At 72.5% G+C, this 56,254-nt stretch carries 52 protein-coding genes and 4 pseudogenes (1 of these 56 cut by a window edge); 28 read left to right on the top strand and 28 right to left on the bottom strand.

The window, feature by feature from the left end:
- On the bottom strand, positions 1–292 hold the start of the coding sequence (locus ABT245_RS17800; protein WP_351734519.1) for an MFS transporter. 1,133 nt of this gene lie to the left of the window's left edge; the window shows 292 of its 1,425 coding nt (coding positions 1–292); its start codon is at positions 290–292; its stop codon lies off the left edge, out of view.
- Between the two features lie 809 nt (positions 293–1,101).
- Between ABT245_RS17800 and ABT245_RS17795 the strand changes: the two genes are divergently transcribed.
- Complete coding sequence (locus ABT245_RS17795) at positions 1,102–2,133, top strand: lactonase family protein (RefSeq protein ID WP_351734517.1); 1,032 nt, start codon at positions 1,102–1,104, stop codon at positions 2,131–2,133.
- Between the two features lie 121 nt (positions 2,134–2,254).
- Here the strand turns inward: ABT245_RS17795 and ABT245_RS17790 are convergent, their stop codons facing one another.
- From ABT245_RS17790 to ABT245_RS17780, 3 genes and pseudogenes are all read right to left on the bottom strand, one after another.
- Positions 2,255–3,178 (bottom strand): sirohydrochlorin chelatase, encoded by a 924-nt coding sequence (locus ABT245_RS17790; protein ID WP_351734515.1) that lies wholly within the window; start codon positions 3,176–3,178, stop codon positions 2,255–2,257.
- Between the two features lie 127 nt (positions 3,179–3,305).
- Positions 3,306–4,292 (bottom strand): N-acetylglucosamine kinase, encoded by a 987-nt coding sequence (locus tag ABT245_RS17785; protein ID WP_351734513.1) that lies wholly within the window; start codon positions 4,290–4,292, stop codon positions 3,306–3,308.
- Positions 4,289–4,567: pseudogene (locus ABT245_RS17780) on the bottom strand (uracil-DNA glycosylase family protein); the annotation flags it as partial. The gene ABT245_RS17785 and the pseudogene ABT245_RS17780, both read right to left, overlap by 4 nt.
- A 218-nt stretch (positions 4,568–4,785) precedes the next feature.
- Here ABT245_RS17780 and ABT245_RS17775 point away from each other — a divergent pair.
- The 4 genes from ABT245_RS17775 to ABT245_RS17760 all read left to right on the top strand — a co-directional run bounded on the left by ABT245_RS17775 (position 4,786) and on the right by ABT245_RS17760 (position 10,638).
- Positions 4,786–5,463 (top strand): uracil-DNA glycosylase, encoded by a 678-nt coding sequence (locus ABT245_RS17775; RefSeq protein WP_351734511.1) that lies wholly within the window; start codon positions 4,786–4,788, stop codon positions 5,461–5,463.
- A 160-nt stretch (positions 5,464–5,623) separates the two neighbouring features.
- Positions 5,624–6,829, top strand: a complete 1,206-nt coding sequence (locus ABT245_RS17770) for an IS4 family transposase (RefSeq protein WP_351734509.1) — start codon at positions 5,624–5,626, stop codon at positions 6,827–6,829.
- A 100-nt stretch (positions 6,830–6,929) separates the two neighbouring features.
- A complete protein-coding gene (locus ABT245_RS17765) occupies positions 6,930–7,064 on the top strand; it encodes a hypothetical protein (protein ID WP_351734507.1) in 135 nt (44 codons plus the stop codon).
- A gap of 565 nt (positions 7,065–7,629) precedes the next feature.
- A complete protein-coding gene (locus ABT245_RS17760) occupies positions 7,630–10,638 on the top strand; it encodes a 3-keto-alpha-glucoside-1,2-lyase-like domain-containing protein (protein ID WP_351734505.1) in 3,009 nt (1,002 codons plus the stop codon).
- Positions 10,639–10,767: 129 nt separating this feature from the next.
- On the opposite strand, the gene ABT245_RS17755 is transcribed toward ABT245_RS17760, so the two are convergent.
- Both ABT245_RS17755 and ABT245_RS17750 read right to left on the bottom strand, forming a co-directional pair.
- Positions 10,768–11,853: a WD40/YVTN/BNR-like repeat-containing protein gene (locus tag ABT245_RS17755; protein ID WP_351734636.1), complete on the bottom strand. Its 1,086-nt coding sequence runs from the start codon at positions 11,851–11,853 to the stop codon at positions 10,768–10,770.
- Positions 11,854–12,255: 402 nt separating this feature from the next.
- A complete protein-coding gene (locus tag ABT245_RS17750; protein WP_351734503.1) occupies positions 12,256–13,917 on the bottom strand; it encodes an acyl-CoA dehydrogenase family protein in 1,662 nt (553 codons plus the stop codon).
- An 85-nt stretch (positions 13,918–14,002) separates the two neighbouring features.
- On the opposite strand from ABT245_RS17750, the gene ABT245_RS17745 reads away from it, so the two are divergent.
- Positions 14,003–14,776 carry a PaaX family transcriptional regulator C-terminal domain-containing protein gene (locus ABT245_RS17745; protein ID WP_351734634.1) on the top strand — a complete coding sequence of 258 codons (774 nt, stop codon included), beginning with the start codon at positions 14,003–14,005 and terminating at the stop codon, positions 14,774–14,776.
- A gap of 33 nt (positions 14,777–14,809) precedes the next feature.
- Here the strand turns inward: ABT245_RS17745 and ABT245_RS17740 are convergent, their stop codons facing one another.
- Together ABT245_RS17740 and ABT245_RS17735 are read right to left on the bottom strand one after the other, a co-directional pair.
- A complete protein-coding gene (locus tag ABT245_RS17740) occupies positions 14,810–14,974 on the bottom strand; it encodes a hypothetical protein (RefSeq protein WP_351734501.1) in 165 nt (54 codons plus the stop codon).
- Positions 14,975–15,088: 114 nt separating this feature from the next.
- Positions 15,089–15,229 (bottom strand): annotated as a pseudogene (locus ABT245_RS17735) (NADH:flavin oxidoreductase/NADH oxidase); the annotation flags it as partial.
- Here ABT245_RS17735 and ABT245_RS17730 point away from each other — a divergent pair.
- Positions 15,228–15,416, top strand: a pseudogene (locus ABT245_RS17730) (helix-turn-helix domain-containing protein); the annotation flags it as partial. The pseudogenes ABT245_RS17735 and ABT245_RS17730 overlap by 2 nt on opposite strands.
- A 31-nt stretch (positions 15,417–15,447) precedes the next feature.
- Here the strand turns inward: ABT245_RS17730 and ABT245_RS17725 are convergent.
- Positions 15,448–16,794: an FAD-dependent oxidoreductase gene (locus ABT245_RS17725; protein ID WP_351734499.1), complete on the bottom strand. Its 1,347-nt coding sequence runs from the start codon at positions 16,792–16,794 to the stop codon at positions 15,448–15,450.
- Between the two features lie 197 nt (positions 16,795–16,991).
- Here ABT245_RS17725 and ABT245_RS17720 point away from each other — a divergent pair, with 197 nt between their 5' ends.
- Positions 16,992–17,456 (top strand): DUF6214 family protein, encoded by a 465-nt coding sequence (locus ABT245_RS17720; protein ID WP_351734632.1) that lies wholly within the window; start codon positions 16,992–16,994, stop codon positions 17,454–17,456.
- A gap of 417 nt (positions 17,457–17,873) precedes the next feature.
- Here ABT245_RS17720 and ABT245_RS17715 read toward each other — a convergent pair whose 3' ends face one another.
- Complete coding sequence (locus ABT245_RS17715; protein ID WP_351734497.1) at positions 17,874–18,536, bottom strand: DUF305 domain-containing protein; 663 nt, start codon at positions 18,534–18,536, stop codon at positions 17,874–17,876.
- A 204-nt stretch (positions 18,537–18,740) separates the two neighbouring features.
- On the opposite strand from ABT245_RS17715, the gene ABT245_RS17710 reads away from it, so the two are divergent.
- Positions 18,741–20,246: an LVIVD repeat-containing protein gene (locus tag ABT245_RS17710; RefSeq protein ID WP_351734495.1), complete on the top strand. Its 1,506-nt coding sequence runs from the start codon at positions 18,741–18,743 to the stop codon at positions 20,244–20,246.
- On the opposite strand, the gene ABT245_RS17705 is transcribed toward ABT245_RS17710, so the two are convergent.
- Positions 20,231–20,953: a TetR/AcrR family transcriptional regulator gene (locus tag ABT245_RS17705; protein WP_351734493.1), complete on the bottom strand. Its 723-nt coding sequence runs from the start codon at positions 20,951–20,953 to the stop codon at positions 20,231–20,233. The genes ABT245_RS17710 and ABT245_RS17705 overlap by 16 nt on opposite strands.
- On the opposite strand from ABT245_RS17705, the gene ABT245_RS17700 reads away from it, so the two are divergent.
- A complete protein-coding gene (locus tag ABT245_RS17700) occupies positions 20,861–21,445 on the top strand; it encodes a DUF2630 family protein (RefSeq protein ID WP_351734491.1) in 585 nt (194 codons plus the stop codon). The two genes, ABT245_RS17705 and ABT245_RS17700, sit on opposite strands and share 93 nt — an antisense overlap.
- Here ABT245_RS17700 and ABT245_RS17695 read toward each other — a convergent pair.
- The 4 genes and pseudogenes from ABT245_RS17695 to ABT245_RS17680 form a co-directional block, all read right to left on the bottom strand.
- A pseudogene (locus tag ABT245_RS17695) lies at positions 21,433–22,150 on the bottom strand (HAD family hydrolase). The gene ABT245_RS17700 and the pseudogene ABT245_RS17695 sit on opposite strands and share 13 nt — an antisense overlap.
- 9 nt (positions 22,151–22,159) lie before the next feature.
- Positions 22,160–22,870, bottom strand: a complete 711-nt coding sequence (locus ABT245_RS17690) for a phosphatase PAP2 family protein (protein ID WP_351734489.1) — start codon at positions 22,868–22,870, stop codon at positions 22,160–22,162.
- 43 nt (positions 22,871–22,913) lie between these two features.
- Positions 22,914–23,849, bottom strand: coding sequence for a M56 family metallopeptidase (locus ABT245_RS17685; RefSeq protein ID WP_351734487.1), 936 nt, complete (start codon positions 23,847–23,849; stop codon positions 22,914–22,916).
- Positions 23,850–23,957: 108 nt separating this feature from the next.
- Positions 23,958–24,500 carry a DUF5134 domain-containing protein gene (locus ABT245_RS17680; protein WP_351734485.1) on the bottom strand — a complete coding sequence of 181 codons (543 nt, stop codon included), beginning with the start codon at positions 24,498–24,500 and terminating at the stop codon, positions 23,958–23,960.
- Positions 24,501–24,694: 194 nt separating this feature from the next.
- Here ABT245_RS17680 and ABT245_RS17675 point away from each other — a divergent pair, with 194 nt between their 5' ends.
- Positions 24,695–26,440 carry an FUSC family protein gene (locus ABT245_RS17675; RefSeq protein ID WP_351734483.1) on the top strand — a complete coding sequence of 582 codons (1,746 nt, stop codon included), beginning with the start codon at positions 24,695–24,697 and terminating at the stop codon, positions 26,438–26,440.
- Complete coding sequence (locus ABT245_RS17670; protein ID WP_351734481.1) at positions 26,437–27,003, top strand: MarR family winged helix-turn-helix transcriptional regulator; 567 nt, start codon at positions 26,437–26,439, stop codon at positions 27,001–27,003. Before ABT245_RS17675 ends, ABT245_RS17670 begins: the two co-directional genes overlap by 4 nt.
- A gap of 93 nt (positions 27,004–27,096) precedes the next feature.
- On the opposite strand, the gene ABT245_RS17665 is transcribed toward ABT245_RS17670, so the two are convergent.
- A complete protein-coding gene (locus tag ABT245_RS17665; RefSeq protein WP_351734479.1) occupies positions 27,097–27,483 on the bottom strand; it encodes a VOC family protein in 387 nt (128 codons plus the stop codon).
- Positions 27,484–27,690: 207 nt separating this feature from the next.
- Between ABT245_RS17665 and ABT245_RS17660 the strand changes: the two genes are divergently transcribed.
- Positions 27,691–28,230: a GNAT family N-acetyltransferase gene (locus tag ABT245_RS17660; RefSeq protein WP_351734477.1), complete on the top strand. Its 540-nt coding sequence runs from the start codon at positions 27,691–27,693 to the stop codon at positions 28,228–28,230.
- 3 nt (positions 28,231–28,233) lie between these two features.
- On the opposite strand, the gene ABT245_RS17655 is transcribed toward ABT245_RS17660, so the two are convergent.
- Positions 28,234–28,917: a glycerophosphodiester phosphodiesterase gene (locus ABT245_RS17655; RefSeq protein WP_351734475.1), complete on the bottom strand. Its 684-nt coding sequence runs from the start codon at positions 28,915–28,917 to the stop codon at positions 28,234–28,236.
- A 441-nt stretch (positions 28,918–29,358) separates the two neighbouring features.
- On the opposite strand from ABT245_RS17655, the gene ABT245_RS17650 reads away from it, so the two are divergent.
- From ABT245_RS17650 to ABT245_RS17630, 5 genes are all read left to right on the top strand, one after another.
- Positions 29,359–30,756 carry a DUF6421 family protein gene (locus tag ABT245_RS17650; protein ID WP_351734473.1) on the top strand — a complete coding sequence of 466 codons (1,398 nt, stop codon included), beginning with the start codon at positions 29,359–29,361 and terminating at the stop codon, positions 30,754–30,756.
- A 42-nt stretch (positions 30,757–30,798) separates the two neighbouring features.
- Positions 30,799–31,551, top strand: a complete 753-nt coding sequence (locus ABT245_RS17645; RefSeq protein WP_351734471.1) for an SDR family NAD(P)-dependent oxidoreductase — start codon at positions 30,799–30,801, stop codon at positions 31,549–31,551.
- The gene (locus ABT245_RS17640; RefSeq protein WP_351734469.1) at positions 31,548–32,621 is read left to right on the top strand and encodes a threonine aldolase family protein; all 1,074 of its coding nucleotides are present in this window, start codon (positions 31,548–31,550) and stop codon (positions 32,619–32,621) included. The genes ABT245_RS17645 and ABT245_RS17640 overlap by 4 nt, the downstream gene beginning before the upstream one ends.
- 83 nt (positions 32,622–32,704) lie before the next feature.
- Positions 32,705–33,277, top strand: a complete 573-nt coding sequence (locus ABT245_RS17635) for a transglutaminase domain-containing protein (RefSeq protein ID WP_351734467.1) — start codon at positions 32,705–32,707, stop codon at positions 33,275–33,277.
- A gap of 10 nt (positions 33,278–33,287) precedes the next feature.
- Positions 33,288–34,016, top strand: a complete 729-nt coding sequence (locus ABT245_RS17630; protein ID WP_351734465.1) for a B3/B4 domain-containing protein — start codon at positions 33,288–33,290, stop codon at positions 34,014–34,016.
- Between the two features lie 846 nt (positions 34,017–34,862).
- Here the strand turns inward: ABT245_RS17630 and ABT245_RS17625 are convergent.
- From ABT245_RS17625 to ABT245_RS17605, 5 genes are all read right to left on the bottom strand, one after another.
- Entirely contained in the window at positions 34,863–35,126 is a 264-nt protein-coding gene (locus tag ABT245_RS17625) for a hypothetical protein (protein WP_351734463.1), read from the bottom strand.
- On the bottom strand, positions 35,123–37,657 hold the full coding sequence (locus ABT245_RS17620; RefSeq protein ID WP_351734461.1) for a caspase family protein: 2,535 nt from the start codon (positions 37,655–37,657) through the stop codon (positions 35,123–35,125). The genes ABT245_RS17625 and ABT245_RS17620 overlap by 4 nt, the downstream gene beginning before the upstream one ends.
- A gap of 14 nt (positions 37,658–37,671) precedes the next feature.
- Complete coding sequence (locus ABT245_RS17615; RefSeq protein WP_351734459.1) at positions 37,672–38,052, bottom strand: effector-associated constant component EACC1; 381 nt, start codon at positions 38,050–38,052, stop codon at positions 37,672–37,674.
- A gap of 721 nt (positions 38,053–38,773) precedes the next feature.
- Positions 38,774–39,502: a lysophospholipid acyltransferase family protein gene (locus tag ABT245_RS17610; RefSeq protein WP_351734457.1), complete on the bottom strand. Its 729-nt coding sequence runs from the start codon at positions 39,500–39,502 to the stop codon at positions 38,774–38,776.
- Between the two features lie 175 nt (positions 39,503–39,677).
- Complete coding sequence (locus ABT245_RS17605; protein WP_351734455.1) at positions 39,678–40,106, bottom strand: DUF4395 domain-containing protein; 429 nt, start codon at positions 40,104–40,106, stop codon at positions 39,678–39,680.
- Between the two features lie 74 nt (positions 40,107–40,180).
- On the opposite strand from ABT245_RS17605, the gene ABT245_RS17600 reads away from it, so the two are divergent.
- The 4 genes from ABT245_RS17600 (at position 40,181) to ABT245_RS17585 (ending at position 43,333) form a co-directional block, all read left to right on the top strand.
- Positions 40,181–40,630: a TlpA family protein disulfide reductase gene (locus ABT245_RS17600; RefSeq protein ID WP_351734630.1), complete on the top strand. Its 450-nt coding sequence runs from the start codon at positions 40,181–40,183 to the stop codon at positions 40,628–40,630.
- A 171-nt stretch (positions 40,631–40,801) separates the two neighbouring features.
- Positions 40,802–41,311, top strand: coding sequence for a flavin reductase family protein (locus ABT245_RS17595; RefSeq protein WP_351734453.1), 510 nt, complete (start codon positions 40,802–40,804; stop codon positions 41,309–41,311).
- A 218-nt stretch (positions 41,312–41,529) separates the two neighbouring features.
- Entirely contained in the window at positions 41,530–42,318 is a 789-nt protein-coding gene (locus tag ABT245_RS17590) for an electron transfer flavoprotein subunit beta/FixA family protein (RefSeq protein WP_351734451.1), read from the top strand.
- Positions 42,319–42,370: 52 nt separating this feature from the next.
- Complete coding sequence (locus tag ABT245_RS17585; RefSeq protein WP_351734449.1) at positions 42,371–43,333, top strand: electron transfer flavoprotein subunit alpha/FixB family protein; 963 nt, start codon at positions 42,371–42,373, stop codon at positions 43,331–43,333.
- A 79-nt stretch (positions 43,334–43,412) separates the two neighbouring features.
- Here the strand turns inward: ABT245_RS17585 and ABT245_RS17580 are convergent, their stop codons facing one another.
- Positions 43,413–44,318 carry an endonuclease/exonuclease/phosphatase family protein gene (locus ABT245_RS17580; RefSeq protein WP_351734447.1) on the bottom strand — a complete coding sequence of 302 codons (906 nt, stop codon included), beginning with the start codon at positions 44,316–44,318 and terminating at the stop codon, positions 43,413–43,415.
- A gap of 194 nt (positions 44,319–44,512) precedes the next feature.
- Between ABT245_RS17580 and ABT245_RS17575 the strand changes: the two genes are divergently transcribed.
- Positions 44,513–45,859 carry a DUF6986 family protein gene (locus ABT245_RS17575; RefSeq protein WP_351734445.1) on the top strand — a complete coding sequence of 449 codons (1,347 nt, stop codon included), beginning with the start codon at positions 44,513–44,515 and terminating at the stop codon, positions 45,857–45,859.
- 948 nt (positions 45,860–46,807) lie between these two features.
- Here ABT245_RS17575 and ABT245_RS17570 read toward each other — a convergent pair.
- A complete protein-coding gene (locus ABT245_RS17570; RefSeq protein WP_351734443.1) occupies positions 46,808–47,857 on the bottom strand; it encodes a LacI family DNA-binding transcriptional regulator in 1,050 nt (349 codons plus the stop codon).
- 201 nt (positions 47,858–48,058) lie between these two features.
- On the opposite strand from ABT245_RS17570, the gene ABT245_RS17565 reads away from it, so the two are divergent.
- Positions 48,059–49,012 carry an ROK family protein gene (locus tag ABT245_RS17565; RefSeq protein WP_351734441.1) on the top strand — a complete coding sequence of 318 codons (954 nt, stop codon included), beginning with the start codon at positions 48,059–48,061 and terminating at the stop codon, positions 49,010–49,012.
- Between the two features lie 47 nt (positions 49,013–49,059).
- Here the strand turns inward: ABT245_RS17565 and ABT245_RS46110 are convergent, their stop codons facing one another.
- Positions 49,060–49,608 carry an NPCBM/NEW2 domain-containing protein gene (locus ABT245_RS46110; RefSeq protein ID WP_502982142.1) on the bottom strand — a complete coding sequence of 183 codons (549 nt, stop codon included), beginning with the start codon at positions 49,606–49,608 and terminating at the stop codon, positions 49,060–49,062.
- Here ABT245_RS46110 and ABT245_RS17555 point away from each other — a divergent pair.
- Positions 49,534–49,728, top strand: coding sequence for a hypothetical protein (locus tag ABT245_RS17555; protein WP_351734439.1), 195 nt, complete (start codon positions 49,534–49,536; stop codon positions 49,726–49,728). The two genes, ABT245_RS46110 and ABT245_RS17555, sit on opposite strands and share 75 nt — an antisense overlap.
- A 102-nt stretch (positions 49,729–49,830) precedes the next feature.
- On the top strand, positions 49,831–50,871 hold the full coding sequence (locus tag ABT245_RS17550; protein ID WP_351734437.1) for an NUDIX hydrolase: 1,041 nt from the start codon (positions 49,831–49,833) through the stop codon (positions 50,869–50,871).
- Between the two features lie 315 nt (positions 50,872–51,186).
- On the opposite strand, the gene ABT245_RS17545 is transcribed toward ABT245_RS17550, so the two are convergent.
- Entirely contained in the window at positions 51,187–51,903 is a 717-nt protein-coding gene (locus tag ABT245_RS17545) for an MBL fold metallo-hydrolase (protein ID WP_351734435.1), read from the bottom strand.
- 62 nt (positions 51,904–51,965) lie between these two features.
- Positions 51,966–53,321, bottom strand: a complete 1,356-nt coding sequence (locus ABT245_RS17540; protein ID WP_351734433.1) for a dipeptidase — start codon at positions 53,319–53,321, stop codon at positions 51,966–51,968.
- 176 nt (positions 53,322–53,497) lie between these two features.
- Here ABT245_RS17540 and ABT245_RS17535 point away from each other — a divergent pair, with 176 nt between their 5' ends.
- Positions 53,498–54,751 carry a geranylgeranyl reductase family protein gene (locus tag ABT245_RS17535; protein WP_351734431.1) on the top strand — a complete coding sequence of 418 codons (1,254 nt, stop codon included), beginning with the start codon at positions 53,498–53,500 and terminating at the stop codon, positions 54,749–54,751.
- Here the strand turns inward: ABT245_RS17535 and ABT245_RS17530 are convergent.
- Complete coding sequence (locus ABT245_RS17530) at positions 54,741–55,190, bottom strand: nitroreductase family deazaflavin-dependent oxidoreductase (protein WP_351734429.1); 450 nt, start codon at positions 55,188–55,190, stop codon at positions 54,741–54,743. The two genes, ABT245_RS17535 and ABT245_RS17530, sit on opposite strands and share 11 nt — an antisense overlap.
- Before the next feature lie 186 nt (positions 55,191–55,376).
- Between ABT245_RS17530 and ABT245_RS17525 the strand changes: the two genes are divergently transcribed.
- Complete coding sequence (locus ABT245_RS17525; protein WP_351734427.1) at positions 55,377–56,066, top strand: TetR/AcrR family transcriptional regulator; 690 nt, start codon at positions 55,377–55,379, stop codon at positions 56,064–56,066.
- The last annotated feature ends 188 nt before the right edge of the window (positions 56,067–56,254 follow it).

Genomic DNA, 56,254 nt, shown 5'->3' with positions numbered 1-56,254 from the left:
AGGCCAGCGTGAACAATCCGACGCCGATGAGGAAGGTCTGCCGGCGGCCCCGCAGATCACCGAGCCGTCCGGCGGGCACGAGGAACAGGCCGTATGTGAGGGCGTAGCCGGAGACGACCAGGGACAGGTCGGCCTGGGCGGCACGCAGCCCGTGTTCCATCGAGGGCAGGGCGACGTTCACGATCGATGTGTCGAGCAGGGTCATGAAGCCCGCCGTCAGACACACCGCGAGCGCCTTCCAGCGCCGTTCGTCCGCGACGGGCTCGGTCTCCCGTGCCTGGACGGTGGTCATGGGGAGCCACAGGCGCCGGCGCGCCGGACGGGGCGGGACGGCCCGGGCTGCCGGTGCGGGTGGATCGAGTGGGTGGGCATACGGGCGCCTTCCTGTGCTGTCCTGCGACCACGGTAGGAACGGACGCGACACGGCGCCCCCCGAACCGGCGCCGCACCGAGCCGCCCCCGCCCCCGCACCTCCGGGAACTGGGGCCCACGCCCCCTCCCACACCCGACCAACCGAACTCCGCCGTCCGAGTACCACCCCAGGCCATTACGGTGCAACCCCCGGGGACAGCTCGCACCCCCGACGCACCCACCCAGGGACGCGGGGAACGGCGCGCTCAACCACAACGCACCCGCACCAAGCCAACGCACCGGCACCAGGCCAACGCACCGGCACCCCGACGGCGCACGGGCCGTCACCGCCTCCGGGACTCCTGCGGTCGTGCGCCCGGTGCAGCCCACCCAGGGGCGCGGGGAACGGCGCGCTCAACCACAACGCACCGGCACAGGCCCCCACACCCGCACCCCGACGGCGCACGGGCCCTCACCGCCCCCGGGACTCCTGTGGTCGCGCGCCCGGTGCAGCCCACCCAGGGACGCGGGGAACGGCGCGCTCAACCACAACGCACCCGCACCAAGCCAACGCACCGGCACCAGGCCAACGCACCCGCACCAAGCCAACGCACCCGCACCAGCCCAACGCACCCGCACAGGCCAACGCACCGCACCCCGACGGCGCACGCCTCCCCCCGCTTGGTCTAGACCGCCAAGATCGACTGCTACCGTCAGCCGCGGACGCGACACGTACGAGAGGGGACAGCGGTGGCAGACGGCTACAGGCGGCACAGGGCGTTCATCGGGTCGTTCACGGCGGCGGGCGGACCCGGGCTGGTGACGGCCGCCGTCCACCCGGACAGCGGCGCACTCGCCGTACTCGGCAGCGTCGACGGCGTCCCCGATCCCTCGTACCTGGCCCTGTCACCCGACGGGGACACGCTGTACGCCGTCAGCGAGACGGCCGACGGCGCGGTGGCCGCGTACCGGATCAAGGACGACAAACCGGCCCTGGCCGGACCGCCGGTGCCGGTCGGCGGCAGCGGCCCCACCCATCTCAGCCTGCACGCCGGACATGTGCTCACCGCCAACTACGGCTCAGGAAGCGTCACCGCCGTACCCGTGCGCACCGACGGCACACTGGCCGGCGCCCGCTCCGGCGTGCTCCAGCACATCGGCGCGGGCCCGCACGAGCGGCGCCAGCGCGGCCCGCACGCCCATCAGGTGCAGCCGGACCCCAGTGGCCGCTGGGCCGTCAGCGTCGACCTCGGCACGGACTCGGTACGGGTGTGCACCCTGGATGGCGGGACGCCCGTGCTGCACCGCGAGATCGCCCTGCGCCCCGGCTGCGGCCCCCGCCATCTCGCCTTCCACCCGGACGGCACGTTCGCCTACGTCGTCAACGAGCTGACCCCGACCGTCACCGTGTGCCGCTGGGACGCCGAGGCGGGCTCCCTGCGGCCACTGACCGAGACCCCGGTCCTGCCGGGCGCGCCGGCCGGTGACGCCTATCCGTCGGGCATCGTCGCCTCGCCCGACGGCCGCTTCGTGTGGACCGCCACCCGCGGTGAGGACGTCCTGTCCGTGTTCGCCGTCGAGGGCGCGGGACTGCGGCTGACCGGCACGGTGCCCTGCGGCGGCCACTGGCCGCGCGCGCTGGCCGAGAACGCGGGCTTCCTGTACGCCGCCAACGAGCGCTCCGGCAACATCACCTGGTTCGCGGTCGACCCGGCCACCGGACTGCCCCGCTACGACGGCTCGGTGGACGTGCCCGCCGCCTCCTGCGTGGTCTTCGGCTGACACACACCGCGTCCTGCCCGGACCGCGTATGCCCGGTGCGGGCCTGTCTTCCGGCGCGGCGCGGGGCCCGCTTCCGTTGCGGAGCGGGCCCCGACGCGTGCGGGCGCCGTGCCGGTCCGGCTCAGTGGGCCGGGGTGCTCTGCGGCTGCTGCGGGGTGATGCCGAGCGCCGTCGTGTACCGGGCCAGGGCGAGCTTGCCGATCGTCGGGTACGCGCCCAGCGCCTCCGCGGCCGGGCAGTCCGCCTCGGTGGCCGCCGCCGCCAGCAGGCCCGGGTCGATCTCGGGGCCGATCAGGTACGGAGCCAGCGCCAGCTGCTGCGCACCGGAGGAACGCAACTGCTCGGCGACGGACGCGATCGAGCCGTCCTGGTCCAGGGCCGCCGCCATCACCGGCACGGCCAGCCGCGCGGCGAGCAGCATGCCGGTGATGCCGGCCGCCTGCACGGCCTCGTCACCGCCCACGGAGGCCAGGATGATGCCGTCCGCGGCGGTCGCCACGGTGAACAGGCGCGCCCGGTCGGCACGGGCCAGGCCCGCCTCGGACAGCCGCACGTGCAGCGCCTCGGCGAGCAGCGGGTGCGGGCCGAGCACATCCGTCAGCTCGGCGGCGACCCTGCTCTCCATCACGGCCTGGCGGACCTGGCGCAGCAGCGCGTTGTCCGGGCCGGCCAGCAGCGGCACGACGACGGCCACCGGACCGTCGGGCTCCTTGACCTCGGCACCGGCGGCGAGGGCCTGCTCGTAGCGGGCGATGCGCTCCTCGGCGGCCTGCGTCAGCACGGACTGCAGCGTGAGGAATTCCGCGTTGTCCCCGTCCACGTACCCGATCCGGGCGTCCAGGCCGGGCAGCTCGGAGCGGGCGATGCTCACGACGTCCTCGGCGAGGCTGCGCGTGGTGGCGCTGGGCGTGCCCGGCACCGCGAGGACGAGCGCGGGCGCGCCCTCGGGAGCCACCAGCGGTTCGGGGCGGCGGTGCCGTCCGGGCTGGCGGGGTCGCGGCATTCGTACTGGCAGGCCGGACGCGGGCCCAGTGGGGGAACTCATGGCGCCGCATTTTACTGGCTTCCTGGGCTCCCCTGTTCGGGGAGGGTGCAGGTGAGCGGTATCCGTCCGGTTTTGTCTGATGGGTTGCGTACGGATCAGAAGGGGCCCCTCCCTGCTTTCGCGAGCGTCAGCGGGTCACCGTGTACACCATCTTTTCATCGCTCGGCAGGGAGAGCAGCCCGGTCGCGAGGTCCGTGGCGATCCGCACCGCGCCGTGCAGCGGATCGCCCTGGGCGGGCACCCGCGACGCGTGCGGCAGCCGCTTCGCCAACTCCTGTTCCAGCGGGCGAAGGAGCGGGTCACCCATCCGGAACAGGCCGCCGGTGAGGGCCACTTGGGGCGAGCCGGACACCGGGCAGACCGCGGCGGCGGACCCGGCGATGTCCCGGGCCGCCATGCGCAGGATGCCCGCCGCGACGGTGTCCCGCTCCGCGCAGGCGGCCACCCGGGGCGCGAAGGAGGCGAGGACCGCGGCCCGGTCGGAACGCGGATACAGCAGTCCGGGCAGTCCGGGCAGTCCGGGCAGCGGGCCGAACTGCTCCTCGGCGCAGGCCCGCAGCGCGGCCGAGCCGCCGTCGCGCCCGTCGTGGGCGCGCAGCGCCGCCTCAAGACCGGCCCGGCCGATCCAGGCACCGCTGCCGCAGTCGCCGAGCAGATGGCCCCAGCCGTCCGCCCGCCGCCAGCCCGTCAGGTCGGTGCCGACGGCGATCAGCCCCGTACCCCCCGCCACCACGGCACCGGGGTGCGACCCGAGGGCGCCCACATAGGCGGTCAACGCGTCGGCGGCGAGCACGACGGACCGTACGCCCAGCTCCCGTGCGAGGGCGCCCGGCAGTTCGGCGCGCAGGGCGTCGCCCAGGGTGGCGAACCCGGCGGCGCCGACGACCGCCGCGGCCGGCTCGGTCACCCCGGTCTCGACGCTCAACGAGCGGACCATGGGCAGGAGTTGTTCCAGCAGATGGGCGGGATCGATGCCCCGCGGCCCGGTCCTGACCGGTTCTGACGACTCCCGCTCGGCCGACGGCCCCCGCCCGGCGATCCCGACCGTGACCCTGAGCCCCGACGCCCCCGAGTCGACGGCGAGGAATCCGGCCCCGGCTGCGGTACGGCTCACGGCAGGCGCCGGTCCACCGGCTGTCCCCCCTGCTGGACCAGCAGGTCGTCGGCCCGGCCGAACGGACGGGAGCCGAAGAGGCCACGGGCGGCCGACAGGGGCGACGGACGGGCGGACTCCACGCCCAGCGACCGGTCCTTTTCGCGATGCGCGCCGAGGGCGCGCGGGGCCGAGGTGAGCGCCCTGTTGAGCAGCACCGGCGGCAGCGGGCGCGCCTCGGGCGCGACCGAGAAGGACAGACCGACCGCGGGTCCGGAGGTCCCGGGAGCTGGGTATCGGGGCCGAAGGATGGACCGAGGACGGTGACCATGGCGGAGTGGCCTGAGTGCTGAGTGGAACAAGCTCCCCTCCTTCCAGGCGACCGGCTGCGTGATCTGCTCGACCGGCTCGGAGACCTCGACGAGGACGAAGAGTAGCGCCTGCGGGGCGGCCCGTGTGCGCAGGCTCCCCTGGGTATGCGGGGCGTCTGCGTGTGCCAGTAGAGTGACGCGCTGTGGCAGCACGACCTTTGCATGAACTTGTTGAAGCAGGCTGGGCGAAGGCTCTTGAGCCGGTCGCCGAACGGATCGCCGCGATGGGGGACTTCCTGCGGGCCGAGATCGCGGCGGGCCGGACGTATCTTCCGTCCGGGGCGAATGTCCTGCGGGCCTTCCAGCAGCCCTTCGACGACGTCCGCGTCCTGATCGTGGGTCAGGACCCTTATCCGACGCCCGGTATGGCGATCGGGTTGAGCTTCGCGGTGGCCCCGGAAGTGCGTTCCTTGCCGGGCAGCCTGGAGAACATCTTCCGGGAGATGCACTCCGACCTCGGGCTGCCCAGGCCGTCCAACGGCGACCTGACGCCGTGGACCCGGCAGGGCGTACTGCTGCTCAACAGGGCGCTGACGACCGCCCCGCGCAGTCCGGGGGCGCACCGGGGCAAGGGCTGGGAGGAGGTCACCGAGCAGGCCATCCGCGCGCTGGCCGGGCGCGGGAAGCCGCTGGTGTCGATCCTGTGGGGCCGTGACGCCCGCAATCTCCGTCCGCTGCTGGGGGAACTGCCGGCGGTCGAGTCCGCGCACCCGTCTCCGATGTCGGCGGACCGTGGCTTCTTCGGCTCCCGTCCGTTCAGCCGCGCCAACGACCTGCTGACCGGCCAGGGCGCCCAGCCGGTGGACTGGCAACTGCCGTAAACCACGAACCCGTCGCCGTCCGCGTCTCCTTGCACGTGACCTGCGGTGATGCTGCCTGAATCGACTCGGTCCACGCCTATACGCCAAGGCCGCTCACCCTCCCCTAGGGGCAATGCCGCTGACTTTGGGGTGAGTTGCTTGTAGCGTGTGGCCGGGAGGGATGCTGGTGCCACGGGCTGGGCAGGTGAAGCCGCCGGTTGTGGAGCGGTTGTCGGACCGGATCGCGTTGGGGGTACTGACGCGGGTGTTTCCGGCTGAGCTGGTCGATGAGGTCGTCGCTGAGACGGGGCGGGGCGAGAAGCGGAGTCGGCTGCTGCCGGCGCGGGTGGTGGTCTACTTCGTGCTGGCGATGTGTCTGTTTTCCGGGCAGGCGTATGAGGAGGTCGCTCGGCTGCTGAGCGAGGGCCTGGCCTGGGCCGGCCGGTGGCGGGGCAGGTGGGAGGTGCCCTCGACCGGGGCGATCTCCCGGGCGCGTGCCCGGCTGGGGTCGGAGCCGCTGCAGGCGTTGTTCGCTCGGGTGTGCCGTCCGGTTGCCACGCCTGACACGGTCGGCGCCTGGTATCGGGGGCGGCGGCTGGTGGCAGTGGACGGCACCACGCTGGACGTGGCGGACACGGAGGACAACGACGCGTTCTTCGGACGGCCGGGGTCCGGGCGCGGGGACAAGAGGAGCGCGTTCCCGCAGGTGCGGCTGGTGGTGCTGGCCGAGTGCGGCACGCATGCGGTCTTCGCCGCGGCCACCGGCCCGTGCACGGTGGCCGAGACGCAGCTCGCTGACACCCTGCTGCCCCAGCTTCAGCCGGGAATGCTGCTGCTGGCGGACCGCAACTTCCCCGGCTACGACCGGTGGCAGGCCGCCGCCGCGACGGGCGCCGACCTGCTGTGGCGGATCAAGTCGGATGTTGTGCTGGTGGTACGCGAGCAGTACGCGGACGGCTCGTACCTGTCGGAGATCTACGCAGCCCGGGACAAGCGGCGCGCGCACGGGCAGCTGGTGCGGGTGGTGGAGTACACCGTCGCAGGCCACGAGGAGGCCGGCCCGATCCGGCTGATCACCACAATCCTCGACCCCGGCCAGGCACCGGCGGCGGAACTGGCGGCCCTGTATCACGAGCGGTGGGAAGTGGAAGGGGTGCTGGACGAGATCAAGGTCCACCAGCGCGGCCCGGACGTGGTCCTGCGCTCCAGGTATCCCGACGGTGTCGAGCAGGAGGTCTACGGTTTCCTCCTGGTCCACCACGCCGTCCGCCAGGTCATGCACCAGGCCGCAGCCCAGGCCGGGACCGACCCCGACCGGCTGTCCTTCACCCGCTCCCTGCGCGTCGTGCGCCGCCAGGTCCCCGCCCAGGCGGCTTTTTCCCCCTGACCGCCTCGCCGCCGCCTGGGACCGCACCCTCGCCGAGATCCTCCGACGCCTCTTACCCGTCCGCAGACTCCGCGCGTTCCCCCGCGTCGTCAAGCGCAAGATGTCCAACTGGGGCCTCAAACGCGCCCACCACCGCACCTGGCCCCAGCCCACCGCCCCGCCGGTCGAGGCGGTCACCATCGTTCCCGCGTCCAAGACCGCCCCGACCAAGCGAAAACCCAAGACCACCACTTAAAACAGCGGCATTGCCCCTAGGGGCGGCTTTCCTTGGCGAGTCGAGGGACGGCGTTGCATCGCCGCCGACGTAGAGAGCCCTCTTCACGGTCCGCTGTCGAAGTGCCCGACAACGGCCTGCCACCCCGTGCCGAAACTCGGCCGTCGAGTTGAGCACGAGGGCTGCCGGGGCGTTCCTCCCGCTGGACCCCGGAGCGGCAAGGTACCGCTGCCGGGCCGTTGCGCCCGCGGTCGGCCGCCGCAGCGCCCGCCGTCGGCCCGCCGCAGTTCGGCGTTCCCGGCCCGCGGTCTTCATAGGGGCCCACTCGGTTGCGTGGTCGGTACGGATCTCCACGAGCATGCGCACCGCGCACTCAGTTGCGCACAGGCTCGCCGCCAACGACCAACTCGGCTCGGACGGGCGGACTTTGAACTCACTGATGACAAAGTATGGACGCGCTCGGCAGAAGTCCCCTAGCGTGACGGCGCAACCGTAGGCGTACCGACTCTTCGGCTTCAGCACCGCGTTTCCGTACCGCTCGACCGGAGTGCGATCCGGCGGCCTCCGGTCCCGTCCTGGAGGACCGATGCACCCACATGCGTTCCGTCGCGCCCGAAGACAGCTCACCGCTCTGCTCGTCGGCGGCTTCCTCGCCGGCGGGACAGCGACCGCGCCCCCGTCCGCCGCCGCACCCGCCGACATCCCGCCCCAGGAACCCGGTGTCACCCTGCGCGTCTTCGACACCCAGGTCCCGCTGTCCAAGCTGTGCACGCTCAAGCCGGGCCAGACGCCCAACCACGACAAGCTGATGCCGACCGTGGACTGGTCCTCGACCGACGACTTCGGCGGATTCGCCGACAACTTCTCGGCGCAGGCCTCCGGTTACCTCGTCGTTCCCGCGGGCGGGACGTACACCTTCCGTCTCACCAGCGACGACGGGTCACGGCTCACCATCGACGACCGTGCGGTCATCGACCACGACGGGCTGCACGCCGCCGAACCCAAGGACGGGACCGTCGAACTCACCGAAGGCTCCCACCCGTTCCGCATCGACTACTTCGAGCGCGACGGCGGGCAGCAGCTCACGCTCGCCTGGCGGCCGCCGGGCGCCACCGGCTTCACCGTCGTGCCGCGCGAGTCGCTGACCACCGACGCCGGGGTCGTACGGGTCACGTCGCCGGGCCGCAAGGAGTGCGAGGCCGGCGCGGACAGCCCCGGTGACGGACTGCCGCTCACCGATGTGCGCCCCGACCTCACCCTCACCGACCTACGCCCGGACGGGTTCGAGCCGCAGGTCACCGGTATGGACTGGCTGCCCGACGGCCGGCTCGCCCTCAGCACATGGGGCGGGTCTCAGAACGAGGCGGGCGAGGTGTACCTCCTCGACCATGTCACCGGGAACACCAGCCGCGACAAGGTGACCGTCAAGAAGGTCGCGAGCGGGCTACGCGAGCCGATGGGCATCAAGTACGTCGACGGCTCCCTCTATGTGTCGCAGAAGCACGAGCTGACCCGGCTCGTCGACACCGACCACGACTCCGTCACCGACGAGTACCGCACCGTGGCCACCTGGCCCTACAGCGGGAACTTCCACGAGTTCGCCTTCGGGCTGCTCTACCGCGACGGCTACTTCTATGTGAACCTGTCCGTCGCGATCAACTACGGCGGGGCGACCACCACGCCGCAACCGGCCCCGGGCCGCGGCACCACATACCGGATCAGCAAGAAGACGGGGAAGATCCATCCGATCGCGGGCGGTCTGCGCACACCCAACGGGATCGGCTGGGGCCCGGGCGGCGGCATCTTCACCACCGACAACCAGGGTGGCTGGCTCCCGGCCAGCAAGCTCGTCCAGATCAAGCAGGACCGCTTCTTCAACCACTTCACCGAGCCGTCAGGCCCCTTCGACGACCGTCCCGTCACCCAGCCGGTGCTGTGGCTGCCGCACAACGAGATCGCCAACTCCCCCAGCACTCCTCTGTACTTGACCAAGGGCCGGTTCGCCGGGCAGCTGCTCTTCGGTGACGTCACCTACGGCGGGATCCAGCGCGGCTATCTGGAGAAGGTGAAGGGCCAGTACCAGGGAGCCGTGTTCCGCTACACCCAGGGGCTCGAAGCCGGCGTCAACCGGATCTCCTTGGGCCCCGACGGCGCCATCTACGCGGGCGGCCTGGGCGCCGACGGCAACTGGGGTCAGGAAGGCAAGCTGAGGTTCGGCTTGCAGAAACTGACGCCGAACGGCGGTAACACCTTCGATATCAAGGAGATGCGGGCCGTGCCCGGCGGCTTCGACCTGGAGTACACCCAGCCGGTGTCCGAGGCCACCGCCGAGAAGTTGGCCTCCCGCTACCAGGCCGAGCAGTGGCGCTACACCCCGACATCGGACTACGGCGGGCCGAAGATCGCCGAGGAGCGGCTCACCGTCCGCTCGGTGACGCTCGCCGCCGACGGGCGCACGGTCCGGCTGCGTCTCGACGGGCTCAAGCCCGGCCGCGTCGTGCACGTGCGCTCGCCGCGCCCCTTCGCTTCCGCGTCCGGCGAGACGCTATGGAGCACGGAGGCCTGGTACACGCTCAACGCGCTGCCGGGAAAGCAGCCGCCGCCCGCCACGCTGTACGAGGCCGAGGAGGCGCGCCTGACCGGCACGGCCGGCGTCCACACCGACCACACCGGGTACTCGGGCAGCGGCTTCGCCGACCGCTACGGCACCGAGGGCAAGGTGGCCACGACGTTCGACGTGACGGTCCCCAAGGCCGGCGAGTACGACGTGAACCTGCGCTACTCGAACGGCCCCAACCCTTTCCAGGGCACCAAGTCCCTCTCCCTGTACGCCAATGGGGAGAAGCTACGCCAGACAAAGCTCCCCTCCACCGGCACATGGGACGCCTGGTCGACCCAGACCGAACGCGTCAGCCTGCGCGCGGGCCACAACACCCTCGCGTACCGCTTCGACGCCGGAGACACGGGTCATGTCAACCTCGATCTGATCACCGTGCGTCCGCACGGCGCCACGGTCACCCTCTTCGACGGCACCACCGCCTCCCAGGCGCAGTGGCAGCATCCGGACGGGCGGCGCGTGGCATGGCCGCTCGCCGCCGAGCAGTCGATGGAGCTGTGCTGCGGCGACATCCGCACCAAGGAGGCCTACCAGGACTTCAAGCTGCACGTGGAGTTCCGGGTTCCACTGCTACCGGACGATGTCACCGGCCAGAACCGCGGCAACAGCGGCGTCTACCTTCAGGACCGCTACGAGCTGCAGATCCTCGACTCGTACGGTGACACCACGCTCGACACCAACGAGGCCGGGGCGATCTATCTGAAGAAGGCACCCGACACGAACGCGGCGACGGCGCCGGATACCTGGCAGACGTACGACATCACGTTCCGCGCGGCACGGTTTGACGACAGCGGTCGTAAGACCGCCGACGCGCGGGTGACGGTCATGTGGAACGGCAAGAAGGTCCACGACGACATCGCGATCGACGGGCCGACCGGCGGCGGTGCGCCGGAGGGACCGTCGGCCGGGGCGATCCGTCTGCAGGACCATGGGAACACCGTGCGGTTCCGCAACCTCCGGGTGCAACCGCTGAGTTGACGCACCCGCACCGCAGCCGCGCAGCGGCGGGGCGCGCCCACGAGATCGGGGGCGCGCCCCTTTCCGACCGAGGTTGGCCGGACCGCTGGCCCGCACGGTCGACACCCCCCTCCTTCTCCGGCCGTGGCCTCAGTCGAGGACCGCGGCCCGTACACACAGCACATCCGGCAGATGGGACGCCAACTGGCGCCAGCTGTCGCCGTCGTCGGCCGACGCGAACACCTCGCCGTTGCGGTTGCCGAAGTACACGCCCGCCGGGTCGCCGCCGTCGGTGCACAGCGCGTCCCGCAGCACCGTCCCGTAGTGGTCCTCCGAGGGCAGGCCGGCCGTCAGCGGTTCCCAGTTTCTGCCCGCGTCCGCCGTGCGGAAGACCCGGCAGCGGCGGTCGGCGGGCACCCGGTCGGCGTCGGCGTTGATCGGGAAGACGTACGCGGTGCCGGCGCGGTGCGGGTGGGCCGCCACCGCGAAGCCGAAGGTGGACGGCAGCCCCTCGCCGATGTCCGTCCAGTGCGCGCCGGAGTCGTCGCTGCGGTACACGCCCCAGTGGTTCTGCAGATACAGCCGGTCCGGGCTGCCCGCGTCCTGTGCGATCTTGTGGACGCACTGGCCGAACTCCGGGTCCGGATCCGGCAGGAACACCGCGGACACGCCGGAGTTGGACGGGGCCCAGCTCGCACCGCCGTCCGTGGTGCGGAACACGCCGGCCGTGGAGACCGCCACGGTCACCGCCTTGGGATCGCGCCGGTCGGTGACGACGGTGTGCAGTCCCTCTCCGCCGCCGCCCGGCACCCACCGGTCCCGGGTGGGGTGCTCCCACAGGGGCCGGACCAGTTCGAAGCTCTCGCCGCGGTCCTCTGAGCGGTACAGCGCCGCCGGTTCCGTGCCCGCGTACACCACGTCCGGTTCCGCGGCCGCCGGGTGCAGTTGCCACACCCGCTCCAGCGACGCCCCGGTGTCCTTGGGGAACTTGACGGCGGCCCTGGCGGGTTCGGTCCAACTGCGGCCCAGGTCGTCGGAGTGGAAGACGGACGGGCCCCAGTGGGAGCTGTCGCCGCCGGCGAGCAGGCGTGGGCTGCCGCCGCGGGTGTCGATGGCGACCGAGTAGATCGCCTGCGCGTTGAAGTAGGGGCTCTCGTCGAACGCCCAGGCGTCCTCCCGTCGGCGCCCGATGAACAGGCCCTTGCGGGTGCCCGCGGCGAGCAGTACCTCGGTCATGCCGATCACCTCCGGGGTGTCGTCGCACAGCTGGTCCTCAGACACCGGCCAGTGTGCACCCCACCACTGACAATCACCCCCACCTCGGAATCACCGCAGGTCAGAGCGATGCCGCCAGTCACCCGTAGGAACACCCAAGGCGAATTTCGGCCAGCCACCCCCGGGCGATGAGCCCGGGAGCCGCACGCGGCGACCATGGTCTTTGAACGAGAGAGGAGGCCCGGCGGTGAGGGACGCGGCCCGGCCCCCGGACCCGGAGCACCGGACGTCCCGGCGGCCCGGTACCTGGCCTGGGGGTCCGGTGCCCGGGCCGGTGCCTGGTCCGGAGGTTCGGTGCTCCGGGTCCGGCGGCCCGGTGTTCGGCCCGGTGCCTCGTGTGGAGGTTCGGTGGTCGGCGTGTGGTCAGGCCGCGTCGGGTAGCGCGCGGTCCAGGATGGTGTTCAGGGCGGACCCGGCGGGCAGCGTGCCGAACGCGTGTCCCCAGTCCCCGCCCAGCCGGGACGCGCAGAACGCGTCGGCGATCGCGGCCGGGGCGTACCGGACCAGCAGGGATGCCTGGAGTGCCAGGGCCATCGCCTCGACCAGCCGGCGCGCGCCCACCTGGTCGGTCTCGGCCAACCGGTCCTTGAGCCGGGCGACGGCCGCGTCCAGCCGGGCGTCCGCCCCGCGCGCCAGGGCGAGTTCGGCGAACAGGGCGTCCGCCGCGCCCGGCTCCCGGCCGAGTGCCCGCAGCACGTCGAGCGCGTTGACGTTCCCGGAGCCCTCCCAGATCGACAGCAGCGGCGCCTCCCGGTAGTGCCGCGGCATGCCCGACTCCTCCACGTAGCCGTTGCCGCCCAGGCACTCCAGGGCCTCCGCCGTGAAGGCCGGACCCCGCTTGGTGACCCAGTACTTGCCGACGGCGGTCGCGATCCGCCGGAACGCCCGCTCTCCTTCGTCCCCGCGCACCGCGCGGTCCGCCGCACCGGCCAGCCGCAGCGTGAGCGTCGTGGCGGCCTCCGACTCCAGCGCGAGATCGGCGAGGACGTTGCGCATCAGCGGCTGGTCGAGCAGCCGCGCGCCGAACGCGCTGCGGTGGCGGGCATGGTGCCCCGCCTCCACAAGGGTCCTGCGCATCAGGGTGGCCGACGACATCACACAGTCCAGACGGGTGCAGTTGACCATCTCGATGATCGTCTTGACGCCCCGGCCCTCCGGGCCGACCAGCCAGGCCACGGTCTCATCGAACTCCGGCTCGGAGGAGGCGTTGGAACGGTTGCCCAGCTTGTCCTTGAGCCGCTGGATGCGGAACGTGTTGCGGCTGCCGTCCGGCAGCACGCGCGGCACCAGGAAGCAGGACAGCCCGCCCGGGGCCTGGGCCAGCACCAGGAAGACATCGGACATCGGCGCCGAGGTGAACCACTTGTGCCCGCGCAGCGTGTACACGCCGGGCTCGGCGGTGGGGGTGGCCGCGGTGGTGTTGGTCCGGACGTCGGAGCCGCCCTGCTTCTCGGTCATGCCCATCCCGGCCAGCAGGCCGGGCTTGTCGGTGGGTACGCGCAGCACCGGGTCGTACTCCCGGCCGGTCAGCAGCGGTTCGTAGACCTTGGCGAGGTCCGGCTGGGCGCGCAGCGCGGGGACGGCCGCGTACGTCATCGACGTCGGGCAGCCGTGTCCGGCCTCCGCGTGCCCCCACACCAGCCCGCCCGCCGTGCGGGCGACGTGGGCGCCGGGCCGGGCGTCGGCCCAGGGCGCGCCCGCGAGGCCCGCGCCGACCGCGACCCGCATCAGATGGTGCCAGGCGGGATGGAACTCGACCTCGTCGATCCGGTTGCCGTACCGGTCATGGGTGCGCAGCACGGGCTCGTGCCGGTTGGCCAGTTCGCCCCACTCCTGCGCCTCGGCGCTGCCGGCCCGCCGGCCGAGGCGCCGTATCTCCTCCTCGGCCCAGCCCGCACCCTCCCGGCGCAGACCCTCCAGCAGGGCCGGGTCCTCGGAGGCGTCGTACGGGGCCGACGGAGGGGCCTGGTTGGTGACGTCATGGGTGGCGTGCCGCGGCTGCGCGGAAGCGGGTGTCGAGACCATACGGCCATGTTGCACTCACTCAGCGGCTGTAGCAATATTGCAACAGGAAGTCGCCCGTACAGCAGGAAGTCGCCTGTACATGCCCATGCGGATGAACGTGCCGGTGCAGCCCGGCGAGCCGGCCCTGAGGCCGCTGTCCGCCCGGTCGGTGGTGCTGAGCCTGCTGCTCGGCGCCCATCCGCCGCGGCTGCCGGTCAAGGACCTCGTGCGGCTGGTCGAGCCCTTCGGGGTCAGCGGCTCCACCCTGCGGGCGGCGCTCAGCCGGATGGCGAGCGCCGGTGACCTGCGGCGCACGGACACCGTCTACGGCCTCAGCGACCGGCTGCTGGCCCGGCAGCGCCGTCAGGACGACGCGCTGCATCCCGGCACGCGCGCGTGGGACGGCGACTGGGAGATGGTGGTGATCACGGCGACCGGCCGCGGCCCCGCCGAACGCGCCGACCTGCGCGCCCGGTTGACCGCCCTGCGGCTGGCCGAACTCCGCGAGGGCGTATGGCTGCGGCCCGCGAACCTCGACCGCCCGCTGCCGGACGACCTGGAGCGGGCGGCCCAGCACTACACCGCGCGGCCGGAGCGCCCGCCGCGCGAGCTGGTCGCCCTCCTGTGGCCGCTCGACGCCTGGGCCGCCACCGGCCGCGCCCTGCTCGCCCACGTGGCCCGGGCGGACCGTCCCGCGGACCGCCTCACCGGCTCCGCCGCGGTCGTACGCCACCTCCTCACCGACCCCGTGCTGCCGCCCGCCCTGCTGCCCGCCGACTGGCCGGGCACCGCGCTGCGCACCGCGTACACGGACTACCAGCACGAACTCACCGGAGCGGTGAGCGGCCGGGGCAGCGCCGAGGGCCGCTACCCGCGGTGACGGCCCTCCGCGCTCTCTCGCCGTCCGGCGGGCTCACCCGTAGGTGATGCCGGACGACACGTACCGGGTCCGGCGGTTGTCGCAGGAGCGGACGAAGGCGCCGAGGTTCTGCGCCGCGAAGCCCGAGACGCCCAGCGTGCCGCCGCCGCCGACGACGACCTGATCGCCCGGTAGGAGCAGATCGTCGTCCGGGCCCATGCCCAGGGATCCGCGTCCACGACGACCCGGCGCGTCAGGAACAGGCCGCACCTCGGCCCGCGTGGATACGGCGGTCCGGCGGGGCCGTTCCGGCCGCGAGCGGCCCCGCCGTGTTCACACCGAGCGGTGGTACTGGTCCGGCACCCGCACCACGGCGCCCAACTGCCGTGCGGCGTGCCGCGCCCAGGACGGGTTGCGCAGCAGTTCACGGCCCAGCAGCACCGCGTCCGCCTCGTCGTTGGCCACGATCTTCTCCAAGTCGACCTCCACGCACCACTTCCGGGTGCTGCGCGAGTCGGGGGTGATCCGGCAGGTCTACCGGGGCACGGCCAAGATGAACGGCCTGCGCAAGGGCGACCTGGACGATCTCTTCCCCGGGCTGCTCGACAGCCTTCTCGCCGCTGCCGCCCGGCAGGCCGCCCGGCTCGTCCCGGGCGGCTGAACCGGCCTTCGCGGGAACGCGGTTCGTCCGACTACGGGGCCGTCGCGCGGGCCGCCGCCAGAAGCGAGTCCCAGTCGGCCAGCTTGACCACGCGTCGGCCGAGCCGCGCCCCCAGTTCCGCCTCGGCCCGCTCGATCGCCCGCCAGCCCGCCCACTCGACCGGCTCGATCCCCTCGGCCCGCAGCGCCCGCGCGGGATCACGCGGCAGCTCCCGGCGCAGCAGCGCGGGCGCGTCCGCGAGCAGGGCGGCGACCGTCTCCTTGGCACACGGACGGTTGGTGCCGATGACCCCCGTCGGGCCGCGTTTGATCCATCCGGCCACATACTCACCCGGACTCGGCACCCCGTCGCGCAGCACGCGGCCCCGCTCGTTCGGCACCGTGCCGTCGGCCGCGTCGAACGGCAGCCCCGCGAGCGGCAGCCCGCGATAGCCGACCGACCGCAGCACCAATTGGGCCTCGACGGTCTCGAACCGGCCGGTCCCCGTCACCCCGCCACGGCCGTCCGGCTCCGTACGCTCGAAGCGGACCGCGGCCACCCGCCCGCCGTCGCCGAGCAGTTCCACGGGGCGCAGGAAGAAGCGCAGCCCGATCCGGCGCGCCGCGCCGCCGGGCTCCCGCGCCGCCCAGTCGCGCAGCACGTCCAGATTGCGGCGCCGCGGCGCGGGCAGCCCGGACGGATCGGCGTACGCCGGATCCATGGCCAGCTCGGCGGGGTCCACGCCGACATCGGTGCCGGGCAGCGCGCCCAGCTCGCGCAGCTCCTTCGTGGTGAAACGCGCCTGCGAGGGCCCGCGCCGGCCGGCCATCAGGACCTCGGACACCCGGCTCGCCGCGAGCGCGGTCAGCGCGTCCTGCGGCATGTCGGTCGGGCTCAGCTCCGCCGCGGCGCGGACCAGCATCCGCGTGACGTCCACCGCGACGTTGCCGACGCCGATGACCACGGCCGACCGGGCGTCCCGCAGGAAACCGGCGTCGGCGGCGTCCGGGTGCGCGCTGTACCAGGCCACGAACTCGGTCGCCGACCAACTGCCCGGCAGGTGCTCGCCCGGAATGCCGAGGTGCCGGTCGGCGGCGGCCCCCACGCAGTACACGACCGCGTGGTACAGCCCGCGCAGCCGCGCCACGTCCGGCCCGCCGGGGCCGCCGACCCGGACGCCGCCCAGGAACCGCACTCGGTCCTCCTCCAGGACCGCCCGCAGGTTCTGCTGCAGCGACTTGATCTTCTCGTGGTCCGGGGCCACGCCGTAGCGCACCAGTCCGTACGGGCACGGCAGCCGGTCCAGGACGTCCACGAGCACATCGGGGTCCTGCTGGACCAGGCTCTGGGCGGTGTAGCACCCACTCGGCCCGGAACCGACGACGGCGACACGCAACACGGCGGACTCCTAACCCCGGGAGGCGCAGGGGCGCTGGTGGCTCCAGCATTGCACCGCCGGGGGCCCGCTGACAGGGTCCGGCGGGGTGACGGGCGTGCGTGTCTGTTGCCGCCGGGATGTGATCATGCGGTTACTTTGCGTGTGTGCTGGAAGCATCCTTTCTTGATCTTTCCGACCGTCGCCCCGCGGACGGCACGGTGTCGGTGGGGCCCGCGTGGGAGGTACGGGAGAACGAGAGCGCCGCGTCGTGGTTCACCGTCCGACTGGCCTTCGCCGACGGCGCCCGGATCGATGTGCTCGCCGTGGTCTGCGAGGGATGCGTCTTCTTCGAGGACGTCCGGGCCCGGCCCGCGCTGTCCCCGGACGACCTGACGGTGCTGGCCGACTGGATCGAGGAGCCGCTGCTCCAGGCGTGCGGGCTCGGCGCCGAGCCGGGCGGCGAGGGCGGGACGGCGACGGCGGCCCGGGCCCGCCCGGCCTGGCCGCGCGGCGAGGAGGGACGCCGACAGGTCGCCCGCGCGTACCGGGCCGCGCAGGAGGAGGGCGCGGATCCCGTCCTCGCGGTGATGTCCGCGACCGGGTACGGGCGCCGCAAGTCGCTCGTCCTGATCGCACAGGCCCGTGACGCGGGCCTCCTCCCCCCACGCCACGCACGCCGCTGACCACCACGGCGCGCATGCCGCCGACCCCCGCCTCCCACCCGCCGTCGGTCCGCCCCGACGGGCGGGACCGGCCCAGTCGGAGGGTGGTTCGGCCCCGCTCACGCGCGCCGTCGGGTCCGACCTCACGGGTGGGGCGGCCCGGTCCGAGGGTGAATCGGTCCCGCCTCACGCGCGCCGTCGATCCGGTCGTACGCATGGCTCGACCCCGCATGGCGCATGGCGCCGACCCCACGTCATGCCGAGCGCAGGCCTCGGGCCTTGCCGAGCGCCGACCCCGCACCGTGTGGGGCACCGGCCCTGCGCCATGTGGGGCACCGGCCCCGCACCGTGTGGGCACCCCACCTCACGCGTGCCGTCGGGCCGGTCTGGCGTGTGGTGCCGGCCCGTCCGTCCCGGCGTGTGCGTGGGTGCTCGGCGTCATTGCATGGCTCGCATGCGGGCGATCTCGCTGGTCTGCTGGGCGACCACGTCGTCGGCCATCTCCTCGATCCGGATGTTGTTGCCCTGCCCCTTGACGTCGGTCGCCATGGTGATCGCGCCCTCATGATGGGTGATCATCAGCGTCAGGAACAGCTCGTCGAACGCCGTGCCGCGTGCCGCGCGGAGCTTCTTCAGCTGCGCCTCGGTCGCCATCCCCGGCATCGCGGCGTGGTCGTGTCCCTCGGGCCGCTCGTCCTTGCCGTGCGAGGTCAGCCAGTCCCGCATGGCGGAGATCTCCGGGCCCTGGGCCGCGGCGATCCGCTCGGCCAGCCGCTCGACCTTGGACGACTCGGCGCGGTCCGGGACGAGTTCGGTCATCTCCAGGGCCTGGGAGTGATGCCGGATCATCATCCGCGCATAGTCGACGTCCGCCGAGTTGGGCGAGTCGTCCTCGGCGCGCTGCTCGGCGGCGTCCGCGGCGGACAGAGTGCGGTTCTGCTCACCCGGCTCTCCCGGCACGAGGACCGAAGGCCCGGCCGACGCGGGCGACTCGGCCTCCGAACCGGAGTCGCAGCCGGTGAGCCAGAGCGCGGCGAGCGCGGCGAGCGCGGCCAGCGAGGCTGTGGCGAGGGACGCTAGGGACGCTCGGTGGTGGGGCACGACGACCTCCTGTGGCAGGCGTGGTGGGTGGCTGCTGGCCGACCCATGGTGAGTGCCGAGGAACGTTCTGGCACCCTATGGCGGCTCACTGATCAAAAGCCTTCATTACGAGTTCGTTGCCCCCTGTTGATATGTCCATGATGAAGACGATACTTCGAGTGGTGCGTGACCCGTTCCGACGTGAACGGAACCAGGGAGGAAACAGTGATCCTGTTGAACGAAGCCCGAACGCGGCGCAGACACTTGGGTGTTGCCGCTGCGGCCGTGGGGCTCCTCGCGGCGCTGCTGACGGCCCGTCCGGCCGTCGCGACCCCCGACCCGGGGGACGGCACGGCCGTGCGGGACGACCTGTCCGCGAGCGCCCGGGCCGAGGTGCGCGACGCCATCGCGAGCGGTGAGATACCCGGCCAGGACGAGGTCGTCCACTCCGCCAACATCGAGCATCTGACCAACATCCCCAAGGACGCGCTCCCGGGGACGAACTCGGACCTCGCCTTCCAGGGCAGGTACGCCTTCGCCGGCAACTACGACGGCTTCCGCGTCTTCGACATCAGCAACCCGAAGGCGCCCAAGACGGTCGCCCAGGTGCTGTGCCCGGGCTCGCAGAACGACGTCTCGGTCTCCGGCAACCTGCTCTTCCTGTCCACCGACTCCTCGCGCAGCGACAGCAGTTGCAACAGCACCACCCAGCCCGCGACCGAGAAGTCCTCCTGGGAGGGCATGAAGGTCTTCGACATCAGCGACAAGAAGAACCCGAAGTACGTCGCCGCCGTCGAGACCGCCTGCGGCTCGCACACCCACTCGCTGGTGCCCGAACGCAAGAACGTCTACATCTACGTCTCCTCGTACTCGCCGAACGCCGCCTACCCCGACTGCCGGCCGCCGCACGACGGCATCTCCGTCATCAAGGTGCCGCGCGGCCACCCGGAGAAGGCGGCGGTCATCGACTTCCCGGTGCTCTTCCCGGGGGAGGGACCCGACGGCGGCGGCAACCCGGGCGCGCCCACCAACCCGGGCGTGTCCAAGACCACCGGCTGCCACGACATCACGGTCCTGCCCTCGCAGGACCTGGCGGCCGGTGCCTGCATGGGCGACGGCATCCTGCTGTCGATCAAGGACCCGGAGCACCCGAAGGTCATCGACCAGGTCCAGGACAACGTGAACTTCGCGTTCTGGCACTCGGCGACCTTCAACCAGAAGGCCGACAAGGTGGTGTTCACCGACGAGTTGGGCGGCGGCGGCGCGGCCACCTGCAACGCGGCCATCGGCCCGAACCGCGGCGCGGACGGCATCTACGACATCGTCGGCAAGGGCGACCACCGCAAGCTGGTCTTCCGTAGCTACTACAAGATCCCGCGCCACCAGGCGGACACCGAGAACTGCGTCGCCCACAACGGCTCGCTGATCCCGGTCAAGGGCAGGGACATCATGGTCCAGGCGTGGTACCAGGGCGGCGTCTCCGTCTGGGACTTCACCAACTCGTCGAAGCCGAAGGAGATCGGCTACTTCGAGCGCGGCCCGCTCACCACCGATCAGCTCGCGGTCGGCGGTTCCTGGTCGGCGTACTACTACAACGGCTACATCTACTCGAACGACATCGCCAAGGGCTTCGACGTCCTGAAGCTCAGCGACCGGCGCACGGATCCGGCGGCCCGGATCCGGCTGGACGAACTCAACGTCCAGACGCAGCCGGACTACTTCGGCCGATGAGCCGGATCCGGTAGACGGGGCCGGTCCGATTCCTCGGGCCGGCCCGCCGGTTCCTCGCCGGTGGCGAAGAACCGCGACAGATCCGAGGCGCACCTGCCGCCCGGCGCCGCCGCGGCGTCCGGCGGAACGCCCATCTCCCAGTCGAGCCGGTAGCGCTCGAACAACTCGGCCCGCAGCACCGGGACCGGCATGGGCACGCCCGGCACCAGCGCCGCGTACACCGCGCCCATGAGCAGCGCGCGCAGCATGGGGTAGTCGGCGGTGACGTCGTGGGAGCCGTACCGGCCCACCGTGTCGCTCAGCAGCTCGGACAGCCGCCGCTGCTCGGGACACTGGACGAAACCCTCGGCCTGCAACAGTCCGGCCATGTGCTGGCGCATCAGGACGGGCCGGTCGCGTGCCAGCCCCAGGATCGCGTCGATGGCCCTCGCCAGTCGCTCCCGGCCGTCCTCGGTGTGCGGCTCGCGCTCCAGCGCCTCCTCCAGCGTGCGGTGCATCAACCGGTGCACGGCGGACTGCACGAGCTGGCGCTTGCCGGGGAAGTAGTACGACACCAGTCCGCGGGCTGAGCCCGCCCGGTCCGCGATGGCACCGAGGGTCGTGGCCTCGAATCCGTGTTCGCCCACCAGCTCGACCGCGGCCTGCAGAAGCCGCTCGCGCGAACGCCGCCGCAACTCTTCATTGACCGAGGCGCTGCGCGGGGACATGCTGTAACTCCTGCGTTGACTGGCTGCCAGCCAACTATACTCAACGCAACAGGCCCTGCCGATGCACGGGCCTGTCCAGGGCTGCCGTCCGTCCGGGGCGACGCGGGGGATCGCCTCGGCGGGCGGCGTGCCCTGTCCGGCACTTCCGGTACGAGGGGGCCGCACCCTTTCCGTACCCGTCTCGCACAGCGGCCCGCCCGTCTCTGCCGTGGGCACGGGCGGCGAGCCGAGGAGGCGGGTGGACACGGAACAGGACCGACGGATCCTGGCCAGGATCCCGAGAGGGTCGAGGGCGAGCGCAAGCTGCGGGAATCGCTCGCGTCCGGCGAGATCGGCGGCGCCACGGAGCGGCGGCAACTCGGTGAACCGGAGCGCGGACTCGACCAGTGCCGGGACCTGCTGCACCGGCGCGGGGCCGAGTCCGAGTCCGGCGAGAACCCGGACGACGCGCGGGTGCGGCCGTCGTCCCAGGTCGGGGACTACCGGTGCTGAACCGGCCGGCCGGACCCGCCCACCAGCTCCAGCACCGGCAGCAGCGCGTCCGGCCGCTCGGCCACCGGCAGATGGTCCACGAAGTGCACCCGGCAGCCCAGTGCCGCGGCGCCGCCGTCGGCCGGCCGGCTGTCGCCGACCATCAGGGCCTGCGCCGGTGGCGCGCCGAGCGCCTCGCAGGCCATGGAGAACAGCCGCGGGTCGGGCTTCTGCACACCGTGCTCGTACGACAGGACGTACGCGTCCACATACGGGTCCAGGCCGTGCGCGCGGAACACCGGACGCAGGTCCCAGCCGATGTTGCTGACCACGGCGACCGGCACACCACGCTCCTGGAGCGTGCGCAGCACCTCGGCGGTGTCCGGGTACGGGGACCAGGCGGCCGGGGACATGTGCCGCTCGTACAGCGCGTCGTGCAGTCCCGGATCGGGCAGCGGCACGCGACGGGACACGGCCGTGTAGGCCGCCCGGTGCAGCTCGGCGCTCTTGTCGCGGACGGCCCACAGCTCGGCCAGATCCTCGGGCAGCCGCGCCGGTGCCGCGCCCCCCCGGCAGCGCACCGGCCGTCTCCAGCGCCCGCGCCGCCTCGGTCAGCTCCGGTTCGGTCAGCGTCAGGGCCGCCTCGGCGAGGACGGCCCGCAGCCACGACTGGGTGGACTCGACGCGAAAGAGGGTCCCGGAGAAGTCGAACAGCACGGCAGGCATGCGGGGATCTTACCGGTGCGCGGTGCCCGGTCCACCGCCCCGTTCCAGGCCCCTTGCGTACACCAGCGCCGCGAGCGCCACGACGAGCGCGCCGAGCAGCCAGCCGCCCAGCACGTCCGAGGGCCAGTGCACGCCGAGCCACACCCGGGTCAGCCCGGCGCCCAGCACACAGACCGCGGCCACGGCGACGGCAGCGCGCCACACGGTCCGTCCCGCGCCCCGGTGGCGCAGCAGCCACAACAGCAGCCCGCAGACCACCGTGGCGGTCATGGCGTGCCCGGACGGGAAGGCCGCGTAGTGCGCCGAGTCCACGGGGTCCGGCCAGACGGGACGGGGACGGCCCACGGCGGCCTTCAGGGACTGCTGGAGTGCCGCGCCCAGCGCGCAGACCACCGCCAGCCACAGCGCCGTCCACCAGGCCCTGCGGCGCCACACCAGCCACCCGGCCGCCGCCGCGCACACCAGCCGCATGGTCAGCGGGTCCCACACCCAGTCCGTCAGGATCCGCGAGGTGCGGGTGAGGCCGTGCTCCGTGACCGCCCAGCGGTGTGTGGTGCGGGCGATGTCGCCGTCCAGCGCGACCAGGGGGCGCCACTCGGCCGCGACCAGGGCGAGCAGCACGGCGGAGCAGGCCGCCAGGGCGAGGGCGACGCGGGTCGTGCGGACGGTGGTGCGATGGTCCCAGGCAGGGGGCGGGGAGTCCGTGGAGGTTCGGCGCATGGGGTGATCTTCGCGGACGCGGGGCGCGGGCGGGCGGAGCGGGTCAGCCGAGTGCCCGCAGCCCCGGCACCAGCGTCACCAGCACCGGGATCACCGGCGCCAGCGCCGCGGCGGCCGTCAGGCGCAGCCGGCGCATCGCGGTCAGCCGGTCCGGGGGCGAAAGCAGCCGGTGCACACGCTGCGGGACATGGGCCTGCGGGGCGGGACCGGGGCCGAACACCCCGCGGTCCTCGTTGAGTTCGACGAGGGCCAGCGCGGTGGTGAGCCGGCCGAAGCGACGCGATGCCATGTCGTCGGCGGCCAGTTCGACCAGCCGGTGCATCTCGTCGCGGAACGCGGCGAACACCGGCACCTGCGGAAAACCGTCCGCGAGCGCGTCCGAGCAGTGCAGCAGCCAGTCGTGCCGGGCCATGGCGTGACCCTGCTCGTGGGCGAGCACGGCATCCAGCTGCCGCCCCTTCAGACGGCGCAACGCGGCCGTGGTGACGACGAGTTGCGGTGCCGCGCCGGGCAGCCACCAGGCGCCGGGCCGCTCGCCCTCCAGCACGACGAGTCGGCCGCCCACCGGTTCCTCACCGGGCAACAGCGGGGAGCGCACGAGGAGTTGGGCCCGCCGCCGGCGGCGCCGCGCCCTGGCCCGCAGCACCTCGCGGACCAGCATCGCGCCGCTCCACAGGCCCGCGCCGGCCAGCGCCAGCGCGGTCGCCGCCGCCCAGGGGCCGGCCGCGCCGAGCGCGTAGGCGTCGACGACGGCGCGCGGTGCCGGGGCGAAGACATGCCCGCGGACCGCCTGCCAGGCGGCGGCAGCGCTCAGCGTCATCGACAGGGCGCAGCACAGCAGTACGGCCGCCACGACGCACTGCCACACCCACAGGGCGACCACCGGTTCCCGGTCCGGCCAGTCGGCCCGCGCGAGCAGCCGGGGGGCGACGACGGCGGTCAGCGCGCCGAGCAGCAGCAGTGCCGCGGGGACCATCATGGTCAGCACCCTATGAGCGGTGGACCGCTCAGGGGTACGGTCCCTCGCCGCAAAGTGACGCAGACAACGTTCGCGCCCGGCGTCGGGGCGTGCTCGGCGGGTTCCGGGTCAGAGCGTCAGCAGCATCGCCGTCATCCCGATGGCCATCGACAACCGGCAGGCCAGCGCCAGTTCCGGGCGGTCGCCCCAGCCGGGGCCACCGCCCGCCGCCGCGGCGACCGGGACCAGGCGCACGCCCGACAGCAGCACATAGCCGGTGAAGTAGAGGAGCAGTAGCCCGGTCACCAGGGGGACTCCGCCGCCGTGCGCGTGGTGGGCGGAGCCGGGGGCGGCGGCCATCACGGCCGCCATGTAGACCATCGCGGCGGCGCCCACGACATGGTGCAGATGATGCGGTCTGCTGCGCGCCGCCCACAGGGCGCGCAGCCCGGCCGCGCCGAACACGATCGCGTACCCGGGCCACGCCCACGACGGTGGGGTGAACACCGTGGTGGGCACGGCCATCGCCGCCATGCCGAAGCCCATGAGCGCCTCGCCGCCCGCCGAGCGCCGCTGTTCCGGTACGGCGCTGCGCATCCGCAGCAGGCAGTAGGCGCCGGTGAGCGCGCACAGCGCGACCAGCAGCCAGCCCGCTGAAGCCGGTCCGTGCACACGCCCTCCCCGTTCCTGGTCCCCGCCCGGCGCTCGCCGTGCCGTCGAGGGTGCGATGCCCCGGGTACGAGGCGCGCACGCAAGCGCAAAGGCGTACACGGGGAGCATTCGGCAGAGCGCGGCAGGTGAGGCAGGTCGCTGCCAACGTACAGGGAGATTTACTTTACGAGTAAAATACATGCTAAGTTGGTCGGATGAGCAGTGCGACCACCCCCGCCCGCCTTCCCCTCGCCGGGGTGCTGCGCCTCGGCCGGCCGTCCGACATCTGGTTCAAGCCCGCGCTGAGCGCGGTCGCCGCGGCCGGCCCGCCGAACCTGACCCTGCTCGCGCTCGGCCGCCTCGACCTGGCCGTGTACACGATGGCCGGTTCCCTGTGCGCGCTCTACGCCCACAACCGCCCCTACGCCGCCCGCGCCCGGGCCCTCGCCTGGGTGGTGCTCGGCATGGTCGGCGGCCTCGCGGTCGCCCTCGTCGCCGCATCCCTGACCACGGACCCGGTGGTCCTGGTCACCGTCGGCGCGCTGATGGCCGCCGTGCACAAGACGCTCTGCGACGCCACCCGCATCGGCCCGCCGGGGAATGTGATCCTGACCTTCATCAGCTCCGCCTCGCTGTTCGCCCCGCAGACCCTCGGCCAGACCCCCGGCCACGTCGGTCTGGCCCTGGCCGCGGGCGCCCTGGCCTGGCTGGTCGGCATGGCACCCGGACTGCTGCGCCCGCACGGCCCCGAGCGGCGCGCCACCGCCCACGCCCTGCACACCGCCGCCGACTACGCCGCCGCCGACTACGCCGCCGCCGACTACGCCGCCGCCGGCGGCACCGGCGACGGGCATACGGCGGCCAGGGCGGCGACGGCCGCCGCCGTGCAGAGCGCCTGGCAGTCGCTGCTGTCCACCGGGGCCCCCACCGACCGCACCCGGCGCGCTCTGGAACGCCTCGTCGTCCGCGCCGAGGTCGCGCTCGCCGCACCCGCGGACGCGGACCCGGACCAGTTGCGCGCCTGGGCCCGCGGCCTGCGCGGCACCGGACGCGTGCCGCGGGCCGGCCTCCCGGCGGCGGCCGAAGAGGAACTGCTCGGCGTGGCCGCCGAGAGCGCCGCCCCGCACCGCCCGCTGCGCCGCCGACTCGCGCCGCTCGCCCCGCTCGCCGTCCGCACCGCCCTCGGCTGCGCCCTCGCCGGATACGCCTCCCTCGCCCTCGGCGTCGGCCGCCCCTACTGGGCCCTGGTCACCGCGGCCGCCCTCTACCAGGCCAACATCGCCCTCACCTGGCGGCGCGGCATCCAGCGCGTCGTCGGCAACCTCGTCGGTGTCCTGGTCTTCGCCGCGGTCGAACCCGTCGCGCACCTGCACCCGCTGGCCCTGGTGCTGTGCTGCCTCGCCTGCACCTTCGGCGCCGAGGCCCTGATGGGCCGCAACTACTGGCTCGGCAGCGTCTGCGTCACCCCGATGGCGCTGCTCATCACCGAGTTCACCCGGACCCAGGACTCCGCGGAGCTGATCACCGACCGGGTGCTGGACACCGTCGTGGGCGCCCTGGTCGGATTCGCGGCGGCCGTCGTCGTCACCAACCGCCGCGCCGGCGACCGCGTCGAGCAGGCGCTGACGGCCGTCGAGCGGGCCAGGGAACACGCCGCGCGGCTGCTCGCCGAGCCACGGCCCGCGCCCCGCGACCTGGAGACCGCCCGGCGTGCGCTCGCCGGTGCGCTCGCCGACCTGCGGGCCACGGTGGACGCCGCGTCCGGAGAGTGGTGGCAGCGGGCCCTGCCCCAGGAGCGGGTCGTGCTCGCCGAGCGGTCCGGACACCGTACGCTCGCCGCGACGGTACGGCACCAGGGGCCGCACGCCGGGACCGCCCCGAGCGCCGAGCAGCCGGCCGGGCGGCCGCGGGCGGTGCCACAGGCCCGGACGACAGCGACAACGGAGGACGGACGGCCATGACGGCGACCAACGGACGACCCGCGGCCGGGTACGACACGGCGGGCGGCAGCAACGCGGCGGGCGGCGACACGGTCGCCGCGGTCGTCCGGCAGTGGCGGACCGTCCACCCCGACCTGGACACCGGCCCCATGGAGGTGATCGGGCGCATCAACCGCTGCGCCGCCCTGCTCCAGCAGGCCGAGGACGCGCCACTGCGCCGGGCCGGCCTCAGCCGCCCCGAGTTCGACCTGCTCGGCGCGTTGCGCCGCACCGGGCACGAGCTGACCCCGAGCGAGCTGGCCCGGGAGACCTTCTCCTCGGGCGCCGCCGTCACCAAACGCCTCAAGCAGCTGACCGAACGCGGCCTGGTCGAGCGGCGCGGCGACACCCGCGACCGCCGCGTCGCCCACGTCCGCCTCACCGACTCCGGACGGGCCCTGGTCGACGGCATCCTGCCCGAACAACTCGCCTACGAGACGGCCGTCCTGGCCGTCCTCGCCCCCGAGGGCCAGGACGAACTGGCCGGACTGCTCGCCGAGTTGCTGAGCCGTCTGGAGGGCCGGATGGGCGCCCTGCGCGCCTGACACCCGGTCACCGCCGCCTTCCCGGAGTCAGGACGGGCCCGAGCGAGCGTGCCGGGCCGGCCGACGGCAGGCGGCAGCGGGGCCCCGCCGGACTCACGGCCGGTACCGCAGGGGATGGTCCGCCGGTACCTGGACCAGGACGATGCGGACGCCGTCCGGGTCGGCGATCCATGTCTCGATCAGGCCCCACGGCTCCCGCACCGGCGGGCGGACGATCTGCACGCCCTTCGCGCGCAGCTCCGCGTGCGCCGCCGTCGCGTCCTCGACCTGGAGCCACAGCTGCAGCGCCGGGGACGGCGGGGTGTCGGACCGCCCGGACACCTCCAGGAAGCCGCCGCCGAGGAAGTAGACCGTCCCGCGCTCGGGACCCGTGCCGAACTCGCGGTAGACGGCGAGGGCGAGTTGCTCGCCGTAGAAGACCCGGGAACGCTCGGGGTCGGTGGGCCGCAGAAGCGTCCGACTGCTCAGTACATGCACCATGCGCCCGCACCCTAGGCCCTGTCGTCGGCATCCCGCCCGCGACGCGACGCACGCCCCGCGCGCTTCCAGCGCACGCGCCCGCGCAGCGCGGCGAAGCAGGAAGCCCCGGAAGGGTCGGACGACCCGGGCCGGAATCCCTGGACTTCGGGCCGAGGAGTACGTCAACCTCGTCCGAGCCGAGCCGTCCCAGATCGGAGACCCCTGCCCATGGACACCGCCGCCACCGGACTCACTTTCCGCGACGCTATCGACGCCGATGTCGACGTACTGGTCGCGCTGATCGAATCGGCCTACCGCGGCGAGGCCAGCCGGGCCGGGTGGACCACCGAGGCGGACATCCTGGAGGGCCAGCGCACCGATCCCGAGGGCGTGCTGGAGGTGATCAAGTCGCCCGACAGCAGGCTGCTGACGGTGTGGCGCGAGGGCCGGCCGGTCGCCTGCTGCCAGCTCGAACACCGCGGCGACCACGCCTACTTCGGGATGTTCGCGGTCAGCCCCGGCGAGCAGGGAGCGGGCCTCGGCAAGCTGGTCCTCGCGGAGGCGGAGCGGCAGGCCCGCGAGACCTGGGCCGTCACGGAGATGCATATGACGGTGATCTCCGTGCGCGAGGACCTCATCGCCTGGTACGAGCGCCGCGGCTACCGCCGTACGGGACGGATGACGCCGTTCCCGTACGGCGACGAGCGCTTCGGCATCCCGCGCCGCGACGACCTGCGCTTCGAGCTGCTGGTCAAGGAACTCCACTGACGCTCACGCCGTGAACCGGCCGGTGCGCTTGATCTGAGGGTAGTCCGTCGTCGCGCCGTCCAGTTCCAGGGCCCGCACCAGCCGCAGGTGTTCCTGGGTGTTGACCACCCAGCCGATGATCCTGAGGTCCGCCTTGCGGGCGTGTTCCACGACTTCCAGGGTCAGGCGCCGGATGTCGAGGCAGACCGTCGCGGCGCCGGCGGCGACGGCGCGTGCCACGACGTCCGTGCCGTAACGGCCGGCGATGAGCGCGGTGCGCACGCCCGGCACCAGCCGCGCGATCTCGGTGATCGCCTCGTCGTGGAACGAGGAGACCTCCACCCGGTGGGCCAGGTCCCGCCGGAGCAGCACGTCGGCCAGCGCGCGGGCCGCCGCCACGTCCTTGATCTCGGCCTGCAGTGGCGCCTTCACGGCGTCCAGGACGTCCTCGAACACCGGGACGCGCTCGCCCCGGCCCGCGTCGAGCGTGCGCAGCTCGGCGAGGGTCTTCTCGGCGATCGGGCCGGTGCCGTCGGTCGTGCGGTCCACCTCCGCGTCGTGCATGACGACGAGGGCACCGTCCTTGCTCAGGTGCAGATCGAGTTCGATGGCGTCGAGGCCGGCCTGCTGGGCGGCGACGAAGGAACGGAGGGTGTTCTCGGGCTCTACACCCATGACCCCGCGGTGACCGATGGTAAGGAGGTTCAAGGTTCGACTCGCTTTCCGTCGACGGCGGCTCGGCACACGCGCGGACCGGACGGACGTCGTTGTCCACGCGGCGGAATCGCAGCCTAACCGCCGGGTCTGCCGTTGAACCCGCGCGTACACGGGGGATCGGGGTGACGGGCGGCGCGGTTCCTCGCCCGTACCCCCGGGTGGCCGTCACCCTGGCGTGGGCGAGTCCGGCCCGCGGTTGACCGACCGGATCCCCTGCCCCGCGGGTCCGCGCCCCTGCCCCGCGCCATCGTCCCGCCGGCCGTGCGCCGAATCGCCGCGCGAAGCGGAAGCGGGCGTCCTCGCGGTTGATCGCAGGAAAAACAGCGGTGAAGATGCGGTGCCGCAGAATAATTTCCCGAGACTCCTCTTGCTAGGAGAAACCCCGCATGCATACGGTGTCCTTACGCGAGGTTCTCCCGTGGAGGTTGGGGCATGACGGAAATTCTTGTGCAGGCGGGTGCGGGGGAGCAGACTTCTGCGGCGTCCAGGGTGATCGAGCACCCGGCGTGGCCCGTGCTCAAGGATGCCGTGGAACGGATCCGGCCCTGGCAGTCCAAGGACGGGTCGATCGACTTCGACGCGGAGGGCGCCCCCGACCCGGCCGACGCCGCGGCGGCCGTGCGCGGCGTCATCGGCGCCGTCGAGCGGTTGTCCCCGCTGCTGCCGCACGACGCCGCCTACCACCAGGCGCTCGTCCAGGACCTGCGCCGCTGGGCCGGCGAAGGCTTCCGGGTGCCCGACTTCCTGGACTCGCTGCTGGCCTTCCAGCCCGCCGCACAGCGCGCCGACGGCCTCCAGCACCTGGTCGTCTTCCCGATGTACACGCAGAACGGCAACCCCGACCGCAACCTGGAGGCGGTCGTGTTGCGCATGGTCTGGCCCGACTGGCTGGCCGAACTGGAGCGCACCCGCTACGACAACCCGCTGTTCTGCGGCATCACCTTCGAGGACTTCACGGCGGGCTACGACACCAACTCGGCCGTCCTCTTCCCGGAGACCATCGCCGTGCGCGAGGCGCCGGAACGGTTCTCCTGGGGCGGCATCTTCTGCGACCGCGAGGCCGCCCGCTTCCGCCGTGTGACCGCGGCGGCCGTCGACCTGCTGGGCCTCGATCTGCCCGAGGACATCGCCGCGATGGTGCACGACCAAAAGCGCTGCGAGGAGGCCTTCGTACTGTGGGACATGGTGCACGACCGCACCCACAGCCACGGCGACCTGCCGTTCGACCCGTTCATGATCAAGCAGCGGCAGCCGTTCTGGATGTACGGCCTCGAAGAGCTGCGCTGCGACCTCACCGCCTTCAAGGAGGCCGTCAAGCTCACGGCCGACGGTGTCGCGCAGGCCCGGGACGTGCAGTACGCGGTGCTCTTCGACCGCATGTTCCGCTTCCCGGTCACCGGCGAGCGCGTGCGCAACTACGACGGCCTCGGCGGTCAGCTCCTCTTCGCGTACCTGCACCGCCACGACGTCGTCCGCTGGACCGACAACAAGCTCTCCATCGACTGGGAGCGCGCCCCGCAGGTCACCAACCAGCTGTGCGCCGAGATCGAGAAGCTCTACCGCGACGGCATCGACCGCCCCAAGCTCGTCCATTGGTTCGCCGGCTACCAACTCGTCGCCGCCTACCTCGCCCCGCACCCGGGCTCCAAGTGGGCCAAGGGCCCGGACGCCCTCGACCTGACCCTGCCGCCGCGCAAACTCGTGGACGACGTGCTTCCGGACGAGTTTCCGCTGAGCATGTTCTATGAGGCGTTGTCCAGGAAACTGAAGAACGTGATCGCCTCGACCCGGGGCATCACGGGGGACGGCGCCGGGCGGGTCGCCGCGTGAGCGACCGCACCGTAGAGACCCGGCGGGCTTAAGGAGGCGAAGATGGGGAACGGGAACGGGGAGCTGAGCGGCGCGGTCATCGCGGTGGCGGGCGCGGGCGGACCCGCCGGCCGGGCGGCGCTGCGCAGGCTCGCCGAGGCGGGGGCGACGGTCGTCGGAGCGGACAACGACCCGGAGCGGCTTTCGGAGGCCGTGGACGCGGCCCGCTACGCCTCCGGCGGCGCCAGGGTCATCGGCGACACGGTGGACCTGCTCGACCTGCAGTCCACCCGCGACTGGGCCACCCACATCGAGAAGGACTTCGGCCGGGTCGACGGACTCGTGCACCTCGTCGGCGGCTGGCGCGGCAGCGAGACCTTCACCAAGACCAGCCTCGACGACTGGGACTTCCTCGAACTGCTGCTCATCCGCACCGTGCAGCACACCTCGCTCGCCTTCCACGAGGCGCTGCAGCGCAGCGAGCGCGGCCGGTACGTGCTGATCAGCGCCGCCGGTGCCAGCAGGCCCACCGCGGGCAACGCGGCCTACGCCGCCGCCAAGGCCGCCGCCGAGGCATGGACGCAGGCCATGGCCGACTACTTCCGCAAGGCCGGAGGCGCCGAAGGACCGACGTCGGCGGCTGTCATCCTGGTGGTGAAGGCGCTGGTGCACGAGGCGATGCGAGCCGAACGCCCCAACGCCAAGTTCGCGGGCTTCACGGACGTCGGGGACCTGGCCGAGGCCATCGCCGAGATCTGGCGGAAGCCCGCAGCCGAAGTGAACGGACACCGTCTGTGGCTGACCGAGAAGCCGTGAACCCTCCGAGGACCGACGCCCGTCGCCATCACGACCCGCAGGTCCGCGGTTTCGCCAGTGACAACTACGCCGGGGCGCATCCCGAGGTGCTCGCGGCCCTGGCGCTGGCCAACGGCGGTCACCAGGTCGCCTACGGCGAGGACGCCTACACCGACAACCTCCAGCGGATCGTCCGCAGCCACTTCGGGGCCACCGCGGAGGCATTCCCGGTCTTCAACGGCACCGGCGCGAACGTCGTCGCGCTCCAGGCGGTCACCGACCGCTGGGGCGCGGTGATCTGCGCCGAGAGCGCGCACATCAACGTCGACGAGGGCGGCGCCCCCGAGCGGATGGCGGGACTGAAGCTGCTCACCGTGCCCACGCCGGACGGCAAGCTCACCCCGGAGCTGATCGACCGGCAGGCGTACGGCTGGGAGGACGAGCACCGGGCGATGCCGCAGGCCGTCTCGATCACCCAGAGCACGGAGCTGGGCACCGTCTACACGCCCGGCGAGATCCGCGCGATCTGCGAGCACGCCCACGCGCACGGCATGACGGTGCACCTGGACGGCTCCCGGCTGGCCAACGCGGCGGCGTCTTTGGATGTGCCCCTGCGGACCCTGACCAATGCCGCCGGCGTCGACATCCTCTCGCTGGGCGGGACGAAGAACGGGGCCGTGTTCGGCGAGGCGGTCGTCGTCATCAACCAGGACGCGGTGCGCCGTATGAAGCATGTGCGCAAGATGTCCATGCAGCTCGCCTCCAAGATGCGTTTTGTCTCGGTGCAGTTGGAGGCGTTGTTCGCCAAGGACCTGTGGCTGCGCAACGCGCGGCACGCCAACGAGATGGCGCAGCGGCTCGCCGAGGGCGTGCGCGCGGTGCACGGGGTGGAGATCTGCCATCCGGTGCAGGCCAACGGTGTCTTCGCCCGGCTGCCGCACCGGGTGGGCGAGCGGTTGCAGCAGCGGTTCCGGTTCTACTTCTGGGACGAGGCGGAGGGCGTCGTGCGCTGGATGTGCGCCTTCGACACCACCGAGGAGGACGTGGACGCGTTCGTGGCGGCACTCAAGGAGGAGATGGCCCACCAGTAGGCGGCCCCGCATTCATGCATAGGTATGCGGTCATCTGAAAAATAATTGACTCTCGGGTGATCGTATTCCTATGCTCTACGGGTATGGAGCTGATCCAGAACACGCCCGACCTGTCCGCCTATCTGGCCGCGGACGAGGTCGTCGACCATGACCACCCGGTGGTGCGCGAGACGGCCGCCCGGCTGGCCGCGGAGGTCCAGGACTCGTATGCCTATGCACGAGCCGCCTTCGAGTTCGTACGCGACACGATTCCGCACTCCCAGGACGCCGGCGATCCGCGGGTCACCTGGCGCGCCTCCGACGTCCTCGCGCTGCGCACCGGCATCTGCTACGCGAAGGCGCACGCGCTGGCCGCGCTGCTGCGGGCCGAGGACATCCCGACGGCGCTGTGCTACCAGAAGCTCGATGTGGTGCACGGACTGGTCGCCGTCCGGTTCAACGGGGCGTGGCACCGGCAGGACCCGCGCGGCAACAAACCCGGCGTCGACGCCCGGTTCTCCCTCGATGGCGAACGGCTGGCCTGGACGCCCGATCCCGAGTCCAATGAGGTGGACTATCCGGTCCTGTACGCTGAACCCCACCCGGCCGTACTGCGCGCCCTGAAGACCGCGCCCGACCGGGCCCACCTCTGGAAAACGCTCCCCACCGCACTCTGAGGCGAGGCAGATGACTCTCACGCTCACCGTGTCCGACGAGGTCCGCGCCCTCGCGCCCGGTTTCACCCACATCGCCATCGAGGCGCACGACCTCGTGGGCGGGCCCAGCACCGAGGCGACCTCGGCGCTGCTCGACGACGCGGCCCGCCGGCTCGCCGCCCGCCTGGCCGGGCGCGCCCCGCACGAGGACCCGCACATGGCGGCCTGGCGGCAGGTGTACACGGCGTTCGGCGCCAAGCCGTCCCGCACCCGCAACTCGGCGGAGGCACTGGCGAAAAGAGCCCTGTCCGAGTCCGGACTGCCCCGGATCAATCTGCTCGTCGACCTCTACAACGCCGTCAGCGTCGCCCATCTGATCCCCGTGGGCGGTGAGGACGCCGAGCGCATCGAGGGCGCCATGCGGCTCGTGCGCGCCACGGGCGAGGAGGACTTCGTGACCGTCGCCGGGGGTGAAGAGGTGATCGAGCACCCGGACGCGGGCGAGGTGGTGTGGCGCGACGACGCGGGCGTGACCTGCCGCCGCTGGAACTGGCGCCAGGGCCCCCGCACCCGGCTCACCGAGCGGACGGCCTCCGGTGTCTTCCTGCTGGAGGGCCTGGCCCCGATGCCGGTCGCCGCGATCGAGCGGGCCGCCGCCGAACTCGCCGAACTCCTGGAGAAGTTCAGCCCCGGCGCCCGGATCGCCATCGGCACCCCGGAACCCGACAAGACGCCAGACGCTCCGCTGGATGCGCCGTGATCTGCCGTCGATCGGCTGCGGGGCTGTCGTGGCCGGTCGCGCGGTTCCTCGCGCCCCTTTGGGGCGGTGTCGTGGCGTCGGGGACGGATGTCCGCTGAGTGCTCCGCTGGGGTGCCGCGGTGTGTTGTCGGTGGGCTGCGGGGCTGTCGTGGCCGGTTGCGCGGTTCCTGGCGCCGCTTTGGGGCGGTGTCGTAGCGTCGGGGACGGACGTCCGCTGGGTACTCCGCTGAAGGCGCGGTGATCTGCCGTCGATCGGCTGCGGCGCCGTCGTGGCCGGTCGCGCGGTTCCTCGCGCCCCTTTGGGGCGGTGTCGTGGCGTCGGGGACGGATGTCCGCTGAGTGCTCCGTTGGGGTGCCGCGGTGTGTTGTCGGTGGGCTGCGGGGCTGTCGTGGCCGGTTGCGCGGTTTCTCGCGCCGCTTTGGGGCGGTGTCGTAGCGTCGGGACGGACGTCCGCTGAGTGCTCCGCTGTAGGCGCGGTGATCTGCCGTCGATCGGCTGCGGGGCTGTCGTGGCTGGTCGCGCGGTTCCTTGCGCCGCTTCAGGGTGGTGGGCGGCGGCGTGGCGGGGAGCGTCTCGAACGCGCTCAACGGCACCGGTCGGCTCAGCTCCGCCACCCGCGCCCGGGTCCGTGCCGTGGCCGCGGCCCTCGGCTGCGCAACCTCGTCGCCGCACCGGGGCTCACCCTCGCCGCCCCCACCGCGCGGACCGGGCCCCTCGGCCGCGAAGCCGCCGGCTGCTTCGCAGGTCGTCGGCGCGGCCACCGGCACGGTCACGCGCTCTTCGTCCTGCCCGCCGACGTCGACGACGGGCACCGGTGGACGCTGCCCGTCGCCGGGCGTCCCTCTTCACCCGCCCTGCGCCGCGAGGTGTTCCACAGCCTGGCGGGTGCCGGCGGCGTAGCCGTTGTCCACCCATGTCTCGCGTGCGCCGCCGCGCCGGGCGTCCGTCGAAGACCAGCGGGAGGCGGCGCCCGGAACATCGCCTTGGGAGGCTGTCCGCGCGCCGACCACTACGCCCGCACCTGCCACGGCGCCCACCGCGCCGAAAGCGACCACGTTGCCGCGGACTTGGAGCAGGCCGATCCGTTCGCGGCCGCCACCGGCTTTCACGGAAGCCGAGTCGGGCGTTCCTCCGCCCTGCCCTGGTCGGTGGGGTGATGTGTGGTCTGGACCGTACGGGGACTGGAGTGAAAGCGCTCCGGGGCGAACCTCTGCAGCGCGACGTCCAAACGCTCGGGGGAGATGCGCAGAGCACCCTTCTGGTGAAGGCCGACGATGCGGAGCCGGGCACCGGTCAGGTGGGCTCCTAGCCGCCAGAAGCCGCGGTAACGGAAGGCGTCCTCGGGACGAAGCCATATGACCAGGTCGTCGGGCCTGCCCTTGCCGGACGCCGAGGGGATGCGCTCTATCGTGTGGATGTGGCCCCAGGGAATGGTCATCCGGCGCGAGCGAGAGCTGAGAGTGAACGCCCGGTTGTCGATCTGCAGGGTGAGAGGGGTCCGTAGCGTGATGAAGGGAAGGCAGAAGGCGAGCACCAGCGTGTAGTCCATCACGGCTGTCAGCCAATGGGCGGCGGAGCGGTGGTGCAGTACCGGATCCATGGCGATGCCGCTGAGGACGGCGCTCGCTGCGACGGCACCGATGAGTGCTGCCCAGGTGCCCAGCCCCAGGAAGTCGCCTTCGTAGTGGGCCCTTTCCGTGTCGTCCTGGATGACTCCGTACTGCGGGCGAGGGTCGGGATCCCAGATGTCCCCGGCGTGCCGAAGGATGGTGGTTTCGATTTCCCTGCGAGAGATTCCCATGGAGATGAGGTCGCAGACGAGGACTCCGCCGAGGCGGGCTTCGATGGGTGCCAGCAGGGTGTGAACGCCGGCGCGCGGGCGCGATGACGGCAGGTCACGCGGCTTGAGAAACAGGGCTCCGGTCGCTGGAGTGTCACGCCGCCAGGACATGATTCCCACATGGTCGATCTGGTCCCAGGACCAGCGGCGAGTACCGCTCCTGCTCTGGTGTGTGATGCCGTCGGCGCCGATGGTCAGGCCGGCGCGGTGCCGCAGCAACAGGGCGGGGATCAGCACAGGGACGAGGAGGAACAGGGTCCACAGGCTCAGCGGGACGAACGCCCAACCGTAGCGGTGTGCGGGGATGGTGACGGCGATGGTGAGGGAAGGGATCAGGGCGAGAGCGGTGAGGGCGAGAGCGAGTACGCCGAGGCGCATGCGACGCGTCGCACCTTGCAGCGTGGCGGCGGGGACCGGGGCAGGTGCCGGTGCCGGTGCCGTGTATCCGGCGCGCTGCGCGGCCGGCGTCTGGGCCCAGAGGCCGCGGGGAGCAAAGCGTTCGAGGGCCTGGTCGACGTCGTGCGGCGCGCAGTGGAGACGGCCGAGATCGGCGACGCACGAGCCGTCGAGCTTCCACCTTCGCCCGGCACGCCGGGCCGACCGAGGAAGCTGAGGAGGTGTTCGATCGCGTAACTGGAGTATGAGGAAGAAGCGTCCGTGCCCGTAACGCCGCTGCGGCACCCATTCGACCGTGGCCTTGAGGACGCGGTGCCAGCCGTATCGGGCCACACGGCCTCCCGAGCCGCGCCGCACCTGGACGCCCTCCGCGGAGATGTGCAGTTCGTACGGGGAGAACAAACGCCGGTACCCGAGCCAACCCACTCCCAGCGCCGACAGAAAGCCGTAGGCAGCCATACCCAGACGGGGATCTTCATCGGGCGTGTCACTCGTGAACACCTTGTAGACCAGGAGGGGATCATCGACCGCGGAGCCCCACGCCGCGAGGACCAGCATGCCGGCGAGCAGGGGAAGGAGCGCGGTCAAGCAGCCGTAGCGTTTGGTGAAGCGCACCGTATCGTCCGCGGGCTCGGCTGGTGTGTTTCGAGCCTGTTCCGGTTGCGGCTGCGGCGGGGGATCGGCTGACGACGGGCACTGCGCGTTGTGGGCCAGGGGCACTGTGCCGGCGGTGTTGCCCGCGTTCATGCTCGGTTGGGGTTTACCGTGCTGGATCAGATTTCGCCGGGCGACCTGGAAGACGGTGTTGGCATCCAGGAGTGGGGGTCCGTCCGGAACACCATGGGTCAGGATGTTGAGCAGTTCACCCGTGAAGGCGGTGTTGGGCTGGTCCGGTTCGGACAGGGCTTCTTTTGAGGACGCGGCCAGGACACAAGTACCCTCAGCCGTGGCTTTCTCGGCGAGGTCGATCTCCTCGCCCCTCATGGTCGCACGGCCGGCGTAGCAGCAGTCCAGGACGACGATCCGCAGCCTGGCGCGAGACTTCTGGATCTCGCGGCGCAGATGTTTGTACTCGATTCCGGCCCACACGGTGTGTGGGCGGCTGTCTTTGTGGGTGAGGAAGAACTCCTCCTCGTCGGAATCGATCTGGCCATGGCCGGCGTAGTAGACCAGCAGGGCTTCGGTCGCCTGCGCCGCTGCTTCCTGCACCGCGCCGAGTACCTTCTGGGCATCGGCCGGATCGGAGATGACGTGGCAGTTCTCCTCAGGCAGGTTCCATGACCGGGGGCTGGTCAGCAGGCGCCGTAGATCCGTCAGGTTGCGCTCTACGTTGGGCAGGTCGTGAAAGTGGCGGTAGTGGCTGACACCGATGAGTACGGCACGGCTCCCGATGGGGCTGGGCATCGACGCCATGGTCGCTACGCGTTCGCATCCTCGTCGGCCGGGGCCGCGGGTTGTCGGCTGCCGTCCGCATCCGCGCACAGGGCGACCAGGCGCCGCACCTGCTCCTCGTCGTCGCCGGTGATCTCGACCTCGGTCTGCCCGATGCGCAGCGTGGCCCGGCCGGCACGTGGACGCGACCGTCTCCAGGCCACCACGGCCACCGCCAGGGACGCGGCCGACCACGCGTTGTCCAGGAGAACCTCGATCAGGTCCAGAGCCGAGCCCATCTCGCCCGGCGCCGCGCCCGTGCCGGACAGGCTGATCCGGACAGATCGCAGTTCTTCGTCCTCTCTCAGCCACCGGTACAGGGAGCGAAGCTCGTCTTGTTCCTCGCCGACCCGGACTTCGACGCGCATATGGCCCCCCGATAACTGTTGTGCCCCACATCGTGGCATCTCGACATGTGCGCCGACCAGCGGCCGGACATACCCGCTGGATGCGTGTGCACAATCGTAGGGGTTCGGACCGAGGTGCGGCCTGCGATCCGGTTGAGTGCCTACATGCCCACCAGGGCCGTCCGGCCGCTGGTCGGTGATCTCCTTCAGCCGGGCAAGAGCGCAGCGCATTGGGCCAGAGCGAGGTCAGGGCCGTTGCCGTCAGGGTGGTCGAGGAGCGGTGTCAGCGTGGTGGAGACGCCGCTCCAGTGGTGGTGACAACCTCTCGAGGGCCGGGTCCTGAACGACTGCCAAACGACTGCAAGGCGTGGGCGCTGTCCGGGGCGAAGGACGCCGTCGGCAGGGCCACGGTCATCGCGGACGGCGGACGGCGGACGGCGGGTGGCGGACGGCGCGGCACCGGCCCGGTCGTCCCGCACCGCCGCGAGGACGGCGTCGGTGATGAAGCTCCTTCTGAAGTCGCGCGGCGCGAAGGGCAGCAGGCCGCCGTTTCTGCCGACCGGCCCGGACCCGTCGAGCGTTTCCGGTAGGGCCCCGCGGATCGTGTTGATCAAGACCCGGTGGGTTTCTCCGCTGACGGCCCGTGGAAACCGTCTTCGACGGGGCGATCCGCCGAAGGGGGACGGTTTCGCCGGTCGTGGGCAGTGTGCGGCGGACGATGCTGTAGTGGCCGGGCCGGGGGTCAGTGGGCCTCGGCGGCGCGTAGTTGTTCCTGGGTCGGGGCCGTGCCGCCCAGATGGGCCGGCAGCCACCAGTGGTCGTCGGCGCCCTTCGGGCGTCCCGGGTAGGCGCGCTGCGCGGCCTCCAGCAGGTCCTGGACCCGCTCGCGCAGCCGGCGGGTGATCGCGCCCGCGTACTGGTCGCGGGGTGCCTCGATCCGCTCGCCGACCCGGACGGTGACCGGCAGGTGGCTGCGCCTGAAGTTGCGCGGGTGGCCCTTGGTCCACAGTCGCTGGGTGCCCCACACGGCCATCGGGACCAGCGGGACGCCCGCCTCCTGGGCCAGCCGCGCGGCGCCCGACTTGAAGCTCTTCAGTGTGAAGGACTGCGAGATCGTGGCCTCCGGGAACACCCCGACGACCTCACCGGACCGCAGGGAGTCCAGCGCGTGCGTGTACGCCGCCTCGCCCTGTCCGCGGTCCACCGGGATGTGCTTCATCCCGCGCATCAGCGGTCCGGAGACCTTGTGCCGGAAGACGGCCTCCTTCGCCATGAAACGCACGAGCCGCTTCTGCGGCAGGGCCGCCAGCCCGTTGAAGACGAAGTCCAGATAGCTGATGTGATTGCTCACCAGCACGGCGCCGCCCGAGCGCGGGATGTTCTCCGAACCCTTGCAGTCGATCTTGAGGTCCCAGACCTTGAACAGCGTCTTGGCGAAACCGATGACGGGACGGTAGACCAGCTCTGCCATGGGCGGGACGAACCCTTCCTGCTCTGCCAGGGAAGGCGTTCCCGGCGGACAAGTTACGCAGCCGTAGGTTTACGGCGTCTCGCAGATCGTGCCCGAAGAACGGACAGGGAGCCAGCCCTGGTGCCCCGACGCGGCGAGATTCTCGTCACGTCGGCGGAGCGGTCACCTCGGCCTTTCACGCCCCCCTGCGCTCCGCGCGTACGCCGATGCGCCGCAGCAGCAAAAACAGCTCACACCCCAGGCAGTAGCCGAACACCGCGTTCAGGAAGGCGGCGGCGAGCGCCGCGCCGGTGGCCAGGAGGCCGAGCCAGATGGGGCCCAGCGTGTACCCGACGAGGCCGACACCGGCGAAGACGAGCCCCACCGCCTGGGCGAACCGCGGCGGTTCGGGCGCCTCGAACGCGGTCGGCGGCCCGATCCGCGGGCGGACGGCCCGGCGGAACAGCCAGCCGTACGGCGACCGGCCCACCCCGCCCGCCGCGCCCAGCGCGAACGCCAACGTCTGCCAGGCCAGCAGCCAGGCGCTCCCGGTGATCAGCACCACGGCCAGCACGACCGTCGTCACGGCCGCCCCGAAGCGCGGCCCCCTCACGTCGATGTCCATGGATCAAGCATTCCGCAGCGCACACAGGTACGGGAGGCGGGAATCTTTGCAGTCTCGTGAACGCTGCCACAGAGATGACCGGAGTGATGGTGTGCGCGGCGGTACTCGCGGCGGCGAGCCTGTACGGAGTGCTGCACGGGCGGCGGAGCGGGAGGGTGCGGATGCGCGGACGGGACGAGGGGAAGCGGCTCGGGCCGGCCGAGCTGGGCGGCGCGTTCGGAGAACGGGCGACGCTCGTGCAGTTCTCCAGCGCCTTCTGCGCGCCCTGCCGGGCGACCCGGCGCGTCCTCGGCGAGGTGGCCGGCATGGTTCCCGGCGTGGTCCACCTGGAGATAGACGCGGAGTCCCGTCTGGACCTCGTACGGGAACTCGGCATCCTGAAGACCCCCACCGTGCTCGTCCTCGACGCGGACGGCCGTGTGGTGCGGCGGGCCGCCGGGCAGCCGCGCAAGGCCGACGTCATCGCGGCGCTGGGAGAGGCGGTGGACGGCCGTGCGGGTGACGGTGAGACATCTCCCATATAGCGGGACGTTCTTGACTGTACGTACCATCCGTCGTCAGTCTGACCGCATGGGCACGGAACTCCTTCTCGTCAGGCGCGCGCACGTCGACCTCGCGCGCACCGCGAGCGCGCGCTGTCCGGGCTGTTGAGCAGCCACCGACCCGCTCGTCCCCTCCCCGAGAAGGACAACTCCATGACGGCCACGCCCGACCTCGGCACCGCCCGGCTCGCCTCGCCCGATCTGCTGCGCTCCGCCTTCCGGCGGCATGCCGCGGGGGTCGCGGTCATCACCGCCCCCGGCGCCCTCGGCCCGGTCGGCTTCACCGCCACCTCCCTGACCTCCGTGTCGGCCGAGCCTCCGCTGCTCTCCTTCGGCATCGGCACCGGTGCCTCCAGCTGGCCGGCGATATCCGAGACCGGCCACGTCGGCGTCCACATACTCGCCGAGCACCAGCACGAGCTGGCCGCGACCTTCGCCCGCAGCGGCGCCGACCGGTTCGGCCCGTCCACCGTCTGGCGCGAGGGTCCCGAGGGTGTTCCGGTGCTCGGCGGGGTGCTCGCCTGGCTCGTCTGCCGGGTGGTGGGGCGGGTGCCCGCCGGTGATCACCGCATCGTGCTCGCGCAGGTCGAGCTGGGCGACGCCGACGGCGCCGGCCGCCCCCTTCTGTACCACCAGGGCGGCTTCAACGCACTCAGGGACTGAGCACTCCGCGCTGCTTCGGCGAAGCGGTCGGGATCCGGTTACGCTGCGTTGCAAAGGTCACAGTTCAAAGCGCTTGCTCAGTGGGAAAGAACTGAGTGTACTGACGAGTAATATCTGGTTCGGTGCGCGTGGACGCCCCGACCGGGATCGGCCGCTTCAGGCGCCTATGCTGCCTGCAAGAGGCAGCCCAGAACAGACGAGGCAGTAGGAGAGCCGGCGTGAGCTTGAGGATCGTTGTCACTGTGAAGTACGTGCCTGACGCCACGGGCGACCGGCACTTCGCCGATGACCTGACCGTCGACCGGGACGACGTGGACGGTCTGCTCTCCGAACTGGACGAGTACGCGGTCGAGCAGGCGCTGCAGATCTCCGAGAACTCCGACGACGACGCCGAGGTCACCGTTTTGACGGTGGGCCCGGAGGACGCCAAGGACGCGCTGCGCAAGGCGCTGTCGATGGGCGCGGACAAGGCGATCCATGTCGAGGACGACGACCTGCACGGCACCGACGCCATCGGCACCTCGCTGGTGCTGGCGAAGGCGATCGAGAAGGCGGGCTACGACCTGGTGGTCTCCGGCATGGCCTCCACCGACGGCACGGGCGGCATCGTCCCGGCGCTGCTGGCGGAGCGCCTGGGTGTTCCGCAGGTGACCCTGCTGTCGGAGGTCTCGGTCGAGGGCGGCTCGGTCAGGGGCCGCCGTGACGGGGACACCGCCTCCGAGCAGTTGGAGGCCCGGCTTCCGGCGGTCGTGTCGGTCACCGACCAGTCGGGCGAGGCCCGTTACCCCTCCTTCAAGGGGATCATGGCCGCGAAGAAGAAGCCGGTCGAGTCCTGGGACCTGTCCGATCTGGAGATCGACGCCGAGGAGGTCGGTCTGGCGGGTGCCTGGACGGCGGTCGACTCCGCGGCCGAGCGTCCGGCCCGCACCGCGGGCACCATCGTCAAGGACGAGGGCGAGGGCGGCAAGCAGCTCGCCGAGTTCCTCGCGGGCCAGAAGTTCATCTGAGCCCGCATCCGCCGACCGCCCCTTCAACTTCCGTACGCAGGAGAGCAATCCCATGGCTGAAGTCCTCGTCTACGTCGACCACGTGGACGGTGCCGTCCGCAAGCCCACCCTGGAGCTGCTGACCCTGGCCCGCCGGATCGGCGAGCCGGTCGCGGTCGCGCTCGGCGCCGGTGCCGCGGACACCGCGGCGGCGCTGGCCGAGCACGGCGCGGTGCGGGTCCTCACCCACGAGGCGTCCGAGTACGCCGACTATCTGGTCGTGCCGAAGGTGGACGCCCTGCACGCCGCCCATGAGGCCTTGTCCCCGGTCGCGGTGCTGGTCCCGTCCTCCACGGAGGCCAAGGAGATCGCGGCCCGGCTGGCGCTGCGCATCGGCTCGGGGATCATCACCGACGCCGTCGATCTGGAGGCCGGCGACCAGGGCCCGGTGGCCACGCAGTCGGTGTTCGCGGCGTCCTTCACCACCAAGTCCCGTGTCTCCAGGGGCACTCCGGTCATCACGGTCAAGCCGAACAGCGCGGCCGTGGAGGCCGCCCCGGCCGCGGGCGCGGTGGAGGCCCTGTCCGTGTCCTTCTCCGAGCAGGCGACCGGCACGAAGGTCACCGGGCGTACGGCGCGTGAGTCGACGGGGCGTCCGGAGCTGACGGAGGCCGCGATCGTGGTGTCCGGCGGGCGTGGTGTCAACGGCGCGGAGAACTTCGCGGTGATCGAGGCGCTGGCGGACTCGCTCGGCGCGGCGGTGGGCGCCTCGCGTGCGGCGGTGGACGCGGGCTGGTATCCGCACACCAACCAGGTCGGGCAGACGGGCAAGTCGGTGTCCCCGCAGTTGTACATCGCGTCGGGTATCTCGGGCGCGATCCAGCACCGTGCGGGCATGCAGACCTCGAAGACGATCGTGGCGATCAACAAGGACCCGGAGGCCCCGATCTTCGACCTGGTCGACTACGGCGTCGTCGGCGACCTCTTCGACGTCGTCCCGCAGCTCACCGAGGAGATCAACACCCGCAAGGGCTGATCCCCGCCGGCCCTACGAGGCCCCCGTGACCGCTGGACTTCGACGCCGGTCGCGGGGGCCTCGGCTCGTCGCGGGGCCGTCAACCCAGGTTCAGGGACGCCTGCACCGGCAGATGGTCGCTCGGGAACCGGCCGTCCGCCGAGAACGTGTTGATCGACGCCCGCCGGGTGGTGATCCCGGGTGTGGCCAGGATCCAGTCGATGCGGTCGCCGTCGGGCGTCAGCGGCCGGTAGCCGTGGAAGGTGGCGTACAGCGGGCCGCGTTCGCCCGCCGTGTCCCAGGTGTCCACCAGACCCGCGTCCAGCAGCGTGTCGTAGACCGTGTTCTTGTGGGCGGCGACGTTGAAGTCGCCGGTCACCACGAGCGGCAGTGAGCGGTCGAACCCGTGGAGGCGCCCGGCGATCAGGACGGCGGACCGCTCGCGGGCGTACTGACTCGCGTGGTCGAAGTGCGTGTTGAGGACATAGAACTCCCGGCCCGCCGAGCGCCGGTCCCGGAAGCGGACCCAGGTGACCATCCGGGCGAAGGCCGCGCCCCAGGTGTTCGAGCCGATCACGTACGGGGTGTCGGAGAGCCAGAAGTGGTCGTACTCGACCGGGGTGAGGCGCTGGGTGTCGTAGAAGACCGCCATGGACTCGTCGCGGCTGCCGTGCAGACGGCCGGTGCCGATCCAGTCGTAGCGCGGCCCGAGATCGGCGTCGATGTCGAGCAGTTGTGGGAAGAGACCCTCCTGTGTGCCGATGACGTGCGGGGTCTCGCGGCGCAGCAGGCGGCGCATGACCGGCCTGCGGGCGGTCCAGCTGTTGGGCTCGGTGGTGCTCGCGAAGCGCAGATTGAAGGACATGACCTCCAGCCGGCGGTCCGGCTCCGGCTCCGCCGAGGCGGCGGGTACGGACAGTGCTGTACTGGACAGGGGCACGGTCACCGCCGCGGACAGGGCGGCCCTCAGACCCAGACGGCGCGTGACTCGGCTGTGGTTCGGCACAGGGGCTCCTTCGGTGGGAACGGCCGGACGAGTCGGTGCTACGGACGCGTGATACCGCCCTACCGGGTGGGCGTGAACATGGCGATAGGGCCGCGTGGCCGCCCGCGGACAGGGTGTTGACCATCAGGAAGGCCCCCGGATAGCTTCGTTCAACGGATTGTTGATTCCGTAGTGCGGAAGACGGAGGGTGTGGGATGGGCCAGGGCCAGCAGGAGACGCCGGCGACGAGCCTCGCGCGTGCCGTCAGCGAGGAGATCGGCGCCTCCCTCGCCGCGGTCGACGCCGAGCTGGCGCGCCGCTACCCGGGAGAACCCGGCACCCGGCAGCCCGTCCACACGGTCTACGTCCCCGGTGACGCGTTCGCCGCCGACACCATCCGCTCCTGGGGCGACCGGGCCCTCGCGGCGCTCGACGAACACGCACCCGACGCGGCCTGCTTCGCCGCCGTCCTCGGCCTCGACGACGCACTCGCCGGACCCGTGTACGACCGGGTGCGCGCCAAGCTGGAGCGCGAGCCCGTGGAGGAGCTGCGGGTCGACTTCGAGGACGGCTACGGACCGCGCCCGGACGCCGAGGAGGACCAGGCGGCGGCCCGCGCCGCCCGGCTGATCGCCGGGGCGTACGAGAACGGCACGGCGGCGCCGTACATGGGCATCCGCATCAAGTGCCTGGAGGCGGCGGTGCGGGAGCGGGCCGTCCGCACCCTCGACATCTTCCTGACGGGCCTCATGGCGGCCGGGGGGCTGCCGCGGGGACTGGTACTCACCCTGCCCAAGGTGACCTACGCCGAGCAGGTCAGCGCCATGGTGCGGCTCCTGGAAGCCTTCGAGGAGGCGTGGGGTCTCACACCCGGCAGGCTCGGCTTCGAGATCCAGATCGAGACCAGTCAGGCCATCCTCGCCGCCGACGGCACCGCGACGATCGCGCGGATGATCCGGGCCGCCGAGGGCCGGGCCACCGCACTGCACTACGGCACCTTCGACTACAGCGCCTGCCTCGGTGTCTCCGCCGCCTACCAGGCCAGTGACCATCCGGCCGCCGACCATGCCAAGGCGGTCATGCAGGTCGCCGCCGCGGGCACCGGCGTCCGCGTGTCCGACGGCTCCACCAATGTGCTGCCGGTCGGTCCGGCCGAGCAGGTCCACGCCGCCTGGCGGCTGCACTACGGCCTCACCCGGCGCGCCCTGGCGCGCGCCTACCACCAGGGCTGGGACATGCACCCCGGCCACCTCCCCACCCGCTACGCCGCTGTGTTCGCCTTCTACCGCGAGGGCTTCGCGCAGGCGGCGGCGCGACTGGCCCGGTACGCCGACCGGGCCGGCGGCGACCTCGGTGACCTCGGCGGCAGCGGCGAGATCACGGACGAGCCCGCCACCGCCAAGGCGCTCGGCGGCTACCTGCTGCGCGGCCTGGACTGCGGTGCCCTCGATCCCGACGAGGTGCACCGGCTCACCGGTCTGACCCGGCCGGACCTGGAGCACTTCGCCGCGCCACGCCGCGCCGACCTCACGGTCACGCCCCAGGGCGTGTTTCGAAAGTAGCGTCGTCCGCCCGGAGGGCGGGGACCGCGGCGTCTGGTGCGGTGCATCGCAAGGCGGAGGGTCGTCCGGGTACTGGGCGTACGCGGACGACCCCGACAACGCGGCGAGGGGGCACCTCCCGGCCGAAGGCTGGGGGAGTGCCGTGCCAGGCGTCGCGAGCCAGCCGGGACTTCCGAAACTCGCCCTAGCACAGGGCGGCGTCGGACGGGCTCGTGCGCCGGACTTCCTCGGGATGCCGCCGAACAGCTCCCGCGGCCCGGACGACGCGCGCAACAGCCCGGCGGGCAGCGGCCGTCGACGTACGCGTGTCCCTCCGGGCGACGTACGTGTGTCCCCTGGGCGACGTACGCGTACCCGCCCGGGAGGGGCGTCCCGTCGGCCGGTTCGAGCCGCACATCCGGCGTGGGCAGCCGGTCCGGTCGTGGTTCCCGGTGGGCGGCGGCACACCCTCGCCGGCGTCGACCACCGCGAGCTGCCGCGCGTCCAGCCAGATCGCGACAGCTCCGGCGCCGCCCCGGGGGCAGTACGGGGCTGCGGAGACGTGCCCCGGTGCGGCGGGTGCGCGCAGACGCCGATGCCCGGCCCCGTCACCCGCGCTGTGACCGTCCGGAATGTCAGAGGCGAGCGACAGCGGCCCGTCCTGTGCGGCAGTCGGCCGGGGCGGGCGCGGGAGCCGGCCGCGAGGACGGCACGCGGCCGGTCTGACGATGCGTCCGTCAAAGCCGAGGACGATGGACGACCGGGGCGACGTCCCCACCGCCACCACCCCGGCTCCGGCACCCCCGCCCTCCGAACCGGCCCCCGCTGCCGGTCGGCTCCCTCACCGCCGTCGGTCTGACCGTGCTGTGGGCCCTCGCCGTCATCGCCGCCAGGTTCGCCCTGCGGGACGCCGCGCCCCGCCCGGTGGTCGGTGTGTGCTGTGTGTCGGCCGGCGCCGGTCGTCGGTGCTCAGGCGGCCGGCGGCAGCTCGCCCGAACCGCGGGTGATCAGCCGGGTCGGCAGCTCGATCCGGTCCGGGGCGACGAGGCTGCCGTCCAACTGCCGGAAGAGACGCTCGGCGGCGGTGCGGCCGAGGGCCGCGGAGTCCTGGGCGACGACCGTGACACCCGGGCGGAGCAGATCGGCGAGTTCGATGTCGTCGAAACCGACGAGGGCGACGGGCCGGCTGTGCTCGGCCAGCACCCGGATCACGGTCACCGTCACCCGGTTGTTGCCCGCGAAGACCGCGGTGACGGGGGAGGACGCGGCGAGCATGTCCTCGGCCGCCCGGCGCACCCGCTCCGGGTCGGTCGCCCCCAGGGACATCCAGCCGTCCTCGACGGGTATCCCGGCGTCCTCCATGGCCGCCCGGTAGCCGCGCAGCCGCTCGGCCGCGGTGTGGATGCGGGGCATGTCGCCGATGAAGCCGATCCGGCGGTGGCCGTGGGCGATCAGATGGGCCACGCCGTCGCGGGCGCCGCCGAAGTTGTCGGACAGGACGACATCGGCGTCGATCTTCCCGGCCGGGCGGTCCACGAACACGGTCGCGACGCCCGCCCTGATCTCCGGCTCCAGATAGCGGTGGTCGTCCCCGGCGGGAATGATCACCAGCCCGTCCACCCGCCGTGCGCACAGGGCCAGCGCCAGTTCCTGCTCGCGGTCCGGGTCCTCCGCGCTGGAGCCGTTGATCAGCAGGGCGCCGTGGGCACGGGCCACCTCTTCGACGGCGCGGCTGAGCGGTCCGTAGAACGGGTCGGCGAGGTCCTCAAGGACCAGGCCGATGCTCGCGGTCCGGCCCTTGCGCAACACCCGTGCGCTGTCGTTGCGGCGGAAGCCGAGCGCGTCGATGGCCTCCTGCACGCGGCGCTCGGTGTCCGGGGTGACGCCCGGCTCGCCGTTGACCACGCGGGAGACCGTCTTGAGCCCGACACCGGCCCGCGCCGCCACATCCTTCATCGTGGGACGGTTGCCGTAGCGGGAGCCGGAGAGTCGGTCGGCGCGGCGGGTGGTCTCTGGCACGATGCTGCGTCCTGTCCTGTCGTGCACGGGGGGTGCGTAGGTCAATGGGTTGGTATGAGGATGTGGCGTCGAGCATAGAGCCTGGACAACGTTGTCAGAGCGGGAGACACTGTCCACCGCACTCACCGGCTGCGTCCCCACCGCGAGACCGGGCTGCGGCTCGCACTGCTTTCTCATGGTTGACGGGGAGATTCGACTCTGATGCACACCGACCTCGTGGCTGCGCTCGACATCGGCGGCACCAAGATCGCCGGCGCGCTGGTGGACGGCCACGGACGGATCCAGGTCCGCGCTCAGCGCTCGACGCCCGCCCGGCAGGACGGCGAGACCGTCATGCGGGCGGTGGCGGAGGTGCTCGGCGAACTCGCCGGATCCCCCCTGTGGCGCCGTGCGAGCGCCGTCGGCATCGGCAGCGCCGGGCCGGTGGACGCCTCCGCGGGCACCGTGAGCCCGGTGAACGTACCGGGCTGGCGCGGCTTCCCGCTGGTCGAGCGGGTGCGGGCGGCGACCGGCGGGCTGCCCGTGGCGCTGATCGGCGACGGCGTGGCGATCACGGCCGCCGAACACTGGCAGGGGGCCGCCCGCGGCCATGACAACGCGCTGTGCATGGTGGTCTCGACCGGCGTCGGCGGCGGCCTCGTCCTGGGCGGACGGCTGCACCCCGGACCCACCGGCAACGCGGGCCACATCGGCCACATCAGCGTCGACCTCGACGGCGATCCCTGCCCGTGCGGCTCCCGTGGCTGCGTCGAACGGATCGCCAGTGGCCCCAACATCGCCCGGCGCGCCCAGGAGGGCGGCTGGCGGCCCGGCCCCGACGGGGACGCGTCGGCGGCCGCGGTCGCGGCGGCCGCCCGCACCGGCGACCCCGTCGCGGTGGCCTCCTTCGAGCGTGCCGCGCAGGCGCTGGCCGCCGCCATCGCGGCCACCGCGACCCTGGTGGAGATCGACATCGCGGTGATCGGCGGCGGCGTGGGCAAGGCGGGCGACATCCTCTTCGCGCCGTTGCGCAAGGCTCTCGATGACTACGCGACCCTCTCCTTCGTACGGCGGCTGACGGTGACGCCCGCGCAGATGGGCACGGACGCCGGTCTGGTGGGTGCCGCCGCGGCCGGACTGGCGAGACGGCCGGACGCGACCGCGGCGGGGGTCTGACACCTCGCCCCGGTGCCGGAGCGAGGGGCACGCGCGGGTCGTCCGGTTCAGCAGCCGATCCGCGCGTCGGCCCAGTCCGCGTGGTCCGAGTCGATGCCGTCGCCGCCGTCGGTGACCACCGGCCGGACCACCTGGGCACCGCTCACATCGGCGGTCGGCGGCCGGGCCGGCATCGCGTCGGTCAGGACATCGGTGGCGGCGGCCTTCGTGCCGTGGGCCCAGACCTCGAAGGCGACGGTGCCGTTCGCGCCCTTCTCGTCGTGCACGCCGACATCCGCGGTGACCGTCTCGCAGGCCCCGCCCGTGCAGTGGTCGTAGGACGTGTCCGACCGGGTGGGAAGGGGTGCGGTACGGGCGTGAGGCATCTCGTCATATCCCTTGATGCACGGGGCAGTTGGGATCGGGAAGCAGTGCGGTGCGTTCGGTTGTGTCGGGCGGGGCCGTTCTGGCGCGGCGGGCTTCCCACGGGGCAACCGCGGTGTTCCGCGTGACCCTTGGGCGCCCCGGCAGTTGTTCCGGGCATGAAGAAGCGCAGCATGCTCGCCCTCGCCTCCCTCGCCACCGGGTTCGTCGTGGCCGCGATCAGTCCGTCCCACGGCGCCGACCAGGACGCCCTCGGCGATCGGCACGTCCCGGACACGCTCGGCGCCGTCGACCACCTCGTCGGCGAGGACGGCCTCGCCCCCGCCGACCACCTCCCGGTGGCGCAGGAGTAGCCCCCGCACCGGCCCCCCGGGGCGCGGCCCCTCAGCTGCGGCTGGTTTTCGTGGCAGTGTGGAGCGGGCAAGCCTCTGGGGGCCGACAGAAGAGGGGGAACCGTGATCGTCTGGGTCAACGGCGCGTTCGGTGCGGGGAAGACGACCACCGCACGGGAACTGATCGACCTGATCCCGAACAGCGCGATCTTCGACCCCGAGGTCATCGGCGGAGCGCTCACACACCTGCTGCCGCCCAAACGCCTCGCCGAGGTCGGCGACTTCCAGGACCTGCCGATCTGGCGCCGGCTCGTGATCGACACGGCGGCCGCCATGCTGGCCGAACTGGGCGGCACCCTCGTGGTCCCCATGACCCTGCTGCGCCAGGAGTACCGCGACGAGATCTTCGGCGGCCTCGCCGCCCGTCGTATCGCCGTGCGCCATCTGCTGCTCGCCCCGGCCGAAACGATCCTGCGCGCGCGCATAGCCGGGCGGGAGGTCCCGCCCGACCTGCCCGACGGCGAGATGCGGGTGCGCCAGTGGGCGTACGACCACATCGAGCCGTACCGCGCGGCCTTCGGCTCCTGGCTCGCCGCCGATGCCCACCCCGTCGACACCAGCGCGCTCACCCCGTACGAGACGGCGGTCCGCATCGCCGAGGCCGTCGCCGCGGGCACCGTCACCCCCTGTGACATCGTGCAGACCCCGGAACCCACCGCGGAGACCCTCGCGGCCGGTGTGCTGCTCTTCGACGAGCGGGACCGCGTCCTGCTGGTCGACCCCACCTACAAGCCCGGCTGGGAGTTCCCCGGAGGTGTCGTCGAGCCCGGCGAGGCCCCCGCCCGGGCCGGCATGCGCGAGGTCGCCGAGGAGACCGGGATACGGCTGGCGGACGTGCCGCGGCTGCTCGTCGTGGACTGGGAACCGCCCGCGCCGCCCGGCTACGGCGGGCTGCGGCTCCTGTTCGACGGCGGCCGACTCACGTCCGCCGAGGCCGGCTCCCTGCTGCTGCCAGGACCCGAACTGCGCGCCTGGCGCTTCGTCACCGAGCAGGAGGCCGCCGCGCTGCTGCCGCCCGTGCGCTACGAGCGGCTGCGGTGGGCGCTGCGGGCGCGCGAGCGGGGCGCCGCGCTGTACCTGGAGGCCGGCGTCCCACTCGGCTGACGCCACGATCACCGACCGAACCCGGGCTCGGCCCTCCGCCGTCACCAACGGTGCACTCAAGGTCGCCCGGCGGGCGGGTGGGGCGTGAGGTGCGCTGCGTGTTGAGCGGTGGGCCGCCGTAGGGGAGGGGTAGGGGGCGGCCCGGGGCAGCAGCGTGGCGGCGGCACCGAGCGCCCCCTCCGGGCGCGCACCGCGCGCCCATGTGCCGGCCGGCTGGTGCGCTCGCCGACGGCCGGGTGACCGACGAGCACACCCTGGAGCCGGCCGGCGCACCTACGAACGCCTCCCGCTCCGGAGGCGGGCATGTTTCGACGGTCACCTACCCACGCCGTGTCTGTCCGCTGCTTTGCGGAGGGTCGGTGTGGCGTGCTTCGTGACGGGGGCGCCGTGGCCGAAGCAGGCCATCTCCGTGTCGAGGGCCGCGAGCCGGCCGAAGGAGGCGAGCATGCGGGCGCGGGCGAGGTTGAACACACCCGGGATCACCTCACCGGTGCCGGGCGCGGCGGCCACCGCGTCGCCCGTGAACAGCACACCGTGCTCGGGGAGATGGACCGCGATGCTGCCGTGGGTGTGCCCGGGGACATGGACCACCCGGGCGCCGCCGCCGAAGTCGAGGACATCGCCGTCCGACAACTCGGTGACCCGGCCGGGCCGCACCGGATCGCCCGGCGGCAGCAGCTGCGCGGCCCGGGCGTGCAGCGGCCGTTCCCAGTCCTCGAAGCGCGGCTCGGGTCCCGGGGCCGTGCCCAGGACCACCGGCGCATCCAGGCGGTGCGCCAGCACCTCGGCACCGCTCAGCGCGGCGAACTCGCCCGCCCCGCCCGCGTGGTCCTCGTGGAAGTGGGTCAGCACGATCCGTCGTACGGACGACGGGGCCCGCCCGAGTGCGGTGAGCGCGTCGGCGATCCCGCGGCCGGAGCCGATCGTCCCCGCGTCGATGAGCGTCGCGGTGTCGTCGTCGGACCAGAGGTAGGCCTGGCCGACCGGGAAGCGCAGCAGGTGGAGGCGGGGAAGCAGTTCGATGACGTCCATCCGCCGACCGTAGAAAGGGCCCCCGCCCGGGAGCGAGGACCCTCTGCCACGGGCAGAACGGTTCAGCCCGCCGCGTAGCCGCGCAGGAACAGCGCCTCCGCCACCGACAGGCGCTCCAACTCCTCGGGCGAGACACTCTCGTTCACGGCGTGGATCTGCGCCTCCGGCTCGCTCAGCCCGATGAGCAGGATCTCGGCCTCGGGGTACAGGTGCGCGAGGGTGTTGCACAGCGGGATGGAGCCGCCCTGCCCCGCGTACTGCATGCTCTGACCCGGGTAGGCCACCGCCAGGGCGTCGGCCATCGCCCGGTACGCCGGGCTGGTGATGTCGGCGCGGAACGGCTGGCCCTGCCCGATCTGCTCCGTGCGCACCCGGGCGCCCCACGGTGTGCGCGCCTCCAGGTGGGCCTGGAGCAGCTTGCTCGCCTCGGCCGCGTCCACACCCGGCGGCACCCGCAGGCTGACCAGGGCGCGGGCGCTCGCCTGCACGGACGGGGTGGCGCCCACGACCGGCGGGCAGTCGATGCCGAGGACCGTGACGGCCGGCCGGGCCCAGATGCGGTCGGCGACACTGCCCTCGCCGATCAGCCCGACGCCGTCCAGCACCTTGGCGTCCGCGCGGAACTGTTCCTCGGCGTACTCGATGCCGTCCCAGCGGCCCTCGGCGGCCAGCCCGTCGACCGTGGTGGAGCCGTCCTCGGCGCGCAGCGAGTCCAGGACCCGGATCAGCGCGGCCAGCGCGTCGGGGGCGGCGCCGCCGAACTGCCCGGAGTGCAGATTGCCCTCCAGGGTGTCGACCTGCACCCGCACCAGGGTCATGCCGCGCAATGTGCTGGTGACGGTCGGCAGGCCGACCCGGAAGTTACCGGTGTCGCCGATGACGACGGCGTCCGCCGCCAGCAGCTCGGGGTGCTGCTCGGCGTACCGCTCGAGGCCGCCGGTGCCCTGCTCCTCGGAGCCCTCGGCTATGACCTTGACGGTCACCGGGACGCCGCCGTTCGCCCGCAGCGCGCGCAGGGCCAGCAGATGCATGATCACGCCGCCCTTGCAGTCGGCCGCGCCGCGCCCGTACCAGCGTCCGTCGCGCTCGGTCAGCTCGAACGGCGCAGTGGTCCAGGCAGCCTCGTCGAGCGGCGGCTGCACATCGTAGTGGGCGTACAGCAGAACCGTTTTCGCGCCCTCCGGTCCGGGCAGGCAGCCGTACACCGACTGGGTGCCGTCCGGGGTGTCGAGCAGGGCCACGTCCCCGAAGCCCTCGGCGCGCAGCGCGTCGGCGATCCAGGCCGCCGCGCCCTCGCTCTCGCTCTTCGGGAACTGGTCGAAGTCCGCCACCGACCTGAAGGCCACCAGCTCGGCGAGTTCCGCCCGCGCTCTGGGCAGCAGCGAGGCGACGGTCTCGGCGACCGGATTCGACGACATGGGCACGCTCCTCGTGGGTGCGACGTTGTAGCGGTGAGTACACCGATCCTCCCACAGTGGCCTGCGGCGACGTCCGCCGTAGGATGCGGGGGGACATGAGGTCCCTCCTGGTCGGGCGCGGTCGCGCGGCCGGGGGAGCGGCAGCGGCAGCGGCTTGATCGGAGCAGTAGACCATCGTGAGCGGCGAGAACTCTTCGGCGGACGACGTACAGCGGGTGTGGGACGTCGTCGTGGTGGGCGCGGGACCCGCGGGGGCCTCCGCCGCCTACGCGGCGGCGGTCGCGGGACGGCGCGTGCTGTTGCTGGAGAAGGCCGAGTTGCCCCGCTACAAGACCTGCGGCGGCGGCATCATCGGCCCCTCGCGCGACGCGCTCCCGCCCGGCTTCGAACTCCCCTTCAAGGACCGGGTGCACGCCGTCACGTTCTCCCACAACGGGCGCTTCACGCGCACCCGCCGCTCCAAGCAGATGCTGTTCGGCCTGATCAACCGGCCGGAGTTCGACCAGCAGCTGGTCGAGCACGCGCAGAAGGCGGGCGCCGAGCTGCGCACGGGCGCCACGGTCACCCGGGTGGAGCAGCACGGCTCAGCGGTGCCGGACCGGCGCACGGTCGCCGTGGTGCTCCAGGGCGGCGAGACCGTCCTCGCCCGCGCCGTGGTGGGCGCCGACGGCAGCGCCAGCCGCATAGGGGCACATGTCGGCGTGAAGATGGAGCAGGTCGACCTCGGCCTGGAGGCGGAGATCCCGGTACCGGAGACGGTCGCCGAGGACTGGAAGGGGCGGGTCCTCATCGACTGGGGGCCGATGCCCGGCAGTTACGGCTGGGTGTTCCCCAAGGGGGACACGCTCACGGTCGGTGTGATCTCGGCGCGCGGCGAAGGCGCCGCCACCAAGCGGTACTTGGAGGACTTCGTCGCCCGGCTCGGGCTGGCCGGCTTCGAGCCCGCCGTCTCCTCGGGGCACTTGACCCGCTGCCGCGCCGAGGACTCCCCGCTGTCCCGCGGCCGGGTCCTCGTCTGTGGCGACGCCGCCGGGCTGCTGGAGCCGTGGACCCGCGAGGGCATCTCGTTCGCGCTGCGCTCGGGACGGCTCGCGGGGGAGTGGGCGGTGCGGATCGCCGAGGCGCACGACGGGGTGGACACCCGCCGCCAGGCCCTGAACTACGCGTTCGCCATCAAGGCCGGGCTCGGCGTGGAGATGAGCGTCGGCCGGCGGATGCTCGCCGTGTTCGAGCGCAGGCCCGGCCTGTTCCACGCGGCCCTCACCGGCTTCCGCCCCGCCTGGAACGCCTTCCGGGACATCACCCGGGGGGCCACGTCCCTGGGCGAGCTGGTCCGCAACCACCCCATGGCCCAGCGCGCCCTGACCGCGCTGGACCGGCGGCCCGCCCCGGCGGTCGAGGCGCCGGCGGACGACGCGGTCACTTCGTGACGGTGATCCTGAAGACCGGGTGGTTCGGCGCGATGCGGCGCAGCTCGGCCTCGGGCGAGTCGGGGCCGACGCCGCCGAAGAAGACGCCGACCTCGGCCTTCCAGCGCTTGAGGTAGGCGCGCAGCAGCGGAACCTTCTCGTCGTCGGCGACCTCGGTCGCGGCGAAGACGTCCACCGTCCGGCCGAGGCGCAGCTCGCCCCCGCCGGCCGAGCGCATGTTGTGGGTCCACTGGACGTGGCCGCGCGGGGCGAGCAGATACTGCTGTCCGTCCACGGTCAGCAGATTCACGGGGGTGGTCCGCCACGCGCCGCTCTTGCGGCCGCGGACCGCGAGGACCCGGGAGCCCCACACACTGATGCCGCGGCGGGTCAGCCAGGACACCGTGCGGTTCATGACGTTGACGGTGAACCAGCCGGGCTTCTGGACGTGTGTGGTCATGACTACTTCCTCCTGGAAGCGACGTTCTCGCGGCGGGATGCGGGACGAGCGACGTGGTGTGAGCAGTGCTCTCGCCCGGCATCAGTGTGCTGCAGACCGGCACTCCATCGCAAGAGCAGTGCTCTCTTTTTAGTTCGACGCTCTCTTTTGTGTGCGGTGCTCTGACTTCGTGGCACACTGCTGCGTATGAGGACCGCACAGGGCGCCCGTGCGCGGGCCAGGATGGAAGTCACCGCGGCCATCAAGGACGAGGCCCGCAGACAACTCGCCGCCGAGGGGGCCGGCAAGCTCTCGCTGCGGGCCGTGGCCCGCGAACTGGGCATGGTCTCCTCCGCGGTGTACCGCTACTTCCCGAGCCGCGACGATCTGCTGACCGCGCTCATCATCGACGCGTACGACTCCATCGGCGCATGCGCGGAACGGGCCCGTGACGAGGCGGCCGCCGACGCCGGGCCGGTGCCCCGCTGGATCGCGGTGTGCACGGCCGTGCGCGGCTGGGCGCTCGCCCATCCGCACGAGTACGCGCTGATCTACGGCACGCCGGTGCCGGGCTACACGGCCCCCCGGACCACCAATCCGCCCGCCTCCCGGATCGGCGCCGTCCTCATCGGCATCATCGGCGACGCCCACCGGGGCCCCGGCCTCGTCGGCCTCGGCCGGTCCGCCGAACTGCACCCCGAGGCCGAGCGGCTGACCGCCGACCTCGCGCCCGACCTGCCGCCCGAGGCGGCGATGGCGCTCATCGCGGCCTGGGCACAGCTCTTCGGGCTGGTGAGCTTCGAAGTGTTCGGCCAGTTCAACCGGATCGTGGAGGACCGCGAGCGATTCTTCGAGCACGCGGTGACGGGGCTGGCGCACTCGGTGGGGCTGCGGTAGGCGGCACACGCGAACGGATCCCGTACGACGGGCGACGCCGCCTTCCGTCCGGCGGGCGACGGGCGCTGCATGGCGGGCGACGCGTCCTGTGCGGCGGCACACGCGAACGGATCCCGTACGACGGGCGACGCCGCCTTCCGTCCGGCGGGCGACGGGCGCTGCATGACGGGCGACGCGTCCTGTGCGGC

The organism is Streptomyces sp. NPDC001508, assembly GCF_040298665.1.
GTDB lineage: Bacteria > Actinomycetota > Actinomycetes > Streptomycetales > Streptomycetaceae > Streptomyces.
This window is presented reverse-complemented; position numbering and strand designations above follow the sequence as displayed.

Bases quoted from the DNA above. Each gene is read 5' to 3' on its own strand.
- ABT245_RS17670 (WP_351734481.1), top strand. From the start codon at position 26,437: ATGACGGCGACCAACGGACGACCCGCGGCCGGGTACGACACGGCGGGC.
- ABT245_RS17635 (WP_351734467.1), top strand. From the start codon at position 32,705: ATGGAGCTGATCCAGAACACGCCCGACCTGTCCGCCTATCTGGCCGCG.
- ABT245_RS17690 (WP_351734489.1), bottom strand. From the start codon at position 22,870: ATGCGCCGAACCTCCACGGACTCCCCGCCCCCTGCCTGGGACCATCGC.
- ABT245_RS17755 (WP_351734636.1), bottom strand. From the start codon at position 11,853: ATGACCGAGGTACTGCTCGCCGCGGGCACCCGCAAGGGCCTGTTCATC.
- ABT245_RS17575 (WP_351734445.1), top strand. From the start codon at position 44,513: ATGGGCCAGGGCCAGCAGGAGACGCCGGCGACGAGCCTCGCGCGTGCC.
- ABT245_RS17660 (WP_351734477.1), top strand. From the start codon at position 27,691: ATGGACACCGCCGCCACCGGACTCACTTTCCGCGACGCTATCGACGCC.
- ABT245_RS17665 (WP_351734479.1), bottom strand. From the start codon at position 27,483: ATGGTGCATGTACTGAGCAGTCGGACGCTTCTGCGGCCCACCGACCCC.
- ABT245_RS17620 (WP_351734461.1), bottom strand. From the start codon at position 37,657: ATGCCCAGCCCCATCGGGAGCCGTGCCGTACTCATCGGTGTCAGCCAC.
- ABT245_RS17585 (WP_351734449.1), top strand. From the start codon at position 42,371: ATGGCTGAAGTCCTCGTCTACGTCGACCACGTGGACGGTGCCGTCCGC.
- ABT245_RS17605 (WP_351734455.1), bottom strand. From the start codon at position 40,106: ATGGACATCGACGTGAGGGGGCCGCGCTTCGGGGCGGCCGTGACGACG.
- ABT245_RS17645 (WP_351734471.1), top strand. From the start codon at position 30,799: ATGGGGAACGGGAACGGGGAGCTGAGCGGCGCGGTCATCGCGGTGGCG.
- ABT245_RS17600 (WP_351734630.1), top strand. From the start codon at position 40,181: ATGACCGGAGTGATGGTGTGCGCGGCGGTACTCGCGGCGGCGAGCCTG.
- ABT245_RS17740 (WP_351734501.1), bottom strand. From the start codon at position 14,974: ATGGGCCCGGACGACGATCTGCTCCTACCGGGCGATCAGGTCGTCGTC.
- ABT245_RS17525 (WP_351734427.1), top strand. From the start codon at position 55,377: ATGAGGACCGCACAGGGCGCCCGTGCGCGGGCCAGGATGGAAGTCACC.
- ABT245_RS17650 (WP_351734473.1), top strand. From the start codon at position 29,359: ATGACGGAAATTCTTGTGCAGGCGGGTGCGGGGGAGCAGACTTCTGCG.
- ABT245_RS17630 (WP_351734465.1), top strand. From the start codon at position 33,288: ATGACTCTCACGCTCACCGTGTCCGACGAGGTCCGCGCCCTCGCGCCC.
- ABT245_RS17595 (WP_351734453.1), top strand. From the start codon at position 40,802: ATGACGGCCACGCCCGACCTCGGCACCGCCCGGCTCGCCTCGCCCGAT.
- ABT245_RS17790 (WP_351734515.1), bottom strand. From the start codon at position 3,178: ATGAGTTCCCCCACTGGGCCCGCGTCCGGCCTGCCAGTACGAATGCCG.
- ABT245_RS17540 (WP_351734433.1), bottom strand. From the start codon at position 53,321: ATGTCGTCGAATCCGGTCGCCGAGACCGTCGCCTCGCTGCTGCCCAGA.
- ABT245_RS17615 (WP_351734459.1), bottom strand. From the start codon at position 38,052: ATGCGCGTCGAAGTCCGGGTCGGCGAGGAACAAGACGAGCTTCGCTCC.
- ABT245_RS17555 (WP_351734439.1), top strand. From the start codon at position 49,534: ATGAAGAAGCGCAGCATGCTCGCCCTCGCCTCCCTCGCCACCGGGTTC.
- ABT245_RS17530 (WP_351734429.1), bottom strand. From the start codon at position 55,190: ATGACCACACACGTCCAGAAGCCCGGCTGGTTCACCGTCAACGTCATG.
- ABT245_RS17760 (WP_351734505.1), top strand. From the start codon at position 7,630: ATGCACCCACATGCGTTCCGTCGCGCCCGAAGACAGCTCACCGCTCTG.
- ABT245_RS17705 (WP_351734493.1), bottom strand. From the start codon at position 20,953: ATGTCCCCGCGCAGCGCCTCGGTCAATGAAGAGTTGCGGCGGCGTTCG.
- ABT245_RS17545 (WP_351734435.1), bottom strand. From the start codon at position 51,903: ATGGACGTCATCGAACTGCTTCCCCGCCTCCACCTGCTGCGCTTCCCG.
- ABT245_RS17745 (WP_351734634.1), top strand. From the start codon at position 14,003: ATGCGGATGAACGTGCCGGTGCAGCCCGGCGAGCCGGCCCTGAGGCCG.
- ABT245_RS17610 (WP_351734457.1), bottom strand. From the start codon at position 39,502: ATGGCAGAGCTGGTCTACCGTCCCGTCATCGGTTTCGCCAAGACGCTG.
- ABT245_RS17675 (WP_351734483.1), top strand. From the start codon at position 24,695: ATGAGCAGTGCGACCACCCCCGCCCGCCTTCCCCTCGCCGGGGTGCTG.
- ABT245_RS17765 (WP_351734507.1), top strand. From the start codon at position 6,930: ATGTCCAACTGGGGCCTCAAACGCGCCCACCACCGCACCTGGCCCCAG.
- ABT245_RS17770 (WP_351734509.1), top strand. From the start codon at position 5,624: ATGCTGGTGCCACGGGCTGGGCAGGTGAAGCCGCCGGTTGTGGAGCGG.
- ABT245_RS17685 (WP_351734487.1), bottom strand. From the start codon at position 23,849: ATGATGGTCCCCGCGGCACTGCTGCTGCTCGGCGCGCTGACCGCCGTC.
- ABT245_RS17750 (WP_351734503.1), bottom strand. From the start codon at position 13,917: ATGGTCTCGACACCCGCTTCCGCGCAGCCGCGGCACGCCACCCATGAC.
- ABT245_RS17565 (WP_351734441.1), top strand. From the start codon at position 48,059: ATGCACACCGACCTCGTGGCTGCGCTCGACATCGGCGGCACCAAGATC.